Annotated in this window: 63 protein-coding genes, 1 tRNA gene and 2 riboswitches; of the genes, 6 read left to right on the forward strand and 58 right to left on the reverse strand. The window is 28.9% G+C overall.

Annotated features, from left to right (window positions below):
* Positions 1 to 90 precede the first annotated feature (90 nt).
* The 3 genes from HUU89_RS08920 to HUU89_RS08930 are packed head-to-tail and all read right to left on the reverse strand — an operon-like array spanning position 91 to position 3,333.
* A complete protein-coding gene (locus tag HUU89_RS08920) occupies positions 91 to 765 on the reverse strand; it encodes a YiiX/YebB-like N1pC/P60 family cysteine hydrolase (RefSeq protein ID WP_175301569.1) in 675 nt (224 codons plus the stop codon).
* An 8-nt stretch (positions 766 to 773) separates the two neighbouring features.
* Positions 774 to 2,912, reverse strand: a complete 2,139-nt coding sequence (locus tag HUU89_RS08925) for a Tex family protein (protein ID WP_147579513.1) — start codon at positions 2,910 to 2,912, stop codon at positions 774 to 776.
* A 10-nt stretch (positions 2,913 to 2,922) separates the two neighbouring features.
* Positions 2,923 to 3,333, reverse strand: a complete 411-nt coding sequence (locus HUU89_RS08930) for an NUDIX hydrolase (RefSeq protein ID WP_175301570.1) — start codon at positions 3,331 to 3,333, stop codon at positions 2,923 to 2,925.
* 101 nt (positions 3,334 to 3,434) lie between these two features.
* On the opposite strand from HUU89_RS08930, the gene pepV reads away from it, so the two are divergent.
* Positions 3,435 to 4,802 carry a dipeptidase PepV gene (gene pepV, locus HUU89_RS08935; RefSeq protein WP_119363693.1) on the forward strand — a complete coding sequence of 456 codons (1,368 nt, stop codon included), beginning with the start codon at positions 3,435 to 3,437 and terminating at the stop codon, positions 4,800 to 4,802.
* Between the two features lie 61 nt (positions 4,803 to 4,863).
* On the opposite strand, the gene HUU89_RS08940 is transcribed toward pepV, so the two are convergent.
* The 5 genes from HUU89_RS08940 to ftsE all read right to left on the reverse strand — a co-directional run bounded on the left by HUU89_RS08940 (position 4,864) and on the right by ftsE (position 8,869).
* A tRNA-Leu gene (locus tag HUU89_RS08940) sits at positions 4,864 to 4,948 on the reverse strand.
* A 47-nt stretch (positions 4,949 to 4,995) separates the two neighbouring features.
* Positions 4,996 to 5,940, reverse strand: a complete 945-nt coding sequence (gene metA / locus HUU89_RS08945) for a homoserine O-acetyltransferase MetA (protein WP_175301571.1) — start codon at positions 5,938 to 5,940, stop codon at positions 4,996 to 4,998.
* Between the two features lie 14 nt (positions 5,941 to 5,954).
* Complete coding sequence (locus tag HUU89_RS08950; RefSeq protein WP_175301572.1) at positions 5,955 to 7,199, reverse strand: deoxyguanosinetriphosphate triphosphohydrolase family protein; 1,245 nt, start codon at positions 7,197 to 7,199, stop codon at positions 5,955 to 5,957.
* A 75-nt stretch (positions 7,200 to 7,274) separates the two neighbouring features.
* Positions 7,275 to 8,186 (reverse strand): permease-like cell division protein FtsX, encoded by a 912-nt coding sequence (gene ftsX, locus HUU89_RS08955; RefSeq protein ID WP_175301573.1) that lies wholly within the window; start codon positions 8,184 to 8,186, stop codon positions 7,275 to 7,277.
* A complete protein-coding gene (ftsE, locus tag HUU89_RS08960) occupies positions 8,186 to 8,869 on the reverse strand; it encodes a cell division ATP-binding protein FtsE (RefSeq protein WP_022002906.1) in 684 nt (227 codons plus the stop codon). The genes ftsX and ftsE overlap by 1 nt, the downstream gene beginning before the upstream one ends.
* Positions 8,870 to 8,981: 112 nt before the next feature.
* On the opposite strand from ftsE, the gene HUU89_RS08965 reads away from it, so the two are divergent.
* The gene (locus tag HUU89_RS08965; protein WP_175301574.1) at positions 8,982 to 9,419 is read left to right on the forward strand and encodes a hypothetical protein; all 438 of its coding nucleotides are present in this window, start codon (positions 8,982 to 8,984) and stop codon (positions 9,417 to 9,419) included.
* An 8-nt stretch (positions 9,420 to 9,427) separates the two neighbouring features.
* On the opposite strand, the gene HUU89_RS08970 is transcribed toward HUU89_RS08965, so the two are convergent.
* From HUU89_RS08970 to HUU89_RS09035, 14 genes are all read right to left on the reverse strand, one after another.
* On the reverse strand, positions 9,428 to 10,291 hold the full coding sequence (locus HUU89_RS08970; RefSeq protein WP_147579511.1) for a YitT family protein: 864 nt from the start codon (positions 10,289 to 10,291) through the stop codon (positions 9,428 to 9,430).
* Entirely contained in the window at positions 10,281 to 11,399 is a 1,119-nt protein-coding gene (gene prfB, locus HUU89_RS08975; protein WP_175301575.1) for a peptide chain release factor 2, read from the reverse strand. The genes HUU89_RS08970 and prfB overlap by 11 nt, the downstream gene beginning before the upstream one ends.
* Entirely contained in the window at positions 11,399 to 14,032 is a 2,634-nt protein-coding gene (secA, locus tag HUU89_RS08980; RefSeq protein WP_032090518.1) for a preprotein translocase subunit SecA, read from the reverse strand. The genes prfB and secA overlap by 1 nt, the downstream gene beginning before the upstream one ends.
* A 112-nt stretch (positions 14,033 to 14,144) precedes the next feature.
* Positions 14,145 to 14,348, reverse strand: coding sequence for a cold-shock protein (locus tag HUU89_RS08985; RefSeq protein ID WP_022002911.1), 204 nt, complete (start codon positions 14,346 to 14,348; stop codon positions 14,145 to 14,147).
* A gap of 235 nt (positions 14,349 to 14,583) precedes the next feature.
* The gene (locus HUU89_RS08990; RefSeq protein ID WP_022002912.1) at positions 14,584 to 15,213 is read right to left on the reverse strand and encodes a ComF family protein; all 630 of its coding nucleotides are present in this window, start codon (positions 15,211 to 15,213) and stop codon (positions 14,584 to 14,586) included.
* On the reverse strand, positions 15,162 to 16,277 hold the full coding sequence (locus tag HUU89_RS08995; RefSeq protein ID WP_032090519.1) for a DEAD/DEAH box helicase: 1,116 nt from the start codon (positions 16,275 to 16,277) through the stop codon (positions 15,162 to 15,164). Before HUU89_RS08995 ends, HUU89_RS08990 begins: the two co-directional genes overlap by 52 nt.
* A gap of 80 nt (positions 16,278 to 16,357) precedes the next feature.
* On the reverse strand, positions 16,358 to 17,041 hold the full coding sequence (locus HUU89_RS09000; protein WP_147579507.1) for a LytR/AlgR family response regulator transcription factor: 684 nt from the start codon (positions 17,039 to 17,041) through the stop codon (positions 16,358 to 16,360).
* Between the two features lie 87 nt (positions 17,042 to 17,128).
* Positions 17,129 to 17,614 (reverse strand): pantetheine-phosphate adenylyltransferase, encoded by a 486-nt coding sequence (gene coaD, locus HUU89_RS09005; RefSeq protein ID WP_175301576.1) that lies wholly within the window; start codon positions 17,612 to 17,614, stop codon positions 17,129 to 17,131.
* 3 nt (positions 17,615 to 17,617) lie between these two features.
* Positions 17,618 to 18,166 carry a 16S rRNA (guanine(966)-N(2))-methyltransferase RsmD gene (gene rsmD / locus HUU89_RS09010; RefSeq protein WP_175301577.1) on the reverse strand — a complete coding sequence of 183 codons (549 nt, stop codon included), beginning with the start codon at positions 18,164 to 18,166 and terminating at the stop codon, positions 17,618 to 17,620.
* On the reverse strand, positions 18,163 to 18,510 hold the full coding sequence (locus HUU89_RS09015; RefSeq protein ID WP_022002917.1) for a YlbF family regulator: 348 nt from the start codon (positions 18,508 to 18,510) through the stop codon (positions 18,163 to 18,165). Before HUU89_RS09015 ends, rsmD begins: the two co-directional genes overlap by 4 nt.
* The gene (locus HUU89_RS09020; protein ID WP_022002918.1) at positions 18,507 to 18,686 is read right to left on the reverse strand and encodes a YlbE-like family protein; all 180 of its coding nucleotides are present in this window, start codon (positions 18,684 to 18,686) and stop codon (positions 18,507 to 18,509) included. Before HUU89_RS09020 ends, HUU89_RS09015 begins: the two co-directional genes overlap by 4 nt.
* Positions 18,686 to 18,973 carry a spore coat protein YlbD gene (ylbD, locus tag HUU89_RS09025; protein WP_022002919.1) on the reverse strand — a complete coding sequence of 96 codons (288 nt, stop codon included), beginning with the start codon at positions 18,971 to 18,973 and terminating at the stop codon, positions 18,686 to 18,688. Before ylbD ends, HUU89_RS09020 begins: the two co-directional genes overlap by 1 nt.
* A 29-nt stretch (positions 18,974 to 19,002) precedes the next feature.
* The gene (locus HUU89_RS09030; RefSeq protein WP_217498465.1) at positions 19,003 to 20,229 is read right to left on the reverse strand and encodes an FtsW/RodA/SpoVE family cell cycle protein; all 1,227 of its coding nucleotides are present in this window, start codon (positions 20,227 to 20,229) and stop codon (positions 19,003 to 19,005) included.
* Entirely contained in the window at positions 20,229 to 20,489 is a 261-nt protein-coding gene (locus tag HUU89_RS09035; protein WP_032090522.1) for a UPF0223 family protein, read from the reverse strand. Before HUU89_RS09035 ends, HUU89_RS09030 begins: the two co-directional genes overlap by 1 nt.
* A gap of 124 nt (positions 20,490 to 20,613) precedes the next feature.
* Between HUU89_RS09035 and HUU89_RS09040 the strand changes: the two genes are divergently transcribed.
* Together HUU89_RS09040 and def are read left to right on the forward strand one after the other, a co-directional pair.
* Positions 20,614 to 20,802, forward strand: a complete 189-nt coding sequence (locus HUU89_RS09040; RefSeq protein ID WP_022002922.1) for a hypothetical protein — start codon at positions 20,614 to 20,616, stop codon at positions 20,800 to 20,802.
* Between the two features lie 53 nt (positions 20,803 to 20,855).
* Positions 20,856 to 21,425, forward strand: coding sequence for a peptide deformylase (gene def, locus HUU89_RS09045; protein WP_117480217.1), 570 nt, complete (start codon positions 20,856 to 20,858; stop codon positions 21,423 to 21,425).
* Between the two features lie 22 nt (positions 21,426 to 21,447).
* Here def and HUU89_RS09050 read toward each other — a convergent pair whose 3' ends face one another.
* Positions 21,448 to 22,737 carry an alpha-amylase family glycosyl hydrolase gene (locus HUU89_RS09050; protein WP_147579506.1) on the reverse strand — a complete coding sequence of 430 codons (1,290 nt, stop codon included), beginning with the start codon at positions 22,735 to 22,737 and terminating at the stop codon, positions 21,448 to 21,450.
* Positions 22,738 to 22,839: 102 nt separating this feature from the next.
* On the opposite strand from HUU89_RS09050, the gene HUU89_RS09055 reads away from it, so the two are divergent.
* Positions 22,840 to 23,433: an AAA family ATPase gene (locus tag HUU89_RS09055; protein WP_032090526.1), complete on the forward strand. Its 594-nt coding sequence runs from the start codon at positions 22,840 to 22,842 to the stop codon at positions 23,431 to 23,433.
* Positions 23,434 to 23,466: 33 nt separating this feature from the next.
* Here HUU89_RS09055 and HUU89_RS09060 read toward each other — a convergent pair whose 3' ends face one another.
* Positions 23,467 to 24,330: a DegV family protein gene (locus tag HUU89_RS09060; RefSeq protein WP_175301578.1), complete on the reverse strand. Its 864-nt coding sequence runs from the start codon at positions 24,328 to 24,330 to the stop codon at positions 23,467 to 23,469.
* Between the two features lie 377 nt (positions 24,331 to 24,707).
* Between HUU89_RS09060 and HUU89_RS09065 the strand changes: the two genes are divergently transcribed.
* Entirely contained in the window at positions 24,708 to 25,331 is a 624-nt protein-coding gene (locus HUU89_RS09065; protein ID WP_022002928.1) for a LexA family protein, read from the forward strand.
* Between the two features lie 49 nt (positions 25,332 to 25,380).
* On the opposite strand, the gene pyk is transcribed toward HUU89_RS09065, so the two are convergent.
* From pyk to murI, 34 genes are all read right to left on the reverse strand, one after another.
* Positions 25,381 to 26,814, reverse strand: coding sequence for a pyruvate kinase (pyk, locus tag HUU89_RS09070; RefSeq protein ID WP_032090528.1), 1,434 nt, complete (start codon positions 26,812 to 26,814; stop codon positions 25,381 to 25,383).
* A 39-nt stretch (positions 26,815 to 26,853) separates the two neighbouring features.
* Positions 26,854 to 27,813, reverse strand: a complete 960-nt coding sequence (gene pfkA, locus HUU89_RS09075; protein WP_022002930.1) for a 6-phosphofructokinase — start codon at positions 27,811 to 27,813, stop codon at positions 26,854 to 26,856.
* Positions 27,814 to 27,911: 98 nt separating this feature from the next.
* Positions 27,912 to 28,799: an ATP-binding protein gene (locus tag HUU89_RS09080; RefSeq protein WP_119363707.1), complete on the reverse strand. Its 888-nt coding sequence runs from the start codon at positions 28,797 to 28,799 to the stop codon at positions 27,912 to 27,914.
* A gap of 11 nt (positions 28,800 to 28,810) precedes the next feature.
* Positions 28,811 to 30,064, reverse strand: coding sequence for a DnaD domain protein (locus HUU89_RS09085; RefSeq protein ID WP_175301579.1), 1,254 nt, complete (start codon positions 30,062 to 30,064; stop codon positions 28,811 to 28,813).
* A complete protein-coding gene (coaE, locus tag HUU89_RS09090) occupies positions 30,042 to 30,656 on the reverse strand; it encodes a dephospho-CoA kinase (RefSeq protein WP_254697741.1) in 615 nt (204 codons plus the stop codon). The genes HUU89_RS09085 and coaE overlap by 23 nt, the downstream gene beginning before the upstream one ends.
* A complete protein-coding gene (mutM, locus tag HUU89_RS09095) occupies positions 30,635 to 31,444 on the reverse strand; it encodes a DNA-formamidopyrimidine glycosylase (protein WP_032090531.1) in 810 nt (269 codons plus the stop codon). Before mutM ends, coaE begins: the two co-directional genes overlap by 22 nt.
* 8 nt (positions 31,445 to 31,452) lie before the next feature.
* On the reverse strand, positions 31,453 to 34,065 hold the full coding sequence (gene polA, locus HUU89_RS09100; RefSeq protein ID WP_175301580.1) for a DNA polymerase I: 2,613 nt from the start codon (positions 34,063 to 34,065) through the stop codon (positions 31,453 to 31,455).
* A gap of 1 nt (position 34,066) precedes the next feature.
* A complete protein-coding gene (gene dnaE / locus HUU89_RS09105; protein ID WP_175301581.1) occupies positions 34,067 to 37,132 on the reverse strand; it encodes a DNA polymerase III subunit alpha in 3,066 nt (1,021 codons plus the stop codon).
* A gap of 53 nt (positions 37,133 to 37,185) precedes the next feature.
* Complete coding sequence (locus HUU89_RS09110) at positions 37,186 to 37,491, reverse strand: hypothetical protein (RefSeq protein ID WP_175301582.1); 306 nt, start codon at positions 37,489 to 37,491, stop codon at positions 37,186 to 37,188.
* 43 nt (positions 37,492 to 37,534) lie between these two features.
* Positions 37,535 to 37,780 carry a TIGR03905 family TSCPD domain-containing protein gene (locus tag HUU89_RS09115; protein ID WP_022002938.1) on the reverse strand — a complete coding sequence of 82 codons (246 nt, stop codon included), beginning with the start codon at positions 37,778 to 37,780 and terminating at the stop codon, positions 37,535 to 37,537.
* 15 nt (positions 37,781 to 37,795) lie between these two features.
* The gene (locus tag HUU89_RS09120; RefSeq protein ID WP_147579503.1) at positions 37,796 to 39,103 is read right to left on the reverse strand and encodes a TRAM domain-containing protein; all 1,308 of its coding nucleotides are present in this window, start codon (positions 39,101 to 39,103) and stop codon (positions 37,796 to 37,798) included.
* A gap of 28 nt (positions 39,104 to 39,131) precedes the next feature.
* On the reverse strand, positions 39,132 to 40,403 hold the full coding sequence (locus HUU89_RS09125) for a hemolysin family protein (protein ID WP_032090536.1): 1,272 nt from the start codon (positions 40,401 to 40,403) through the stop codon (positions 39,132 to 39,134).
* A gap of 90 nt (positions 40,404 to 40,493) precedes the next feature.
* Complete coding sequence (locus HUU89_RS09130) at positions 40,494 to 41,780, reverse strand: DUF2812 domain-containing protein (RefSeq protein WP_175301583.1); 1,287 nt, start codon at positions 41,778 to 41,780, stop codon at positions 40,494 to 40,496.
* Positions 41,770 to 42,090 (reverse strand): PadR family transcriptional regulator, encoded by a 321-nt coding sequence (locus HUU89_RS09135; RefSeq protein ID WP_032090538.1) that lies wholly within the window; start codon positions 42,088 to 42,090, stop codon positions 41,770 to 41,772. Before HUU89_RS09135 ends, HUU89_RS09130 begins: the two co-directional genes overlap by 11 nt.
* A gap of 95 nt (positions 42,091 to 42,185) precedes the next feature.
* A complete protein-coding gene (locus HUU89_RS15025) occupies positions 42,186 to 42,767 on the reverse strand; it encodes a class I mannose-6-phosphate isomerase (protein ID WP_254697742.1) in 582 nt (193 codons plus the stop codon).
* Positions 42,768 to 42,843: 76 nt separating this feature from the next.
* Positions 42,844 to 43,032 carry a hypothetical protein gene (locus tag HUU89_RS15030; RefSeq protein WP_254697743.1) on the reverse strand — a complete coding sequence of 63 codons (189 nt, stop codon included), beginning with the start codon at positions 43,030 to 43,032 and terminating at the stop codon, positions 42,844 to 42,846.
* A 3-nt stretch (positions 43,033 to 43,035) separates the two neighbouring features.
* Entirely contained in the window at positions 43,036 to 43,164 is a 129-nt protein-coding gene (locus HUU89_RS15315; protein WP_317992336.1) for a hypothetical protein, read from the reverse strand.
* A gap of 69 nt (positions 43,165 to 43,233) precedes the next feature.
* Positions 43,234 to 43,833 (reverse strand): hypothetical protein, encoded by a 600-nt coding sequence (locus HUU89_RS15035; RefSeq protein WP_254697744.1) that lies wholly within the window; start codon positions 43,831 to 43,833, stop codon positions 43,234 to 43,236.
* A gap of 141 nt (positions 43,834 to 43,974) precedes the next feature.
* A complete protein-coding gene (locus tag HUU89_RS09145) occupies positions 43,975 to 45,879 on the reverse strand; it encodes a penicillin-binding transpeptidase domain-containing protein (RefSeq protein ID WP_175301584.1) in 1,905 nt (634 codons plus the stop codon).
* Between the two features lie 48 nt (positions 45,880 to 45,927).
* Positions 45,928 to 48,078, reverse strand: coding sequence for a penicillin-binding protein (locus HUU89_RS09150; RefSeq protein WP_175301585.1), 2,151 nt, complete (start codon positions 48,076 to 48,078; stop codon positions 45,928 to 45,930).
* Entirely contained in the window at positions 48,078 to 48,365 is a 288-nt protein-coding gene (locus tag HUU89_RS09155) for a hypothetical protein (protein WP_022002947.1), read from the reverse strand. The genes HUU89_RS09150 and HUU89_RS09155 overlap by 1 nt, the downstream gene beginning before the upstream one ends.
* Entirely contained in the window at positions 48,362 to 49,297 is a 936-nt protein-coding gene (rsmH, locus tag HUU89_RS09160) for a 16S rRNA (cytosine(1402)-N(4))-methyltransferase RsmH (protein WP_032090541.1), read from the reverse strand. The genes HUU89_RS09155 and rsmH overlap by 4 nt, the downstream gene beginning before the upstream one ends.
* Before the next feature lie 11 nt (positions 49,298 to 49,308).
* Positions 49,309 to 49,734: a division/cell wall cluster transcriptional repressor MraZ gene (mraZ, locus tag HUU89_RS09165; protein ID WP_022002949.1), complete on the reverse strand. Its 426-nt coding sequence runs from the start codon at positions 49,732 to 49,734 to the stop codon at positions 49,309 to 49,311.
* Between the two features lie 175 nt (positions 49,735 to 49,909).
* Positions 49,910 to 50,077 carry a 50S ribosomal protein L32 gene (gene rpmF, locus HUU89_RS09170; protein ID WP_022002950.1) on the reverse strand — a complete coding sequence of 56 codons (168 nt, stop codon included), beginning with the start codon at positions 50,075 to 50,077 and terminating at the stop codon, positions 49,910 to 49,912.
* Positions 50,078 to 50,089: 12 nt separating this feature from the next.
* Positions 50,090 to 50,590 carry a YceD family protein gene (locus HUU89_RS09175; RefSeq protein WP_022002951.1) on the reverse strand — a complete coding sequence of 167 codons (501 nt, stop codon included), beginning with the start codon at positions 50,588 to 50,590 and terminating at the stop codon, positions 50,090 to 50,092.
* A gap of 146 nt (positions 50,591 to 50,736) precedes the next feature.
* Positions 50,737 to 50,979 carry a stage VI sporulation protein F gene (locus tag HUU89_RS09180; RefSeq protein WP_117346626.1) on the reverse strand — a complete coding sequence of 81 codons (243 nt, stop codon included), beginning with the start codon at positions 50,977 to 50,979 and terminating at the stop codon, positions 50,737 to 50,739.
* Between the two features lie 53 nt (positions 50,980 to 51,032).
* Positions 51,033 to 52,337 (reverse strand): ribosome biogenesis GTPase Der, encoded by a 1,305-nt coding sequence (gene der, locus HUU89_RS09185; protein WP_022002953.1) that lies wholly within the window; start codon positions 52,335 to 52,337, stop codon positions 51,033 to 51,035.
* A 1-nt stretch (position 52,338) separates the two neighbouring features.
* The gene (gene cmk, locus HUU89_RS09190; RefSeq protein WP_022002954.1) at positions 52,339 to 53,007 is read right to left on the reverse strand and encodes a (d)CMP kinase; all 669 of its coding nucleotides are present in this window, start codon (positions 53,005 to 53,007) and stop codon (positions 52,339 to 52,341) included.
* Between the two features lie 40 nt (positions 53,008 to 53,047).
* Positions 53,048 to 53,791, reverse strand: coding sequence for a hypothetical protein (locus HUU89_RS09195; protein ID WP_175301586.1), 744 nt, complete (start codon positions 53,789 to 53,791; stop codon positions 53,048 to 53,050).
* A 58-nt stretch (positions 53,792 to 53,849) separates the two neighbouring features.
* Positions 53,850 to 54,509: a Gx transporter family protein gene (locus HUU89_RS09200; RefSeq protein WP_175301587.1), complete on the reverse strand. Its 660-nt coding sequence runs from the start codon at positions 54,507 to 54,509 to the stop codon at positions 53,850 to 53,852.
* Positions 54,510 to 54,579: 70 nt separating this feature from the next.
* Positions 54,580 to 54,693: riboswitch (FMN riboswitch) on the reverse strand.
* A 59-nt stretch (positions 54,694 to 54,752) separates the two neighbouring features.
* Positions 54,753 to 55,208 (reverse strand): pyridoxamine 5'-phosphate oxidase family protein, encoded by a 456-nt coding sequence (locus tag HUU89_RS09205; RefSeq protein ID WP_175301588.1) that lies wholly within the window; start codon positions 55,206 to 55,208, stop codon positions 54,753 to 54,755.
* Between the two features lie 12 nt (positions 55,209 to 55,220).
* A complete protein-coding gene (locus HUU89_RS09210) occupies positions 55,221 to 55,862 on the reverse strand; it encodes an ECF transporter S component (protein ID WP_147579497.1) in 642 nt (213 codons plus the stop codon).
* 78 nt (positions 55,863 to 55,940) lie between these two features.
* Positions 55,941 to 56,057, reverse strand: a riboswitch (FMN riboswitch).
* A 38-nt stretch (positions 56,058 to 56,095) separates the two neighbouring features.
* Positions 56,096 to 56,872: a Cof-type HAD-IIB family hydrolase gene (locus tag HUU89_RS09215; RefSeq protein ID WP_032090569.1), complete on the reverse strand. Its 777-nt coding sequence runs from the start codon at positions 56,870 to 56,872 to the stop codon at positions 56,096 to 56,098.
* A gap of 1 nt (position 56,873) precedes the next feature.
* Positions 56,874 to 57,641: a glutamate racemase gene (gene murI, locus HUU89_RS09220; RefSeq protein WP_022002960.1), complete on the reverse strand. Its 768-nt coding sequence runs from the start codon at positions 57,639 to 57,641 to the stop codon at positions 56,874 to 56,876.
* Positions 57,642 to 57,671 lie beyond the last annotated feature (30 nt).

A 57,671-nucleotide genomic window follows, 5' to 3' on the forward strand; every position in this document is an offset into this window, starting at 1 on the left:
GCAAATCACCTAATATTCTTATAAAATCTGCTTTCTGAAAGAGTAAATTCTACTTCTATTTTTCATTTTTTTAAAGTGGAATTTAACTTTTCACTTTAGCAAAATTAAAACATTTTTCACCAATTTTTTTTCTACAAGTTCTTCTATTAAATCTGTTGGTGAAATAATACGATATTTAAAAACTTGTGTTTGTTTAGAAAGAGTGATATTCATTTTTTTTAATGAACAAACCACCAGCTCACTACAATATAATTCTTGATCACTTGATAAATCCATTTGATAATCATAAGGATAATTTAAATAATCTAAAGCATTTTTCAAAAAATCTTTAATAAAAGTATTCTCTTTTAAAAAACGAAAACATGTCATGGCTTTTAAATAAGACTCATTTTTTAAATTAGCCATTTGATCAAAGGTACGTATCTGTACACCTCCAACATTTGCATCTAAAACAAGTATTTCCTTTTGCGTTTTATACATCTTCATGATTTTTTCATAATATGGAAAAGAAGTATCCAAAAGTTCTTGAACTTGTTTTAAACTTCCTAAATAGATAAGTGTATGTTTCCACCTACCAGGAATCGCAATATTTGAAATATAATGACTATTTTCAATATTAATAATATCCCCACATTGCAACTTTGAAAAATTTTCTGAAACCTCTTCATAACTAAAATTTTCCTTTTGAGTTGATACCTCGATATCTTTTTTTTGTGTACATCCCACAAGACATAAACATAATATCAAAGCATATATTCTATACACATCATCACCTAGATCATACTTAAACTTACTCTTTTTTTATTTAAATCAACATCTATGACATTGACTTCTACAATATCCCCTATACTTAAAACATCTAATGGATGTTTAATTCTTTGTTTTGACATTTTTGATATATGCACTAAACCATCATTTTTTAAGCCAATATCCACAAAAGCTCCAAAATCAACAACATTTCTAACAGTTCCTTCTAAAACCATTCCTGGTTTTAGATCTTCTATATGAAGAATATCTTTTTTTAAAAGTGGTGTTTGATATTGATCTCTAATTGAACGATTTGGTTTAATTAAACAATCAATAATATCATCTAATGTATATTGGTCAATTTTTAAAGTTTCTATAACTTCTTTTTTATTAATTTTTAATAATTTATCTTTAAGTTCCACTGTTCCTAAATCAGCTAATGATAATTGACATAAATTTAATAAATCTAAAGCTTGTTGATAATTTTCAGGATGAATAGCAGTAGCATCTAATGGATGATCACCATCTAAGACACGTAAAAAACCTATTGCTTGTGTATATGTTTTGGCTCCTAATTTTTTTACATTTTTTATTTCATTTCGATTATGAAATTTACCATGTTCATTTCGATATAAAACAATTTGTTGTGCTACACCAGCATTTAATCCTGCAACATATTTAAGTAATGACTTAGAAGCTGTATTGATATCAACACCAACATTATTTACTGTTTTTTCAACAACGAAATCCAATTGTTCTTCTAAATTTTTTTCAGGAATATCATGTTGATATTGTCCAACTGAAATTGCTTTGGGTTCAATTTTAACAAGTTCAGCAAGTGGATCTTGTAAACGTCTTGCAATTGATACTGCAGATCTTTCTTCTACATGATAATCTGGAAATTCTTCTTTAGCAATTTGACTTGCTGAATAAACAGAAGCACCTGCTTCAGAAATAATAGCAAATTCTACATTTAAATGATGTTCTTGAATAAGTTTAGCAATAAATGCTTCGGATTCTCTTGAAGCAGTTCCATTTCCAATAGCAATAATTTCAATTTTATATTTTGAAATAATATCTAATAAAGTTTTAATATCTTTATCATAATTATCTTTAGGTAAAGTAATAAAGACTTTATCAATGTGTAAGACTTTACCTGTTTGATCAACAACTGCTAATTTACATCCTGTTCGATAAGCAGGATCAACACCTAAGACCATTTTATTTTTTAATGGTGCTTGTAATAAAAGATTTTCTAAATTGACTGAAAAGACTTTTAATGCTTGTTCATTAGCTTTTTCTGTTAATTCTTTTCTTATTTCTCTTTCAATAGAAGGGAATAATAATCTTTGATAACTGTCTTCTACTGCTTTTTGAATGTATGGTAAAAGATTTGTTTCTCTGCTTTTTGTAACACCTCTTGTAATGTATTGTAAATAATAATCTTTATCTCCTTCTATATTTACATTGATTACTTTTTCTTTTTCAGCTCGATTGATTGCTAAAATACGATGTGATACTAAAGTTTTTACTTTTTCTTGATAGTTATAATACATTTCATAAACTTTATTTTCATCATCATGTTTTTTCTTTTCACTTGTTTTTAAAATACCACCTTTATAAAGCATATCTTTTAAAAACTTACGATATTTAATATCATCAGCAATATCTTCAGCAATAATATCTAAAGCTCCTTGAATGGCATCTTCTACATTTAAAACATCATCATTTAAATATTTTTTAGCTTCTACTAAAATATCTCCTTTATTTAAAGCTAAGATCCATTTAGCTAAAGGTTCTAATCCTTTTGCTTTAGCGGCTGTTGCTTTTGTTTTTCTTTTTTCTTTATAAGGACGATAAAGATCTTCAACTTCGCTTAATTGTGTAGCTTTTAAAATATCTGTTTTTAATTTTTCATTTAACATTCCTTTTTCATCAATTAAACGAATAACATCTTCTTTTCTTTTTAATAAATTCACTTGATATTGATAATATTTATCAATTGTACGTATTTGATCTTCGTCTAAAGCACCCGTCTTTTCTTTTCGATAACGTGCTATAAAAGGAACTGTATTACCTTCTTCTAATAAAGATAAAACTGCTTCAATTTGATGTACTCTTACATTTAATTCTTCACTAATTGTTTTAATAATTTCTTGATTCATATAAACCTCTTTAAATACTTGTATATTCTTTTAACGTATAGATAATATCTTGGTAAATTTCATCACATAAATAATCTTTTAATTCATCAATTGGACACCATTTATAATCCGTATGTTCAAAAGAAATAGCAACATGATCATCATCTGTAGATGCTAAATAACCAATACCTACTGTTTGATAATCCTTTCTTATTTTGGTAAAAGTATATGCTGGTTTAACAACATCGATCGTTAAACCCGTTTCTTCTTTCAATTCTCTTTTTAAAGCTTCATTCGGTGTTTCCCCATATTCTAAACCGCCCCCAGGAAGCTCCCAATATCCTAGTCCATCACTAGATGGTCTAACTCTTTTCATTAATAATACTTTTTGTTTAAAAACAACAATTCCTTTTACTGTAATATGAAATCTTATATTTTCCATTGATATTTCCCCCTATACTGTCTTTATCATAACATTATTTTATCAAATATGTTTAAAAATTATTATGAAAAATGTATAATATATGCTGAGGTGATTTTAATATGATTAACTTTAAAGAAGAAGTCGAAAAAAGAAAGGAACAGCTTATTCAAGATATTGAAACATTATGTGCAATTCCTTCCGTTTATAATGAAAAAACAATCGGTGAAAACCAACCTTATGGAAGTGAATGTAGACAAGCTCTTGATGCTATGTTAGCAATTGGAAAAAGAGATGGTTTTGTTGTACATGATGAAAATGGTTATGCTGGACATATAGATATTGGTGATCAAGAAGAAAGTTTTGGTATTTTAGGTCATTTGGATGTTGTTCCTGTTGATTCAAGAGGATGGGACAGCGATCCATTTAAAGTGGTTCAAGCTAATGGTAAACTTTATGGTAGAGGTGTTGCTGATGATAAAGGACCTTTACTTGCTGGATATTATGCTGCTAAAATCATTCATGATTTAGATTTACCTGTTAAAAAGAAAATTCGTGTTATTTTTGGTTGTGATGAAGAACGTGGATCTTCTTGCGTTGAACATTACTTTACTAAGAATCCATATCCATCTATGGGATTTACTCCTGATGCTGAATTCCCTGTTGTTTATGGTGAAAAAGGAATTGTTCGTTTCCATATAACAGGAAATGTAAAAAAAGATGGATTGATTGCAATGGTAGCTGGTGATCGTGTAAATATTGTTCCTGGTGAATGTGAAGCAATTATCGAAGGCAATCATAAACAATATGAAGAATCATTTAAACAATTTTTAAGTGATCATCATGTAACTGGTATCATTGAAGAAGAAGGAAATTGTACAAAGCTTGTCTTAAAAGGAAAAAGCGCACATGCTTCTTTACCAGAAGAAGGAATTAACGCTGTAAGTTTACTTGCAACTTATTTAGATACTGTTATTAATAATAAACTTGTACATTTTATTGCAACTTATTTAAATGATTATTATGGAAAAGGTTTACAAATTAATCATGAAGGATTAATGGGTAAATTAACAATGAATTTAGGTGTTGTCAAATATGTTAAAGAAGATGCTGATATTGAATTAGACTTACGTTGTCCTCATGAAATTGATTTAAAGGAAATGTGTGATGGTGTAAAAGAATTATGTCAGTCTCTTGGATTAAATTTAGAAAGTGATATTCATGAACCACTTTATATCGATCCAAACAGTGAGCTTGTTCAAAAACTTCATAAAGCTTATGTTGAAGTTTCAGGTGATACAGAAAGTCAACCACAAGCAATTGGTGGAGGAACTTATGCTAAATCAATGCCAAATTGTGTAGCTTTTGGATGTGAATTCAAAGATGAAGATAACGCAATTCATGGTAACAATGAAAACATAAAGATTGATTCATTATTAAAATCAACAGAAATCTTTGCTAAAGCAATTTATGATTTAATTAAAGAATAGAAATTTCTATTCTTTTTTTATACAAAAAAACTTATCTTTAAAGATAAGCTTATCAACTCTATGGTGCGGCCGACCGGACTTGAACCGGCACGGCATAAGCCATAGGTCCCTCAAACCTACGTGTATACCAATTTCACCACGGCCGCATCTAACATATTTAATTTAACACATTTTGAAGATAAAAACAAGACGACTATTTGTTAGTCGTCTTCATTTTTAATAAATCATCTAAGTTATATGGTGTATTTTGATATACATAATAGTTAAGCCAATTTGAAAATAATAAATAGGCATGACTACGCCACTTAACTAAGATTTCATCATTGACATCATCATTTTTATAATAGTTTTTAGGCATTACACAATCCCCACCTTTAGCTAAATCACGGTGATATTCCTTATCTAATGTATCTGGATCATATTCTGGATGTCCTGTAACAAAAAATCTTGACCCGTCCTTTTCTGCTACCAAATAAACACCCGCATCGTTTGAAGAAGCTAAAATATCTAATGACTCAATTTTTTCAATATCTTCTTTTTTAACAGAAGTATATCTTGAATGGGGTGCATAAAATTGATAATCAAAACCTCTTAGAATTCTTCTTCTCATCTTTTCTGGATTTGTATGATGATGATAAACACCTGTTAATTTTTCTTTCAATTGGTATTTTTCAACACCATAATAATAATATAAAGATGCTTGAGAAGCCCAACAAATAAAGAATGAAGAAAAGACATTTGTATTGGCCCAATCAAAAATATTTGTAAGTTCATCCCAATAATCTACATCCTCAAATTTTAATTTTTCAACAGGAGCACCTGTTACAATCAAACCATCATACTTATTATCTTTAATTTCATTAAAGGTTTTATAAAATTCCATTAAATGTTCTTGTGATGTATTTTTAGAATTATGACTTTCCATGCATAACCAATCTACTTCAATTTGTAAAGGTGTATTAGAAAGCAATCTTAATAGCTGTGTTTCTGTCACGATTTTAGTTGGCATAATATTAACAATAATTAATTTTAATGGACGAATTCTTTGTGATAAAGCTCTTGTTTCATCCATAACAAAGATATTTTCTTCTTTTAATATTTTACTTGCTGGTAAATCATTTGGTATTTTTATTGGCATATGTAACTTCCTCTCTATGAAAATGAAATAAATTCATTAAATATTTTTAATATATAAGCATCTGACATTCCTGACAAATAATCTATAATACTTTTAGCCATTGCATTTTTATCATGTTCAAAATCATAAATAATATGATTTTGATATAATGGATTTCTATTAAAATGCTTCATTTGACTATACTTTTCTAACCAATGCATATATCCTTGAATAGTTACAGGATATTTTTTTTGATCTTTCTTTAAAGCTTCTAAAACATTTATTTGATTATCATTTGCTATCTTATCATATTTATATAAAAATTGAAAAATAGAATTTAAAATAAGTTGTACATAATTTGTGTGGACTTCTATACGATCAATTAGATAAATATTTTGATAATTGAATTTCATAATATACTTCATGACTTCAAAAGCTTCATCTGATAAGCATATTCCTTTCTCTATAGAAGAATTTTGACAAACATCTAATATAAAATAATTAACAATTGTTCCATTATTAATAGCATCAAAATGAGATTTTGTTAATTGATTTAGTTGATTTCTTAAATCTTCTACAAGCTGTTCATCAATAATATTTAATCGTAAAGCATCTTCAATATCCCTAGCAAGATAAGCAATTTTATCTGACATTTTAACAACACAGCCTTCCCAAGTATAAGGATTGTATTGCCCAGGATATAAATAATCTTTTAAATCAATAGATTCATTCCTTTTAATAATTGCTTTTTGATTCATTTCTCCACAATGAGAAATAATTCCATCTCTTACAGCATACGTTAAATTTAAATTTCTACGAACATGATGATCATCTTCCAAAGTTTCAATTTGATCTACAAAATGTAAACTATTTTTTTCATGCCAAAAATCTTGTAGACCATGTTCTTTAGAAATCTGATTAATGATCTTTTCTCCACCATGTCCAAAAGGTGCATGTCCTAAATCATGTCCAACAGCAATTGCTCTTGTAAGTTCTGTATTTAATCCTAAATAATGAGCAATAGTATAACTTACTGAATCTACAAGATTTACATGCTCACTTCTTGTACAAACATGATCATCTTCAACTGCAAAAAAAACTTGCGTCTTATGTTTCAATCTACGATAAGCAAGAGAAAAAATAATACGATTATAATCTCTAGAAAAAGGACTTCTTAAATCATTTTTTCTTTGATAAAGTGCTTCATTTCTTGAAATTGCTTGTTGATATTGAGGATGATTTTCATACATTGCTTCTTTTAAAAAACTATTTTTTGACATTTTTTATACCTCGCTTTTTCATTATATAAAAATTAAAAAAAAAGATAAAGAAAAAGATTATCTTTCGATAATCTTTTAGAATTTTAAGAATCTTCTCATTGAAACAAAACTTCCAATTAAACCTACTCCAGCACCTAAGCCAGCTAAAATAAATGAGAAATCTCTAATAAATGGCATTGGGGCTTTTAATACAAGCATTGATGACATTAATGAACCACCTGTATAGTTATATAACGCTCCATAACCATAAACAAGAACAAGAATTGGAATAATTGCTCCAAACAATCCAATGAGCATACCTTCTAACATAAATGGAATACGAATATACCAGTTACTTGCTCCAACCATTCTCATAATTGAAATTTCAGTAGATCTTGCTGTAATTGTAATTTTAATTGTATTAGATATCATGAATAAGGCGACAATAACTAAACCAACAATAAAAACTGATCCAGCTTTTTGTATTGTATTCAATGTTGTGACCATACTTTGTGTAGAATCACCACCATAATTAACAGAATTTACATTAGGAATATCTTGAATCTTTTTAGCTAAACTTGCAAGTTTTGTTGGATCTTTTGCTTCTACTTCATAAGCAGAACCTAAAGGATTATCTTCACGATAAGACTCAAATAACGTCTTACCATCTTTACCTTGTTTATCGATAAGTTTATTCAACTCTTCATCTTTTGATGAATATGTAACAGATCCAACACCTTTAAGTTTTTTGATTTGATTCCCTACTTCTTTTTCAGCATTTTCATCAATCGATCTTTCTAATTTAACATAAATACGCACGCCATCTTCAATATTTGCTGAAATATCTTGAACATTAAGTGCTAAAACACTAATAACACCAATAAGTAATAAAGTAATTGTTACAGCAAAAATTGAAGAAAAAGACATTGCACCATTTCTCCATAAATTAACCAATGATTCTTTAAAATGTTTTGGTAAATTTTTTATACAACTTATTAATTCTTTCATTATAAATCATATCCTCCTAAAGATGTATCAGCATTAATGCAACCATCTTCCATTAAAATTGTACGTTTTTTATGTTCTTGTACAATCTTTTGATCATGAGTTACAACTAACACAGTTGTCCCTTGTTCTTCATTAATACGCATTAATACATTAATAATTTCTTTTGAAGTTTCTGGATCCAAGTTTCCTGTTGGTTCATCAGCAATTAAAACTTTTGGACGATTTACAATTGCTCTAGCAATTGCAACTCTTTGTTGTTGACCACCTGATAATTCATGAGGGAAAGCATTGACCTTATCTTCCAAACCAACAAGCTCTAATGTTGCTCTTACACGTCTTCTGATTTCTACACGTGGTGTATCAATAACTTCTAAGGCATAGGCAACGTTTTCAAAAACTGTTTTTTTAGGTAATAATCTAAAATTTTGAAAAACAACACCTATATTTCTTCTAAAATAAGGTACTTTACTATTTTTAATTTTAGAAACATCTTGTCCTACAACTTCAACTTTTCCTGAAGTTGGTTTTTCTTCACGATATAATAACTTAATAAAAGTAGATTTTCCTGCACCAGTTGTACCGATAACATATACAAATTCTCCAGGTTCAATTGTAAGATTTACATCATTAAGTGCTCTTACTCCTGTTTTATAAATTTTTGTAACATTTGTTAGTTTTATCATTTCTATTCAGCTCCCAGGAGTATTATAGCACAATTTGTAAGTTTTGTTTGAATATTGAGTCTATTAATTATGTTTTTTCATGTTATAATATGTTTATTGAAGGAGTGGCTAAATGAAAAGAATATGCCCTAGATGCAATAATGAACTATCTACAAATTGTTATGTAAAAGATAAAGGAATCAATACTTTAAGCTATCTAGAATTAATTATAAAAAAAGATCAATTCAATAAAGAACATAAAGAAATTAAATCATGTTATTGTCCTAAATGTGGTTATGTAGAACTTTATGTTGATGTCGATCATCAAAATCAACATTTAAAAAAGGATGATGATTTAAATTCTTTAAGACAAACTGTAAGGCAATATGCTATTGATTATCATCAACGTATAGAATTAGAAAGAAAAAAAAATGAAGGAAAAGAAATTCTAGATAAAAAAAGGAAACTTGAATCTCTTATTTATCAATCACATATACAAAACGATAAAAAAAGAAAACGTAAAAAAACTTTACGTAAAACACATTTACTAAAAAAAGTGCTAAGAAAATAGCACTTTTTTTATAAATCTATATTAGGTAATGTAAATCCTCTTCCTCTTACATTATGTGTCTCATTTGTAATAATAAATGCTGCCTCATCAATTTTTAAAATTTCATTGGTAAGTGTCACTAATTCTCGGCGGCTGACAACAGACATCACTGCATACATATCTTGTTTTTTATAACCTGTGGTAATATTCATAAGCGTACATCCTCGATCTATTTGATCATAAAGAATACTTTGAATCTCATTCCATTTTGGTGAAATGACCAATACTTGAATTTTAGATTCACCTAATAAAATCATTTTATCCATGACCAAAGCAGTAATCAAAACAACTAAAATACCATAAAGAATTTGTTCAACATTTGAAAAAGGAACTTGTAAAGCTAGGATAATACAATCAAAGCCATTAATAAGAACAGTCGTAGAAATACCTGTTTTTTTATTTAGAACTAATGGTGGTATATCCATTCCTCCGGTACTTGCTCCCATTCTTAAAACAAGTCCTAATCCTCCACCTACAAAAATTCCTGCATAAACAGAGGATAAGAGTAAATCATTTGTAAGATGTGTAACCCCCGGAGTATTTTCAAATATCGTTAAAAATGTTGGGAAAATAATTGTACTTAATAATGTTTTAGCTGCAAAAGATTTTCCTAGAAAAAAATAGCCTGCAATAAACATAATAATATTGATTACATAAACAACAAGCGATAAAGGAATTCCTGTTATTTGTTTGACAATTAATCCTAACCCAGAAGCGCCACCAACAATAATCCCATGAGGGGTAATGAAAGCACAAATTCCAAATGCTAGAATAGCATTACCAATAACAATCACAGCAATTTCTAAACATTTTTTAAAAAATTTATTCTTCATGACTACCCTCCTGTATACGAGATTTCAAATACGCATAAATAAAATCATCTAAGTTTCCATCTAAAACATCTTTAGGATTATTAGACTCATATAATGAACGATTATCTTTTACTAAAGAATATGGATGTAAAACATAAGAGCGAATTTGTGAACCCCAAGCAATTTCTTTCTGCTCACCTTGTATTTCTTTTAATTCTTTTGCTTGTTTTTCTTCCATTAAAGCAAATAACTTACTTTTTAACATCATCATTGCTTGTTCTCTATTTTGAATTTGGCTTCTTTGACTTTGACAAGTAACGACTGTTCCTGTAGGAATATGGGTAATCCTAACTGCTGAATCTGTTTTATTAATATGTTGTCCACCTGCTCCACTTGCACGATAAGTATCAATTCTTAAATCTTCTGGTTTAATGTCAATTTCAATTGTATCATCTAATTCAGGAATAACATCAATGGATGCAAATGAAGTATGACGTCTTTTGGAAGAATCAAATGGAGATATTCTAACAAGTCGATGAACACCTTTTTCAGCCTTTAAATGTCCATAAGCATATTTTCCTTTAACCAAGAAAGTAACTGATTTAATACCTGCAACATCTCCATCTAAATAATCTAAAACTTCTATTTTAAAATCTTTCGTCGAACAATATCTTTGGTACATACGATACAACATTTCTGCCCAATCTTGGCTTTCTGTCCCTCCTGCACCTGGATGAATTTCTACGATGGCATTAGCACTATCATACTTTCCAGATAAAAGTAAAATTTTTTCAAATTCACCCATTCTTCGTTCAAAATCTTGATAATCACTTTCTAAAATAGTTTGAAATTCTTGATCATCCGTTTCTTTAACCAATGTATATGTTTCATCTAATGAATTTAATGATTGACAAAGACTTTCATATTCATCAGTAATTTTTTTCATATCATTTAATTCGTCATAGATCTTTTTAGCTTTTGTTGGATCATCCCAAAAGCCATCTTGCATTGTTTGATATGAAAGACCTTCTATTTCTCTTAATTTTTCATCAATTTGTGCAGATTTTCTATATTCGTCTATTAATAAATGGGCTTTATCAAGCCCATTTTTTATTTCATATAATTCCATTATTTAAATTCTACTTCTAATTTTAAATGAGGAATATTTTCTTCTGCTGAACTACCAGGACGAATACCCATATGCACAATATTTTTAGAAATCATATCAACAATAGAAAGTTTCATTTGTTCAAACATATAGAACGCTTCTTCTGTATATTCAGAAAGTGGATTCTTTTGTGCATACGCACGTAAATAAATACCATTTCTAAGTTTAGTCATTGCATCAATATGATTGATCCAAGTATAATCAATAACTCCTAATAAAACACTTCTTTCATAATTAACGATTTTTGCATGATCAATATCTTTATTTAATCTCATTTGATACTGAGAGAAGCAAATTTCTGTTAAAGTTTCTAATAATTTCTTAGAATCATTTTTAACAACATCTTTATTCTTAGCATCAATTTCAGCAAGTAACATATAATTTTTAGCTACAAAATCTAAAACAGCATCCACATCAACTTCATCATGTTTACCATGAGTTGTACATCTATTGATTGTCATTTCAATTGCTTGATTGAACATACCTTTGATAATATCATCTAAATTATCTAATGACATGATTTCATCACGTTCTTTATACATAATTTCACGTTGTTGTCTCATAACATCATCATATTCAAGAATATGTTTACGTGAATCAAAGTTTTGACCTTCAACACGTTTTTGTGCATTTTCGATAGCTTTTGAAACCATTTTATTTTCAATAGCCATATCATCATCTAAATAATTACTAAATGATTGTAATTTTTCACCAGCAAATCTTTGCATTAATTCATCATCAAAAGAAACATAGAATACAGAATATCCTGGGTCACCTTGACGTCCAGAACGTCCACGTAACTGATTATCAATACGTCTAGATTCATGTCTTTCAGAACCAATAACTGCTAAACCACCAATTTCAGGTACACCTTTACCAAGTTTAATGTCAGTACCACGACCAGCCATGTTTGTAGCGATTGTCACCGCACCTTTTTGACCTGCTCTTGCAATGATTTCAGCTTCTTTAGCATGGTTTTTCGCATTTAATGTATTATGTTTAATTCCTCTTTTATCTAACATTTTTGATAAAATTTCTGAAGTTTCAACCGATACAGTCCCAATTAGAATTGGTTGACCATAAGCATGTCTTGCAACAACTTCATCACATAATGCTTTAAATTTATTTGTTTTTGTAGAATAGATCTTATCATTACGGTCATCACGAATAACTGGTTTATTTGTTGGAATTTCAATAACACGCATGTTATAGATCATCATAAATTCTTCTTCTTCTGTTTTTGCAGTACCAGTCATCCCTGCTAATTTATTAAATAATCTGAAGAAATTTTGATATGTGATTGTTGCTCTTGTTTCTGTTTCTTCTTTAATTGGAACACCTTCTTTAGCTTCAATTGCTTGATGTAACCCATCAGAATAAGCACGTCCTGGCATAACACGTCCAGTAAATTGATCAATGATCATAATTTTTGCATTACGAATATCTCTTGTACCATCTTCTGTTGCAATCATATATTCAACATCACGAGTCATCGCATAGTTTGCTTTTAATGCTTGATTGATATGATGAACTAATGAAGTATGTTGAATATCATATAAGTTATCAATCTTAAATCCTTTTTCTGCTTTTTCGATTCCTTTTGGAGTTAATGAAACAGTTTTTGTTTCAATATCAACTTCATAATCTTTTTCAGCAATTAATGATTTAACAAAACGATCTGCTTGTAAATATAAAGCAGCTGTATTTTTCTTACCACCTGAAATAATCAATGGTGTTCTTGATTCATCAATTAAAATAGAGTCAACTTCGTCGATCAAAGCATAGTTAAGTCCTTTAACTAATACTTTATCTTCCATTGAAGTAACCATATTATCTCTTAAATAGTCAAAACCTAATTCAGCATTTGTTGTATAAGTAACATCACAACCATGTGCTTCTTGTTTTTGTTGAGGTGTTAATTCTCTTTTATTTAATCCAACTGTTAATCCTAAAAATTCTAATACTTTACCATTATTTCTAGCATCACGTTCAGCCAAATAGTCATTAACAGTAATAACGTGAACTCCTTTTCCAGTTAATGCATTTAAATAAACTGGGAAAATAGAAGTTAATGTTTTACCTTCACCTGTTTTCATTTCAGCAATATCACCATTATGTAATGCAATACCACCCATTAATTGAACTTTAAAAGCTTTTAAATGAATTTGACGCCATGCAGCTTCTCTTGCAACTGCAAAAGCATCAATTAAAATATCATCTAATTCACTACCGTTATTTAATTTTTCTTTTAATACATTTGTTTGATTTGCTAATTCTTCATCAGACAAAGCACTATACTTATCTTCTAAAGAAATAATTTCTTGAGCAATCTTATCTAATTTTTTAAGTTGTTTTCTTTCATCATCGAAAACACCTTTAATTTTTGAAACAAAGCCTTTTTTTGTTTTTTGTGGTGTTGTAGAAAATGGAATAACTTCTCCATTATATTCTTCATTTTTAAAATCTTCTACATGTATATCTTCACCTTGTTGATCTTGTAAATCAACAATATTTTTAGCTGCTTCAACATCGATTCCTAATTTAGCGTTTTTCTTTTTAATTTCTTTTCTTATTTCTTGCTTTCTACTAGCCATACATACACGCTCCTTTTACGCTTGTAATCGAGTTTAATTATATCAAATAATTGTGATTATTAAAAGCAAAATTTAAATATCCCTACTTAAAATAAAAATCTAGAGATTATCTCTAGATTTTTACGACATGTTTTGCCTGCATACCGCGTTCGCTTTGATATAATTCAAACTCAACTAATTCGCCTTCATTAAGTGTTTTATATCCATTTTGAACAATTTGGCTATAATGAACAAAGACATCTTTTCCTTCTCCTCGATCAATAAATCCAAATCCCTTTTCGGCATTAAACCATTTGACTCTTCCTTGCACTTTCATCATCCTTTCCTTGTCTATTTCAGTATATTTAATATTTTATAAAAAAGTTATCATTTTCATTCGACAAATAAATTTTACGTGTCATTTATAATAAAAAAATGTCATCTCTATTGTCAAATAGTTCACACTATTTTACATATTTGTTGAAAAAGTAATAAAAAGCATTTCTAGCAAAAGCATAAAGCTTACCCTTACTATTGGTTAGTGGTTTTCTTAGTGTCTACAATAGAATTGATTATTTTTTAAAATAATCAATATGAGGGCAAGCCAATACTAATGCTTTTATTTGTTTAGGGTGATATTTTTCTACTTGTTGAAATGCTGCTTGTAAAGTATTTGATGAAGTCATCACATCATCAAATATTAAAACATTCTTCTTATAAAGAAGATTTCCCTCTTTAATAGATAATATTTTCTTTACTTGGCTTCGATCTTTTTGTTTTGTCTGTTTGTAGTCTTCTTTTTTATACAAACCTGTAAAAATATGTTGAGAAAATGTCTTAACAATTTCAACATTAGGACAAAAGCCACGTCTTTTATTATCTTTTTGACTACTAGGAATAACAACAATGATATAATTTTTGTAGGTCCTTTTTAATTCTTGAAATGATTCTATAAAACAATCCTTTAAAGCATAATCATCTAATGCTTTATATTGAAAAAGGAGTTGTCTAAAAAAATCATTATATTCATATAAAACCTTGACATGATATCCTTGAATCCTTATATCACTATTTATTATTTTAAATTTTCTTATACAGCTTAAACAAAGAGAAGAATTATTCACCAAGTGAAAAAGATCTTGTTGTTGATTTAACTCTTTATGGCAGATAAGGCATTGCTTTGTTGAAGATCCTTGATACATTCTTTAATAGCCTTCGTTTGTCTATTTGTATAAATGATAATATCTCCATTTGTATAGGGTACTTTTCGCCCTGTTCGCCCTGCTATTTGAATAAGTATTTCTTTATCAAAAAGGGGATGTTCACCATGTAAAATAATAACTTGTACATTTTCAACAGTCATTCCTCTTTCTAAAACTGTTGTACATACAATAACATCTATTTCATGGGATTTAATCATTTCTAATGATTGATGAATATTTTTTTCTTTTGACGTAGCACAGTGACTTTTAATAGAAAAGAATTTAAGAAATTTTTGTACTTGTCTTGTCATTTCAATACGTGGTACAAAAAGAAACACCGGTTTTTTATCTTTTTGATACTTTTTTAATTGATAAACAAGATGACACAACATCATAAAGTTTCCCATTACCTTACAAGTAGGAATTGGTAATGGTTGATGATGAAACCTTTGTAAGACTTGTACATCTCCACTTTCAATCGTTGCAGACATAAACACATAATTTCCCTTTATACTATTCATTAATATATTTTCCAAAACTTCATTATCACGATATGGAAAAGCATCATACTCATCTAAAATCAATAAATCAAACATTCGTGGATACCGGTACAGCTGATGTGTTGTACAAATAATAAATTGTCCTTCTAAACACTCTGTATGTCCTCCATAAACAAGAATGGGCTGAATATTAAAAAATTGTTTTTGAATTCTCTTTGCTAATTCTATAACCAATTCTTTTCTTGGCATCGTCAAACAAACATGATGTCCTAAATTCAATGCATATTCAATGACACCATAAATCATTTCCGTCTTTCCTGCTCCTGTTACTGCTTTTAATACTGTATTTTGATGATTTTGATATCTTTCTATCAATAATCTTGAAGTTCTTTCTTGTTCTAAGTTTAATGAATAATTTAAATGATAGTATATTTTCTTTTCATTTTTAACAGGTTTTAAGTTAACTGTCTTTGTAGAAAAAGCAATACATTTTCTACAATAAATACGCCCATTGTTTTCAAAAAAATATTGAACATCTTCATTTTGACATCTCGAACATTTCATCTTCTTCACCCACATCTATTTTAATACATTTTACAAAATAATTCGTCTCGAATTTGTTTCACATTTGTCTCAAATTTGTTTCACATTTGTCTCACGATTTTTTCAATAAAATCATTTTTGTATTTCTTAGAAATAGGAATAACTTGTTTATTTTTAGTGATACAATTCATTCCTTCTATCCTCTCAACATATTTTAAATTAACAATATAGCTTCGATGACAACGACAAAAAGAATCATCTAATTGTAAAGCTATTTCTTTTAAACTGAGATAATTTCTTTTTGTCATATCATTTTGATGAATCATAACATGGTGTTGATAAGCTTCTATATAAATAATGTCTTCATAAGGTATTTTGTGAACTTCTTTTTTAAACTGATAAATAAATGTCTTAGAATGTTGATGTAATAAAACGCGATCAAGTATTTTATATATTTCTTGTTGATCAAGTGGCTTTAATAAGTAGTGCATCGCTTGTACTTGATAACTTAATATCCCATAATGTGTATTTTTTGTTTGAAAAACAATCGGTATTGATAAATCTTTTTTTCTTAAGATCTTTGCAAATTCAAAACCATTGATATGTTTCATATCTAATTCTAAAAATACAAGATCACAGTTTTTTAAACATTTTGGTAATTGATAATAAAGCTGTTTATACCAATGAAAATAGATTTCTTGTTGTCTTTCTATACCCCATTTTTCAATAATCGATTTTAAAAAAACATAATCTTTTAAATTATTTTCTCCAATAAAAATATTCATTTGATCACCTCTTTATCAGTGTATATGATTTACAATCTACTCTATGATTTTAGAACAAATTGGACTAAAAAAAATCGCCGAAGCGATTTATTGATCTTGATATACTTTTTTTAATGCATCTTCAACACACTCTGGCACTAAGCCTGTAAGTGGCTTATGATAACTAGCTATTTCTTTAACGACAGATGATGAGATAAAAGAATGTGATGGCTTTGTCATTAAATACATTATTTCTATTTGACTATTTAAATATTGATTAGATTGTGCATATTGTAATTCATAATCGAAATCTGTTGTTGAACGTAAGCCACGGATAAGCACTTGTCCATTGACTTTTTTGACATAATCCATAAAAAGTTCATCTGTTGAATCAACAATTACATTTTTTAAATGAGATGTTGCTTTTTTTAAAAGTTCTTTTCTTTGTTCAATCGTAAACAAGCCTACTTTTGTTGGATGAATAGCTACCGTTACATATAATATGTCAAATATCTTTGCAGCACGTTCAATAATATCTAAATGTCCATTTGTAACTGGATCAAACGATCCATTATATACAGCAATTTTCTTCATGATTTAATCCTCATAATAAAAAATATTAAGAGCTGTAATTCCATACTCTTTTCTTTTATTTAACTCAATTCCTTCTATTCCTTTAAACTCAACTTCTTTTAATTCTTCTACTACAATACACGCTTGTGGATTCAACATTTGATGATCAACTAAATATTGAAGAATATCATCAACAAGTCCTTTTCCATAAGGTGGATCTAAAAAAACATAATCAAACTTTATACCTTTTTCATACAAATATTTTAAAGCTTTTTTATAATCCATTTTCAAAGGAAAACAATTTTCCAATTTTAAAAGAGAAAAATTTTCTTTAATTGTTTTAAAAGCTTCGTATTGATGATCCACACTATAAAGTGTATCACATCCTCTAGAAATCGCTTCTATTCCAAGTCCACCACTACCTCCAAATAAATCTAATACCGTTCCTCCTTGAAAATATGGTCCAATCATATTAAAAAGGTTTTCCTTATTTTTATCTGTTGTCGGTCTTGTTAATTGACTCTTAGGAACTTTTAATTGTCTTTTTTTATACTTTCCTGCAATCACTCTCATAATTTATACCCTGATGTATCTAATGAATCACTAATATCTTTAAAAACAATTTTTGTTACTTCATCGAGTAATTCATTGATTTTATAATAACTTTGATAATATTTTTGAATGTTTTCATTTTGTGACATTCTTTTTCTTACTTCATTTAATTCTTGTCTTTTCTGTGTCAAATCAATATATTTTTCAAACTTTTTCAAATCATCTAATTCTTGTAAAAGATTTTGATAATTATCTAATAATTCTTTTGTTTCTTGATTTAATAATTTTAAAGATTGCTCTTTAAATTGTAGATAGCGCTTATCTTCTTTGATAGCATCTATTAAATCATATATTGTTTCATTCATTGTAACATCTCCAACATACTCATTAGTATTGATATTCTTTCTAGCTTTTCTAAAACTGTACTTTGTTTTTTTTGATGTATTTCATCTAATAAATCATCATATTTTTCTGGATAATGACATAATGTAACATACCAAACAGGATGCTTACGTATATAATCTAAAACATCTTCTTTCATTATTTACCTTCTTTATTTTTATCTAAAAGATTAGAAACAATTCCTAAAACTTTTTCGATTGATTGCAAAGAAGAAGATAATGCTTCCAAATCGACATTTTTGATAATTTCTAAAACATTCATATTTTCTATTGGATGTTCCTTATACGGTTTGAAAAAATGATCATCTTCTCCATACATTGTATAGATTTCATATATTTCTTGCCAAGTATAGCGATGATTTAATACATCTTCTTTAATACTTGGTATTGTCTTTAAAAAAGCTTTAAACTCTTTTAAATTATCCATCAAATCACCTAATATATCATATGAAACATTTATAATTGTGTGTCTGTTTTTTCTAGTTGTTCTTTGTTGAACTTGGAAATAATTGCTTGGGCAATACCTATTGCTATTAAAGCAGCAATCGTTGAAGATCCCCCAGATGATACCAATAATAATGGAACACCTGTCATTGGAATCAATCCTGAAACGCCACCTAAATTAACAAATAAATGTAACATAAAATAAGAAGCTATTCCTATCAAAATAACTCTTGATTTATTATTTTGAATTTGATCTGCATATTTTAATAATCTAAAAATAATAATAGCTGTTGGAATAATCATTAAAGCCAATCCAAAAATACCAAGTTCTTCATAAATAATGGCCCCTATAAAATCATTATGTGCCTCTGGAATATAATCATATTTTTGAATAGAATTCCCTAATCCAAGTCCAAAAATACCACCATCTGTAAAAGCAATCAAAGAATTGACAAGTTGCCATGAACTATCATAAATATTTTCTATTTTTAATGGTTTCAACCAAGAATCAATACGTTGTAATTGATATCCCTGTAAAACAGCTGTAATTAAGAATCCTAAAATAATAACCGCTACAGCTAAAGCAATCCAAACGAGTTTTTTATATTTTTTATAATAATCTCTTGGTGTTGACATAAAACAAATAAAACAAATTGCTGCTAGAATAAGAGAACTTCCTAAATCCTTTTGTACAATATCTCCTACTCCAAATGCAAAAACCATAAGAGCTAAAGGGAACAAAACACATTTGTTAAATTTATCTTTATAAAATTTACTTTTTAATTCAGCTGTTCTAAATTTTCCTTTTACTACAAATGCTGAATCAGTTTCAGTAAGCATATAAGATAAAATAAGAACCATACCAATTTTCATAAATTCTGCTGGCTGTACTGTAAAAGGACCTAAATGAATCCAAGCATGTGAACCTTTGGTCGTCCAAAAAACACAGCCACACATTGAGATGATTCCCATAATATATACAGCCATTGAACTTCTGTAATTAATCATTTTTAATTTAAAACCCTTTGTAAGAACCATCATAATAAAAACACCTATTGCTACATAAATAGATTGTGTAATCATATTTTTTATTGCAAATGCCGTTCCTTTTGAAGAGACCGCTCCAATTGATGCTGAACCAATCATTACAATTCCTAAACAAATCAATACAAAAACTGCAAAAAAGATAGGCTTATCTGCCCCTTTTTTTCTAAAAAAAGCTTTTATTCTTTTTGTCATTATAATTTGATCCAATCATTTTCTTGACTTGCTTTAAAAACTTTATAAATAGAATATCCAGAAACATCTTGGAATTCTTTATCAATTTGCTTTTCTTCACTCTTTGTCCCAACAACATTTTTAAATTTTCTATAAGCATTTAAAAAATCTGTTTTACTTATTCCTTCTTCATATGCTTTTTCTACTGCATTATATAAAGACATAACATCAATAATATCTTCTGTTGACCATGTATAGTCTAGTGGATAATTATAGTCCATCATTTACACCTCATTTCAGTAAGATATTATAACTTAAAAAAGTATAAAAATAAATGACTTATGATAAATCCCCCATACAATTATTTGAAATCATAATATGGTAATAGTAAAGGAGGGATAAACAATGAACTGTGATTATAACTGCAATGGATATGTCAATAATCCATTTGGCTGTGGTGGATGTAACACATGCGGCTATACACCTATTATGGGTGGCTTTGGTTGCAACAATACAGGATGTAGTTGGTTTGCAATTGTTTTAGTTGTTTTCTTATTATTAATCATTTGTGGTAATTCAAGAATTAGACCTTAGATATTTCAATCACCTCAAAATATGTTATAATAACCACGAATGAGGTGAAAAAAATGTTATTAATGAAAGATATTATAGATGATTCAAACGAATTAATTAGAACAGTATCAAAAGAGGTTGAACTTCCTCTATCCAAAGAAAATCATGATTTACTCATGAAAATGCATGAATTTTTAGTTGCAAGCCAAGATGAAGAACTTTCTGAAAAATATGATTTAAGACCTGCAGTAGGTATTGCAGCTATTCAACTTGGTATTCCAAAAAGAATGTGTGCCATCCATGTTTTAGATTATGATGAAGAAGGAAATGTAACAAAATCTACTGATTATGCTTTAGCGAATCCTAAGATTGTTTCTTATACACCTAAACAATCTTATTTAAAAACTGGAGAAGCATGTTTATCAGTTCCTGAAGATGTAAAAGGTTATGTTCCACGCCATGCTAAAATCACTGTTGAAGGATTTGACGTACTTACAAACAAAGATGTAAAAATTGTTGCTCGAGGATTTTTAGCTATTTGTTTACAACATGAACTTGATCATTTTGATGGTGTTTTATACTATGATCATATTAATAAAGAATATCCATTAGTACCAATCGAAAATGCTATGGTTATTGAATAAATAAAAGGTTCTTTCGAACCTTTTATTTTACTTTAAAATAATGAATTGTTTTGGGCTTTAATACTATTTGTCCTTGATTTTCAATTTCTTGTTGATCAATTAAAGAAATAAGATTTTCATTTAAAGAAATGGTAAATTCTTGATCATCTAAATTTAATGCTACAATAATTCTTTCTTGTTGATCATTTCTTTCAAAAACAAATTGTTTATTTGTTAAAACCAATTCTTTAAACTCACCTTTTTGTAAAGCAGATGATTGATTTCTAATAGAAATCAATTTTTTTATATATTTTGTTAAATCATTAGGCATTGGTTTGGTAAACTCTGGTCTTAAAGAATCATCACTTCCCTGTTCTTTCTTTCCGGTTTGTCCCCATTCACTTCCATAATAGATACATGGTATTCCTGGTAAAGAAAATAACATACCATAAATAAGTGGTAATTTTTCTAAATCTGTTAATTTAGATGCTATTCTTTCTACATCATGATTATCAACAAAACTAAATAATGTTTGTCCTCTATACATTTCTCCATAATTACGTTTTATTGTATGAGCCATTTCAAACATATTTAATGAATTAAACGAAGACCAAAGTCCTTTAAAACCAGGATAATCTGTAATACTATCTAAATGTGCTTCACTAAACATATATCCTGCATTATCACCTAAAACTTCACCTAACAAGAAAAAATCCGCCTTTTTTTGTCTACAATGATCTTTTAACATTGCCATAAACCATCTTGGTAAACTATAGGCAACATCTAAACGAATACCATCAATATCAAAGGCATCAATCCAATAATCAACAGCACTTAATAAATAATTTTGAACATCTGGATGATCTAAATTTAATTTAACTAATTCATAATGTCCTTCCCATCCCTCATAATAAAAACCATCATCATAAGGTGAATTGCCGTTAAAATCAATTCTAAACCAATCTTTATATTGACTATTTTCTCTATTATTTAAAACATCTTGAAAAGCAAAGAAGCCTCTTCCTACATGATTAAAAACACCATCTAAAACAACACGCATCCCTCTATCATGTAAATTTTTACAAATTTCAATAAAATCTTCATTTGTTCCTAAACGTTCATCAATTTTACAATAATCTCTTGTATCATAACCATGATGATCACTTGAAAACACAGGATTAAAATAAATAGCATTTATTCCTAAATCTTCAAAATAATCCATAAAATCATTCAATCTTAAAATACGGTGTTCCACAATTCCATCATTATCACGAGGAGCCCCACAAAAATTAAGAGTATAAATTTGATAAAATACACTTTCATTAAACCACATTATAAAAAGCCTCCTTATACATCTATCTATTATTATACACTATTTAGTTAGAGTTATTTAAAAAATATGATATAATATATTATATATAAGGAGGTTCTTATTATGACTCAAAAAATTATTACTATTACAAGAGAATATGGTTCTGGAGGAAGATTGATTGCTAAAAAAGTAGCTGAAGCCTTAAATATTGCTTTCTATGATAATGAACTTATTGATGAAACAGCGCGCCAATTAGGTATTGATATTGATACAATTCGTAAAGCATCTCAAGAAAAATCATCAAGTTTTGCTTATTCACTTAATAATGGTCCTCTTGTTTTACCAATTAATGACCAAGTTTATGCTACACAAGCCAAAATCATTAAACATCTTGCTGAAAAAGAAGATTGTATTATTGTTAATGGATGTGCAAACTATATTTTAGAAGACTATCCTCATGTTTTAAGAATATTTGTGTATGCTCCTTTAGAATCTAGAATTGAACGTGTTGAAAAAGATTATAAAGAAGAACACGAAAATACTAAAAAATATGTTCAAAAAAGAGATAAACAAAGAAAGAGTTATTATAATTATTACACAACAAATACATGGGCAAATATGAAAGACTATGATTTATGTATTAATAGTGATATGGGAATTGATGAAATCGCTCAATTAATTGTTAAAGTTTATCAAAACGGAAAATTATGGAAATAATATAAAAAATATTCAGGACACCCTGAATATTTTTTATTCTGGTAAAAATTGAATTGCTACTCCTAAAAGTCCTGAACCAAGATAACAAGATAAAGCAGCACCAACATGACCATCGATTATATATGTAAATTGAGGAAACCTTTCTTTTAACATTCCTTCCAAAATATTTCTTTCTTCCAAATTATTAGCATCTGCAATAGCCAATGCAAATTTTTGATGTGGATTTTCTTCAAGATGACTTTCTATTAAATCTATCAATTTTGATTTTACTTTCTTTGAACCTCTCACTTTAGCTGGAACATAAATTTCTCCATTTTCTTTTTCAAAAGAAAGAATTGGTTTGATCTTTAGTGTTGTTCCTAAAAATGCCGAAGCCTTACCAATACGTCCACCTTTTTGTAAATAATTTAAATCATCTATTGAAAAATAAGCATAATTTTGATGGCACAAGAAATCTGCAATTTCAATTAATTCATCAAAAGACTTTCCTTCTTCTCTATATTTAGCAAGACTAATAGCAATAACTCCTAATCCCACTGATGCACTTTGACTATCAACAATATGACATTTTAATTTCTCATAAGTTTGACAAAATAGCCTCATTTGATTACCTGTCCCAGATATACCACTAGATAAAAATAAACCAATAACATGAGTATATCCTTTATCTTTTAGTTGATCTAATAAATTAAACAAATCTTCTCCAACTGGTGAAGAAGTTTTAATTACTTTTTCATCTTGAATCGCATAAATATCATTAGAAGTAATATCTACACCATCTCTATAACTCTTTCCATCATATTGAATTTGTATTGGTAAAACATGTATATCATATAACTCTCTATATTCTTTTTTTATATCACTACATGAATCTGTTATAATTGCAATTTTTTCCATTTATATCTCCTTAAAATTATTTTGAACTTCATACTAATGGAACTTATTATAACTATTTGTATATAAAAAGCAAGATTTTTAAAAAATAAGTATCGCATCAATGATATGCGAAACACATTGAACTACTACCGATCCCATCATTAATGCTCCTAAAATGATTGTAACTAATCCCTTATTTGATAATTTTTCCATAATAGTTCCTCCTTTTGTTTCTTTAATTTCAACTTTTAAAATTTATTTTTATTAATGTATCTTTTTAAGACACTTATAATATAACTCCATCTCTAAGTTTCGTCAATACTTTTGTGTCTTTTTTAGATATTTTGTTTACTACATAGTCTATAATATGGTAATATTAAGACACAAGGAGTGATTAGATGACAGGTGAACGTATTAAAAAATTAAGAAAAGAAAAGGGTTTAACTCAACAACAACTAGGAGAAATGCTCGGTGTTCAAAAATCAGCAATTGCAAAATATGAAAACGGACGTGTTCCAAATTTAAAAAAGGAAACACTTTCCCGACTTGCAGAAATATTTAATGTTACTCCTAATTATTTATTAGGTATTGATGAGCCAGCCTATCATGGACATAGTCATAATATAGATATTCCCTTATATAGTGATGTTTGTTGTGGAGATGGTATTTTTGTTGAAGACAATATTGAAGAATATATTTCTTTACCTGAATCTCTATTAAGTTCTCGAAAGGATTACTTTTGTCAATATGCTGATGGAGATAGTATGATTGATGAAAATATTCAATCTGGGGATCTTATTATTTTTGAAAAGACACAGCAACTTAATAATGGTGATGTGGGATGTTTTGGCATTGAAGATAATATTGCAACATGTAAAAAATATTTTAATGATTCTAAACAAAATTGTATTATTTTACAACCTGCAAATGATAAATATTCTCCAATTATTATTAATGAATATAATTATCATGAATTTAAAATCATTGGAAAACTTGCCCTTGTTATTTCTAAAAGAAACTAAAATTAAAACTCCGTTTCAAATGAAACGGAGCTTTTTTTATTAATTTTAATTATTTTACTGTAATTAATTCTAAGTAAGAAGTAGTTCCAGCAACACCTGGTGTACCAGCAGTAACAATGATTTGTTCACCTGGTTCAACTAAGTTTTCTTTAGCGATAACTTGAGCATATTCAATCATAGCAGCTCTTGTATCCATTTGTTTACATAATACTGATTTAACACCCCAGTTAATAGCTAATGCTCTTGTAGTTTGTTCATTTGGAGTAGCAGCAATAATCATAGATTTAGTACGATATCTAGACATTTTTCTAGCTGTAAATCCTGAATCAGTGAATGCAACGATTGCAGCAACGTTGAATTTAGATGCGATTTCAGCAACTGACATACAGATAGCTTCACTTTGATCTAATGAAGCAGTTCTGATTGCTTTTCTTTGTAATGAAGCATAATCTAAAGTTCCTTCAGTTTTTAAAGCAATTTTAGTCATAGTTTCAACAGCTTCTACTGGATATTTACCTTGAGCAGATTCACCAGATAACATGATTGCATCAGTACCATCATAGATTGCGTTAGCAACGTCAGATACTTCAGCACGTGTTGGTCTTGGGTTTTCTTGCATACTATCTAACATTTGAGTAGCAGTGATAACGATTTTACCTGCAGCACGACATTTATTGATTAATTCTTTTTGAATTAATGGTACATCTTCAGCAGGAATTTCTACACCTAAGTCACCACGAGCAACCATGATACCATCAGCAACTTTTAAGATTTCATCCATGTTTTCAACACCTTCGCTGTTTTCGATTTTAGCGATGATTTGAATTTCAGGACGACCGTTTTCAATTAATAATTTTTTAACATCTAAAACATCTTGTGGACGTCTTACGAATGATGCAGCGATGAAATCAACACCTTGTTGACAACCAAAAGTTAAATCTCCGATATCTTTTTCTGATAAGTAATCGAATCCTAATTTGATTCCTGGAACGTTGATTCCACGTTTGTTTTTAACAACACCATCGTTAGCACAGATACATACGATATCAGTACCATCAACATGATCAACTAATAATTCAACTTGACCATCGTTTACTAAGATGAAACCACCTGGTTTAACATCTTTATATAAATCTTTATAAGTGATTGTAAATCTTTCACTTGTTCCTTCAATATCTTCTACACAGATAGTAGAAACTTGACCTTTTTTGAATTCAGTTTTTCCACCAACGAAATCACCAGTTCTAATTTCAGGTCCTTTAGTATCTAATAAGATAGCTACGTTTTTGTTTAATTCTTTGTTGATTTCTCTTAAAGTTTTAATTCTTCCCCCATGTTCTTCGAAATCACCATGAGAGAAGTTTAATCTCATTACGTTCATACCAGCTTGAACTAATTTAGTTAAGACTTTTTTATCTTCAGAAGCTGGCCCAATTGTACACACAATACGTGTTTTCTTTTTTCTTTCTTTTTCTAATACCATCCTAATATCCTCACAATCATATTTTCATTTAAGTTTATATTAACGAAGTTTAATAGCATCTTCGTAAATACTAAAGTCAGTTTCACGTTTATGTCCTAATACTTCAGTAATTGGTAATCCTTTGATTTGACCATTTACTTCACTTACACATAAACCACCTTTTCCAGCTTCAAGTAATTCAACGGCATAAACACCCATTCTTGAAGCAAGAACTCTATCTCTTGCTGATGGTCTACCACCACGTTGCATATGTCCTAAAACGTTTGCACGAGTTTCAAAACCAGTTGCAGCTTCAACTTTTTTAGCTAATTCATGTACATCTGTAATATGTTCTGTAATAACAACGATTGCATGTTTTTTATCAGATGCTTTTGAAGCTTTTAATACTTCAATTACTTTATTTTCATCAAAACCAATTTCACTAGTGATTACCATTTCAGCACCATCAGCGATACCTGCATTGATAGCTAAATCTCCACATCTACGTCCCATAACTTCAAGAATAGTACATCTTTGATGAGAACTTGATGTATCTCTTAATTTGTCTAATGCATCAACAATTGTATTTAATGCAGTATCAAATCCAATTGTATGATCAGTATCAGGAATATCATTATCAATTGTTCCTGGAATACCGATACAGTTGATACCCATTTCAGTTAACTTTAATGCACCATTGTAACTTCCGTCACCACCGATAACAACTAAAGCTTCCATTCCTACTTCTTTCATTTTTTCAATTGCTTCTTTTCTTACTTCAGGATCTTTGAATTCAGGGAATCTTGCTGATTTTAACATAGTACCACCAATATTAATAATGTTACGTGTGCTATGACGATCAAACTTAATAAATTCTCCATCGTGTAATCCTTTATAACCAAGTTTTACACCATATACTTCAATTCCTTTATTTAAGCATGTACGCGCTACTGCTCTTACAGCAGCGTTCATTCCTGGAGCATCTCCTCCAGAAGTTAAAACTCCTATACATTTAACCATAATGTTCACTCCCTATTTCATAACATTTCATACATAGTGATTTTAGCACAAATCATGACTTTTCTACAAGAATTTTTACACATTTATTATGCTAAATCTTATTGTTTTATCATAATTGGCATACTCATTGTAAATATTGTGTTAAGTAAGCGCTCTACTTTTATTTTTTCGCGAGCATCTTTTTTCAAAGTATAGATTTTAATTAAATCATCTTGGGTGTATTGACTGGTAAATAACGTTATCTTTTTATTTTGATTACGATATGTCAATACAGCTGCTAAAACTTCATCTCTTGACCAGCCTGTTACATTTTCTCCACCTAGATCATCAATCACTAAATAATCTACATTACGAAGTTCCTCTATATTATTATCATTTCCAAATTCATTAAAAGAATTCTTTAAATCGATTAAATATGTAGGAAAATGCACATATCCTAAATGATATCCTTGTTTAGCAAGTGATCTTGTTAAAAAACCAGCTAATGTTGATTTTCCACAACCAGATGGCCCACAAATAAATAAACCTTTTTTTGACGTATTCGATAAAAAATGATCAATTGTACTTGCAAGTTCTTTGTTCATAATATCTTTAATTGATTTTAAATCAGATAATAATAAATCATCACTCACATTTGAAACAGTAATATGACTTAAAATATTTTGCTTTTCTAATATTTCTTTTCCATACTTACAAGGGACAAGTACTGTTTTTAAATGATGATTTTCAACATGAACCGCTTGCTTCATTCCTTTAGAAACTTTATGACATTGATAAAGCCCCATACAATCTTTACATTTTTGCACATCTTCTTGAAAATCTAAAAATTCAACCCAATTTTCTTCTATAAAATCTCGTCCTACTTGTCCATCAGATAAAACTTTCATTATGTAAGGATCCTTTATAAGTTCATTGATACTTTCTTCTTTTTGTTTTTGAAAATTTTGATCATCATCAAATAAATGTAAATCTTGTAAACTTTGCATTTTTTCTCCTCCTAGTCATATTTTTCTAACATTGCAAGAGCATCTTCATCAATATTATCAGCTGTTGATTTTTCTTGAGAAACAATTTGAATATCTTTTGTAAAATCATCCCAGTCATGATGTTGTTGATTTTGATATTTCAAATAAACTTTTCCTTCTTCTATCGCTTCTTGAACTGTTTTTATTTTTTTTCTTTTCCATTGACTTCCTAAAGCTTCTATAAAATTTTTAGGTAATGATTGATTACACTTTTGAAGTGTTGTTTCTATTAAGACATTGACAACTCCTGGCTCTAATTGTAACGTTGTTAAAACAGATTCGACAACTTGAAGATCTCTTTTTAATGGTTCTTTACCACCCATTTTATCTTTTAATAAATCATAAGGTGAAATATTTTCTAAATAATAAATATGTTTTTGTAAAGAAGATTCTCCCTGTTTTTCACTTTGAAGCAAAGGTGATTGCTTATGAAATACCTCTGTAAATTTTTCTGGCATTTTTAAATCATAATAGTTTCGGCAGTTTTGAGCCAATAACCGACTATTTAAATGATTTTCAATCATTGATTGTTTGACAAGATCTTGCATATCTAAAGCATTGATATGATATAAGATTCCTAATTGTTGAATTATTTTTTCATCTTCTTGATCAAACATTTTCTTAGATAATTGTAAATTTTCAATGCCTTGATAAAACAACGTTAGATCATAACTATTTTCAATAGAATTTTGTATTTTTTGTTTATATTTTTTTTCTTTTAATATATTTTTTTCATGATGATGAATTTCAAAAACATCTGTAAACGATGATGTCATTTCTTGATAATCATTTAAATTAACATTATACGTTTGAAAAATCGCTATTGTTTTTTCATATTCATCTTTCAATCTATCTTTCAATAAACGATCAAGAATTTGATGATTAATAAATTCTTGAGGTGATAACGGCATTTTCAAATCAAAAAGATAACGATTATCATTCGTTTGTTTAACATATGAACATACAAGTCCTACAGCTTCTAACTTATCAAAAGATTCCTGTAAAGAATTTAATGAAAATCCTGATAATTTACATAATCTAGAAATCAAAGAAGGACTTTTTGTAAGTGTCATTTGATCCAATTCACTATTGAGTGTTAGATAAAGAGCAGTAGCTTCCATCCCAATCAATGGTTGATAAAGTTGTAAAACTGTTTTATAACCTGTTAAATCAAGCATATAACTACTTCTTACTTGATAAACATCACTCGTTAATAATTTCTTCATGACTGATCCTTTCTATAAATTCATCAATTTGTTTATATAACTCTTCTATCCCTTGATTGTTATCAAAAACAATATCAGCCATTTCTCTTTTCTTTAAAGAAGAAATTTGGTTATTGATAATTGTATAAGCATAACTTTCATCAATATGATCTCTTGCCATCAATCTTTGAACTTGTCTTTGTTCATCTAAATAAACAACAATAATTTCATCACACAAATATTCTAAATGAGACTCATATAATAAAGGAATATCTAAAAAGATACAATCTCTCTCTTTATTTTTTTCAATTTCTTCCTTCATTTTTAAAATCACATAAGGATGTATAATAGCCTCTAACTGTTTTTTAGCATTTTTATCATGAAAAACAATTCTTCCTAATGCCTTTCGATCAACAATTCCATCTTTAACACATCCAAATAACTCTTGAACCTTCAAAATACATTCTTGATCAATTGTTAGAGCATTTCTTGAAATCAAATCCGCATCAACAACAAGATAACCTCTTTCTATTAAATAATGTGTGACTTTCGATTTCCCACATGCAATACTTCCTGTTATTCCGTATACTTTCATCGTTTTGCCTTTTGACATATTGGACAATAATATGTTCCTCTTTCATTAATCATTACTTTTTTTATCTCATGTCCTAATGGACAATGCTTTTGCATATGCACTTTTAATTGCACTTGAAACAAACCATCAATTCCATTAGCACTAAAAGAGTGAATTGTCGTTCCACCTTGTAAAATAGCTTTATTTAAAATCTCACAAGCAACATCCACTAATTCTTTAACTCTCTTTTTACTTAAAACATTGGCTTTAGTATAAGGATTTAAATGCATTTGATAACAAATTTCATTTGCATAAATATTTCCTATCCCTGTCATAATACTTTGATCTAGAAGAACTGTTTTAATCGCTTTATTTTTCTTTTTAAGTTTTTGATAAAGCTCTAAGTAATCTATTTCAAAAGGTTCAGGGCCTAATTTACTTAAAGGCAGTTGATTTTTATAATCATCATGATCCACCAACTTCATTCTTCCAAACTTTCTAACATCATTATATCTTAACTCCATGCCCTCATCTAATACAAAGATAACATGGTCATGTTTAGAAAGTATATCCCCTTTTTTACATATTTGATACTTTCCTTCCATTCTAAGATGAGAAATAAAGGCAACATCCTCCAATTTAAAAATCAAATATTTCCCTACACGATCAATCTCTTTAAAAGTCTTATTTTTTAAAGTTTGCACAAACTCTTCTTGATCATCATCAATGATTTTAGGATATAAAATTTTTATATCTTCAATTTTTTTATTTAAAATAAAATTTTCTAATGTTCGTCGAACCGTTTCAACTTCTGGTAATTCTGGCATTTTTTCACCTACTTTAACTCATACCAATTTTTAGCGTATGTTCCTTCCGCTTTTAATTCCACTTTCATTTGATAGGCACTTTCCATTCCTTCTTTTACAAGTTTCATCATTTTATCCAATTCATCTTGATAAACATCAAAAATCAACTCATCGTGTACTTGTAAAATCATTTTTGATTTCATATGATTTTCTTTTAATAATTGATCCACTTTGATCATTGCAAGCTTGATAATATCAGCGGCTGATCCTTGAATTGGAGAATTCATCGCTAATCTTTTTCCAAATTCTTGTCTCATATAATTCTTTTCATTGATTTCTGGAATATATCTTTTTCTATTTAAGACAGTTGAAACATAACCATTTTCTTTTCCAAAAGCAATGCTTTTATTCATATAGTCTTTAATCTCAGCATATTTTTCAAAATATTTTTCAATAAATGATTTAGCTTCTTTAACAGTGACACCTAATTGTTCAGCCAAGCCATAATCAGACATTCCATAAATAATTCCAAAGTTAACAGCTTTTGCATTTCGTCTCATTGTTGATGTAACCTCTTCTTCACTTACACCAAAAACAACACTTGCGGTATGACGATGAATATCTTTATCATGATTAAAGGCATCTATTAAACTTGCGACATTGGCTAGATGAGCAAGTACACGTAATTCAATTTGCGAATAATCAAAAGATATTAAATAATCATATTCAGGAACAAACGCTTTTCTAATAAGTTTTCCTGCTTCTGTTTTGACTGGTATATTTTGTAAGTTAGGATCTGTTGATGATAAACGTCCTGTTTGAGTTAAAGCTTGATTATAAATAGTATGTGTCTTTCCATCAATAAAGATTTGTTCTTGTAACCCAATAATATAAGTTGAATAAAGTTTACTTAATGTACGATAATTTAGAACTTTATCAATAATTGGATGAACATTTTTTAATTTATTTAAAACATCTACTGATGTGGAATAACCTGTTTTTGTTTTCTTACCATTAGGTAATCCTAAATCCTCAAAAAGAACTTCTCCTAATTGTTTAGGAGATGAAATATTAAATTCTTTATGTGCCAATAAATAAATTTCTTTTTCTAATTGATCAATTTGTCCTTTAAAAGTATCTCCTAATTGTTTTAAAACATCTTTATCCATTTTAGCTCCTTGAAATTCCATATCCGCTAAAATATACGCTACAGGCATTTCAACATTTTTGTATAAATCAAATTGTTGATCTTTTTTCAATCTTTGTTCTGCTTCATTTTTTAATTCATAAATTGCTTTAGCTTGTAAAACATAATGTTTCGATAAGACATCTTCTTCAGGAACATGTTTTTTAGCACCTTTTCCAAAAACTTCCTCATCAAATTGTAAATTAAAATATTGATAATAATCACAAACGATTTTAATTTCATCTTTTAAAGAAGGATTTAAAATATAAGAAGCAAGCTGTAAATCAAAAGTATACCCTTTAACTTCTAATCCATGCCAACGACAAGCATTGATACATTTTTTTATATCATAACCATATTTTTCAATCTTTTCATCTTTTAAGAAAGACTTAAAGTTTTCATCATGCATAGCATTTTCTAAAGAAATATAATAGGCTTCATCTTTATTATAAAGACCAAATCCCAAAATAGCCGATTTATGATAATTCGTATCATAGACTCCTACAATTAAAGCTGTATTCTTTTTAATATTTGGCAAAGTTTCAACAATTTTATATTCTAAAGGTTTACTTTGTTTTGTTTCTGTAGAAAGAGACATTCTTTTAAGTAAAGAATTCATATCATAACGTCTGTAAAACTCTGCAAGATCATCATTATATTCTTGTCCTTCATATTTCCAAGCATCTAAATCTAATTCAACAGGTGCATCTGTTATAATTGTGGCAATCTTTTTAGATAAAAGGCCCAATTCAATATTCGTTCTAACTTTCTCACCCATTTTACCTTTTAATTCATCCATATGTTCCTTTAGATTTTCTATTGTCCCATATTGATTTAATAACTTCAAAGCCGTTTTTTCACCAATTCCTGGAATTCCTGGAATATTATCAGCACTGTCTCCCATAAGACCTAAAAGATCTCTCATTTGATCAGGTTCTAAATTATATTTTTCTTTAAAACTTTCAACTGTAATAACTTCATAATCATTGGTCTTTTGAGGCTTTTTGTATTGTTTAACATTTGAATCGATCAATTGCATCATATCTTTATCATTTGTATAAACAGCTACTTCCATGCCTTGACTTGACGCTTTTTTAGAAATTGTTCCAATAATATCATCACCTTCATATCCTTCTTTTTCAATATAAGGAATATGATGAGCTTCTAAATATTCTCTAATCATTGAAAACTGACAAACAAGTTCATCCGGTGTTGGCTTTCTTGTCCCTTTATATTCTTCCAATAGCTCACTTCTAAAAGTCTTCCCTTTTGCATCAAAAGCAACCACAATATACTCAGGATTTTGTTTCAATAAACTTTCTAATCTATTAGCAAAACCATAAACTGCATTGGTTGGTACACCATCTTTATTGACCATTAAATTCCCCATAGCAGCTGTTGCATAATAACAACTAAATAACCAAAAATTCCCATCTATTACAACTAATTTTTCCATTTTATACCTCATTTACTTCTTTAACATTTTGTACCACTAAAGAAAGCTTATCTCGATAATTCATCTTTCCTTCAATACATACAATCTTATTTTTTTCTAATAATGTCTTATATCTTTGATACGTTGAAGAAAAAACGACTCCCTCAACATTTCCTGTTTCATCAAATCCTTCAATAAAACACATTTCATTTCCTTTTTTATCAACGATCACTTTGACCCTTAATAAAGATAATAATACTCTCACATTTTTTGAGACATACTCATTTAAATTTGCGACTGCAAGAATTGGTTGATTGATTTTTTGTTTCATATAAGCTAAAGGATGTTGTGTTAAATACACACCTATCGCTTTCTTTTCTAATTCTAAACGCACCATTTTATTTTCTTTAATAATTTCTAAAATAGGTGGTTCATCAATACCAATCATATTTTTTAAATGTGCATACTCTGTAATCTTTTCTAAATTAGCTTTTAAAGTCGCACGATTAAGTCCAAATTCATCAAAAGCACCCGCATCAATTAAACTTTCTAACATTAAACTCGTGATTTTCTTTCCTTCCATTCGCGAAACAAAATCAAAAATATCTTTAAACAAGCCATTCTTTTGTCTTTCTTCAACAATTGCTAGATAACCTGCCTGTCCTACATTTTTAATAGCTAACAAAGAAAAACGTAAATCACCTTCTACTTGTTTAAAATAATGTTCAGAATAATTAATGGATGGCGGTAAAATTCTAATTTGATATTTTTTAGCTTCTGCAATATATTCCATTTTATGAACATCACTATTTTGTTCATTAGAAAGAATTGCTCCATAAAAAGATAAGGGATAATTAGCTTTTAAATACGCAAGTTGATAACCAATTAAACCATAGGCAATTGCATGAGCTTTATTAAAGCCATAATCTGCAAACTTTTCAATTAATCCAAAGATATATTCCGCCTGATTTTTTTCATAACTATTTTTTAAAGCACCACTTATAAATTCCTCTTTCATTGATTCCATTAACCCAAGTGTCTTTTTAGAAGTTGCTTGTCTTAATATATCTGCTTTAGCAAGTGAAAAACCAGCAATTTTTTGTGCTACTTGCATTAATTGTTCTTGATAAATAATAATACCATACGTTGATTTTAAAATATCTTTTAAATCATCATGTGGGTATTCCACTTTTTCTTGATGAAATTTTCGAGCAATATAATGAGGAATTTGTGACATAGGTCCTGGTCTATATAAAGCATTGGCAGCTCCAATATCTTCAATACTGCTTGGCTTTAATTTTCTAAATAAATTCTTCATCCCTGGTGATTCTAATTGAAAAACACCTAACGTATCTCCATTTGATAACATCTTAAATGTTTTTTCATCATTTAAAGGAATCGTATTTAAATTTAAATGAACACCTTCATACTTTTCAATATTTTTTAAAATATCAGAAATTACAGTTAAATTCTTCAATCCTAAAAAATCCATTTTTAATAAACCAACACTTTCAATATAATTTTTAGAATACTGTGTCAATACATTTTGATTAGGACCTTTTGTTAGAGGAACCACTTCATTTAAACAATCTCCTGATAAAACGACCCCTGCAGCATGCATTGAAATATTACGTGGTAAATGTTCTACAAGATAGATTGCCGGTAAAATCTTTCGTAACATTTCTTCTTGATTGACCATACTTGCAAAAGCATAGGAAGATTCATAAACTTCTTTTACTGTTTTTCTATTTTTTCCTTGTGTTGGAATATACTTTGACATCATTTCTAATTTAGGTAAAGGAACTGAAACGACTTTTCCTAAATCTCTTAAAGCAACCTTAGGCCCATAGGTAGCAAAAGTAACAATTTGTCCAACATGTTCTTGTCCATACTTTTCTGTAACATATTTAACAACTTCATCTCTTTTATCATCTTGAAAATCAATATCAATATCAGGCATTGAAACACGCTCTTCATTTAAAAAACGTTCAAATAATAAATCATATTTTAAAGGATCAATATTCGTGATTCCTAAAACATAACTCACTAAACTTCCAGCAGCACTTCCTCTTCCTGGACCGACTTGAATATCATGTGTTTTCGCAAATCTTACATAATCAAAAACAATCAAAAAATAATCATTGAATCCCATTTTAGCAATGACTTTTAATTCTTTTTTTAAACGTTCTATATAAGTTCTAGGAACTTCTTTTCCTTTAAATCTTTTCTTTAAACCAACAATACAAAGTTGCTGTAAATAATTTTGGCTCGTCACATTTTCAGGTAAAGGATAGTGTGGTAAATGCATTTGATTGGTTTCAATAGTGACATTGCATCTTCTTAACAAATCATTTGTATTTTCTATAATTTCGCGATCAAACAATAAAGACATCTCATAAGCATCTTTTAAATACATCTGATTTGTTTGTACTTTATAATTTCGATCAATTTTTTCGCCATGGATACTTGCTTGCATTAAATCAACCGCTATAGCATCTTGTGGATATAAATAACATACTTCATTCGAAGCACAAACCTTCACTTCTTGTAAAGTGGCAAGTGCTTTTAAACGTTCATTTAAAAATGATTGCATTTTTAAATGATGATCTTGAATACAAATATAATAATTATCTTTAAACATTTTTTTAAATAACGCAATATATTTTAAAGCCTCAGATTCTAACTCTTTTAAAACAAGCCTTTCAACAATTCCTTCTTTACATCCAGAAAGAATAAAAAGATGTTCACGATATAAAGATAATCTTTCTAATTCAATCGCTTTACGTTCACTTAAATTAATATCACTACATATTTTCATTAAATCATGATAACCAATTTGATCTTTTGCATAGAATAAAAAAGGATAAACTTCTTGATCAATAAGTACATCCCCTTGCATTCCAAAAATAGGTTTGATGTCATAATGATGACAAGCATTAGAAAATTCAATCGCACCATACATATTATTGATATCTGTTAAAGCCAATGCTTCCATATGCAATTCTTTCGCTCTTTTACATAAATCTTGAATCAAAATCGTACTATTTTGAAAACTATAACAACTATAGATATTCAATTCACCAATCATGTTGCCACCACCTTTTTCCATATTATACGCTAAATCATCCTTGATTAAAAGAATTACAAAAATGTTTTCAAAGATAATAAAATTAAAATCAAACCAACATATAAAGTTAAAAATAAATACAACATTTCAAAAAAAGAATACGTTAAAACAAGCATAACAAACAACCTATAGATATATAAAATAACTGCATAGTAATGATAACGAATCTGTAAAACACAAAATCTTCTTTGCCAAATGATAATGACAATAGAAAAAAACATCGCTATAAAATGAAAAGGTAAAAATAACGAAGACAAAATAATTTGCAAAATCAAACAAATCCCTACTAGAAACTGCATTTTTTTGATTCTAATTAACATAACACCACCATTTTATTTTATGAAAAAAACAAAAAAAGAGCACTTATTTAGCATGCTCTTGTAAACTTTTTGCAAGCTGTGCTGGACAACTTGTTGGTTTTGCTCCACATTTGATGTCTTTTAAACGTTCAATAACTTCATCAACTTTCATACCCTTTGCTAGTGCAGCAACTCCTTGAGTATTTCCTGAACATCCACCTGTAAAGATAACATTTTTAACAATCCCATCTTCAACTTCTACATGGATATTTCTTGAACAGACACCTCTTGGTGTATAATCGTATTCCATTTTTATTCCTTCTTCCTATTTTCTTGTAAGTTTAGCAATTGATGTCACATATGATTGATACATATGACTATCTACTGCTTTGATCTCTTCTACTTTATAATATTTTGATAATTCTTGCAAATCTTTTGCAAGCATAGATGTAGAAGAATTCATATAAATGACTGTTTGTACTTTTCCAAGTCTTAAAGTATCCTTTAATTCATTAGAAATCCCATTGACTCCTTGAATAATCACTGTATCATACACTTTCTTTTTTGCAAAAGTAACCATTTTCTTAATTGGTTGACCATAAACAAATTTAATATTTTCTTTTCCTAATAATTTAGCATTATAAGTAGCACTTTCAATATTATCTTTCTTTTCATCAATAGCAACAACTTCTTGATCTAAATTCATTTCTAAAATACCATTTTCACAATTAATAGAAATAATCTTTTTACTTCCTTTAACCATTGTTTTAACAATCTTATTTCTAATTTCAAAAGATTCTAAATGATCTGGTAAAGTTGTTTTAACAGACATAATATATTTTTTACCATCACAAATAAATTCTTCTTTCGTATTTCCAAAAATCTTCTTATAACCTTGACTTTCAAAATCTTGATATTTAGAAGTATTAATTGACATAAATAAACCATTGACTTGTTTTAGTTTTTTAATATCACTTACCACTTCATCTTTTAAACCGTCTTTCCCTGTAATAATGATGACTTGTACTTTATCTTGGAAAACACGTAATTTAATAAATCTTAAACCTGTTCTAAATTTATCATTATATGTTTTACATTGATGATTATTAAAAACTTCTTCTAATTGTAATAATGTTTGATTAATTAATGGATGTTGTTTCATACACCCTGTCATCACTGTTAAATATTTTGTTTCTCTTTGATAAATTCCAAAAGTAACTTTTCCTTTAAAATCTACAATAGGTAAATTGGCTTGTGTAAGGAAACCATTTTTTTGATTCATCCCAATAATTTGATCAATCTTAATTTGTGAACGATCTAATTCTGTATACTTCTTTAAAGATTCTTTAATTAAATCTTTTTTATGTTTTAATTGTGCTGGGTAAGCATAATGTAATAAATTACATCCCATACATTCTTTATTCGCACGACATGGATTTTTAACACGCATTGGTGAAGGTTTAATGACTCTAATTAAATCACCAAAATAATAATTTTTATTATTGTATTGTTTGGCATCAATTTCTACTTCTTCATTTAATAATGCCCCTTTAATAAAGACAATTTTACGATTAATGTAACCAATACCTTCTCCATTGATTCCCATTTTTTTTATTTCAACTGTTGTTTTCATATAGCCTCCTTAAAAAAGGAAAAGCATCTTATTGATGTTTTTCCTCTCCTTCTTCCTCTTCTTTCATTTCATGTATTATTAATCTAAGAAGTTCAATTCGATTCTTATGCATCTTTTCGATAATAATTGTAACTCCTGGAAATTCAATTTTATCTTTTATTTTAGGAACACCACTAAACTCTCCTAAAACAAGACCACCGATTGATTCAAAATCTTCCGATTCAAAATGAGTATCAATTTCATCATTGACCTCATTTAAATTTAAACTACCATCTACTAAATACTCATGATCATTGATTTTAACAATATCATCACTTGCATCATCATATTCATCATCAATTTCACCAACGATTTCTTCAACAATATCCTCAAAAGTAACAATTCCACTCATAACACCATATTCATCTAATACAATAGCAAGTGTTGCATGTTCCTTTCTCATTGAAGCAAAAACATCATTGACTTGATTAAATTCATAGACCACAAAAGTCTCTCTCATATACTTTTTAACATCAAAATGTTCTTTATCAATATCGATAAACAACAAATCTTTCATATTTAAAACACCAATAATTTCATCAAAAGACTCATCATGAATAGGATATCTAGAATACTGTGCATCATGATAAACATTCATTAATTCATCATACGTACAATCATCCGGTAAACTTTCAACATGAATACGTGGTGTCATAATCTCTTTGATTTCAGTTTCACCAAATTCAAAAACATTATGTATCATTTCTTTTTCTTCTTTTTCTAGAACACCTTCTTCATGTCCAACTGTTACAATTGTTTTCAATTCTTCTTCAGTTAAACTAGGGCCATGTTCTTGATTACCACCTAAAAGTTTAATAATAAATCCTGTAATAATATTCAACACAAAAACAACTGGTTTAGTAATTACACAAACAAAACGAATAAATGGTGCTAAAGCAAAAACTAATTTATCAGCGTTTTGAGTAGCAAGAGATTTAGGCGTGATTTCACCAAAAATCAAAATACACAATGTTACAACACCTGTTGCGATTGCAACTGTTTGTGCACCATCTCCAAAAATAGCCATAATCGTTGCTGTTGTAAGTGACGAAGCACCGATATTTACTAGGTTGTTTCCTACTAAAATAGCACTTAATAAACGATCTTGATCATCTAATAAAGACTCTACTAATTTTGCTTTTTTATTTCCTTCTTCAGCAAGTGTACGTATTTTAATTTTACTTACCGATAAAAAAGCTGTTTCACTACAAGAAAACAACGATGATAAAATTAATAAAATGATTAATGATATGATATTCATTATCTGGGCAGAATCCACTTTTACATTTCTCCTTTGATTCTATTATTGAAAATTATAATAGTATAATTACAAAAATTTGTCAATATTCCATTATTTTTGTATAAAGTTTATGTAATGATGATAAAAATCATCAATATCTTCATCATATACAATTAACACTTTTTTACCTTTGATTCCTAATTGATAATGACCAATTTCAACAACTTGATCAAAATACATTGATTTTCTTTTTTTAAATTTCTTTAAAACATTTTGATACGTATTATACCCAATTTCATCGCTACGCCATGAACCTTTTTCTTCAACGATTTGGTCAATCTTTTTATCACTTGGCATTCTTGTTTGTCTTTCACGTTCAAGAACCAATTCTTTAAAAATATTTTTTGAAACAAAAGTATTTAAACATTGATAATAACCTTCAAAAGAATAAATTGCTTCTCCATCATCTTTATCTTTACCGATTTTTTGAATAAAAGTTGTCGTATCAACAAGTAAATTTGAATTATTTTCATCTATCCTTTTATTTTTTGGCAAAGTGATCGTCATTTCTTGTTTATCTAATTTCGAAAAATCAATTTCATTATACAAAAAGTAAACACCTACAAAAACAGCAACAGAAACAATCACTGCTATTTTCTTTTTGATTGGATTTTTAATTAAAGGAATTTTTGTATTAATAATTGTCGCAAATAATGTAATTAATATAAAATAACCCGAAAAGCTTAAAAGTGAACTTAAATTATTCATTTTCAAGACAAATAACATTCCAATCATCAAAATAGCTAAAATATCTATAACAATGCGAACAAACCCATCTAAATATTTAAACTTTTGATAAGAATATGTTCTTTTCTTTAAAGCACGTCTCTTTAAATAAATAAACAATGCTGCAAATAGCCATAAAAAACAGCCTACATAAATAAGAAACAAACTAAAACAAACATTTAAATTTAAAAATATCGAACCCCAAGAAAAACGGTACAACCAAGAAAAGAAACTTGTAAAACCATAAAAGATCATAGCCGCAAGAATGCACATAGCAATTGCCCATGGTTTAAACATTTTTAATTTTGCCTCACATAAAACATCTTCATCACTTGATAAATCTTCCGCATCTAAATTAACATTTCGATAAATATGCATATCTTGCATACAACAAACATGTTCATATCCTAAATGGTCTAAAGTTTCTAAATAGTCATCCGTTAATGGATTATAGTCAACTTGATATTTATAAACTTGTGAGGATTTTTCAAACTTAAAAAATGAATTAACTGATACAAGATTCCATCCTTTTTTAGACATTTTATCTAGATAAGGAATTAATATTTCATCATAAAACAATCTATTTTTTAAAAATGTATACTTATATTTCATCTTCATAATCCTTTTTCATAAACAAAATAATTTGTTTTTGCATCTTTTCCTTTTCTAATTCAAGTCTTTCTTTTCCTTTTTGAGTAATTATGTATATTTTTCTTTTATTTTCTTCTTTTAATAATTGAATATATCCTATATTTTCAAAACGTGGCAACAATGCATAAAGTGTTCCAGCACCAACGCTAACATCACCTTCCGTCATTTCATTTACTTTTTCCATAATTTCTAAACCACATAAGGGCTCATATAATGAAAGTAAAATATAAAACATTTGTGGAGTTAATGTTTCAAATTCTTTTCTCGCCATTTTCTCACCTCTTTTATCGAATATCGATAAATATTTCAATCTCATTATATCGATATTCGATAATAAAAGCAATATAAAAGCGGACTTTTGCCCGCTTAATTTCTAACATATGCTTTAATAACTTTTATTATTTCATCATTTAAAGGTCTAATTGTATATTCTTTAACATTTGCAGGAACAGTAAATGTTTCTGCATAATGTACTGTATAAGGTTCAAATTCATTTTTAGGACTTTCAATAAGTGCTGTTTGCCCTTCAACTAAATTTAACATATTAAATCCATGGTCTGTTTGATGATCACTTGTAAAACGACGTGTTTCTATAAATTCTAATTCATGTAAGCCTGTTCTTTCTTCAAGATAATCATCTCCATCATGAATCTCTTCAACATGATTTACTAAATTATCTTTAACCCAAGATGTTGTTCTATTCCATTGAATATTTTTTTCACCATCTTCAATATGAATCGCTCTAGGTAAACCATCTAACACTAGACGATCCCAATTCCATAATTTAAAAGTAAAAATATAAGGTGTAACACTAATCTCTAAAATCATACAATTCTTAGAAGAACAATGAATTGTTCCTGCAGGTATTAAGAAATGATCATGTTTTTTAGCATGAAACTTATTGACATACTTTTCAGCATTAAATGAAATATGACTTCTTGAGCACATTTTAAATCTGTTAACATTTGATTTTTATCAATACCTTCTTTTAAACCTAAATAGACACCACCATCATCTTTACAATCTAATAATAATAACTTTCATCTTGAGTATAAGTCATTCCAAAATGAGATTTAATATATTCAGTTAAAGGCTGCACTTGTAAACTTAAATTTTCTCCATCAATTGTATCTAGAAAATCAAAACGAATAGGAAATTCAGCACCAAAGCGACAATAATTTTTCATTCCTAACAACTCTACTGGTTGATACAAAACCTAATCCATCGCTGGAATTTCTATACGTGTATCTCCAAATCTAAAATAAAGACTATTTTCTTCTGGAACACCATCAAAACTCCAAGCATAGTTATTTTGTTTTTCATCAAGGTCACAATTCTTTTTCATCCATTGTCCACCCCAAACTCCTGGATCAAAGTAAGGAACAAGTCTAAATGGTCGTTGAGTTGTCTTTTTTTATGCACTTTTTAAGGCATTTCCAGTAACAATTTTAGGGTTTCCTTCTTGATTACTATCAAGAAAATAATCAATATTTTCAAAAATATCCATTTTATGCTTATCAGCAATTCTCCATTCAATAAAGAAATTTCTCTTTATCTTCTTTAAAACATCTTCATCATCATTATCTTGTTTAAAATTAGGCATACCTTTTCGATATCTCAATTGAATTTCCCAACGAGAAAGATCACAATAAATCAAAGTATCACCTTTATGAATGTAACTCACTCCAACACCATAAACCAAAACTCTACCTTTATGACTAGCAAGTGATTGATATTGAGCCAATTTTATATCATCAATAAAATCATCCATCTTTCCATAATACATGACTCCTCTTACACGATCTTCTGTTAAAAAAGGGTTCATCATTTTATTAAGCTCATCTTTTTCATAAAATACATCTTCACTTTTAATCACGAAATCAGGTTTATAAATTTCTTTAATTAAATCAAAGATTTCGTCATCGACGCCAGGATAACAATCTACAGTTAAACAATAATTTTCTTCTTGTCCTAGATTTTCTAAATATTTTTTATTTCTGTTTTGCCTATACAAGCTTCATTTTCATATCCACTTATATTTATTTTTGGAAATTTATCATAATTCATTACTATCACCTAAATTCCTTTACACTTGTTATTTTATATTTAAATTATATCCCATATCATCATATGAATCTACAAATCTCAAAACATATTATTCCCCTAACATAATAACAATCGTATCTCCTTCTTCAACATACTCACCTTTTCTTGGCAATTGATCAATGACCTTATTTCCTTTACCAACAAAAGTAAAGCGTAAAGAAATATTTTGAACTTCACTTCTTTTTTTACCAATATAATTTTCTACTTTGATTGTTCTTTTATCCATTATAGAATATGATTTTTGTCTTTGAGATTTTACCTTTTTGACATTTAAAGCAGGTAAAATATCAACAAACATCTTTCTAGCGATAGGAGCAACTGTTGTTCCACCATATTGAATACAGTTTTTAGGATTATCCATTGCTACATACAAAACAATTTGTGGATCATCAATAGGAGCAACGCCAACAAAAGAGAGAATATAACCACTTCCAACATAGCTTCCATTAACCGCCTTTTGCGCCGTTCCTGTTTTACCACCAATACGATAACCATCTATATAAGCATTTCTACCTCCACCATCAGTCACGACACTTTCTAGCGCATCTCTTACTTTTTTAGATGTTTCTTCTTTAATAACATGTCTTTTTACTTTCTTTTTAACTTGTTCAACAATTTCATTATTTGAACTGTTACTGATTTCTTTTAAAATATGTGGTTGTAACAAATAACCACCATTGACACAAGCACAAATAGCAGTTACCAATTGTAAGGGCGTTACAGATATGCCTTGTCCAAAAGCAACGGTCGCTTGTTCAAGTTCATGAAAGTTTTTATAATCAAACATAATCCCACATGATTCTCCAGGTAAATCAATTCCCGTTTTTTCAGTTAAGCCAAAATTTTGAACATATTGATACAATCTCTTTTTTCCTAATCTCCTACCAATTTCTACAAATCCTGGATTGGATGAATTTTGTAAAACTTCTCTAAAAGTCTGCAAGCCATGCCCTCCTTTTTTCCATGATTTGATTCTTGCGCCTGAAACATATTCATACCCTTTATCATAATAAGTATCTTTATCCATATCAAATAAATTTTCATTTAAAGCACTTGAAAAAGTTATGATTTTAAAGGTTGATCCTGGTTCATAAGTTTTCCAAATAGGAATATTTTGATTATAAATATCTTTATCCTCATTTTGATAATCATTAGGATTAAAGTTAGGATAACTGGCGATTCCTAAAATCTCTCCATTTTTAGGATTCATCGCTAGTGCCCAAATACCATCTGGATGATACGTATCATAAGCATTTGATAATTCTCTTTCAATGACATCTTGAACTCTTTTATCTATGGTCAAAGTGATATTCATTCCACTTTGACTATACGTATAATGACTTGGATACATTTTTAAATTATGACTTTTAGCATCCATATAATAATCAATCGAACCGTTTTTTCCTTTTAAAAACGAATCATATTCTAACTCCAATCCTAATAATCCTTGATTATCAATTCCAACAAAACCTAAACAATGACTTAAATAATTATTTCCCGGATAATATCTTTTTGTATCTTTAATCAAATAAACACCTGATAAATGCAATCTTTGTATTTTACTTGCAACTTGATTATCAAGTTGTCTTCCTTCTGGAGAAATTCTTTGAATCGACACCTTTTTATTTAATTTTTCTTTTAAAACATTGACATCTAAATTTAAAATTTTACTTAATTCTAAAGCTGTTGTTGCTTGATCCTTTATTTGACTCGGTACAACAACCAAAGAAGCAGTTGTAAGATCTGTTGCCAGTACATTTTCACTTCGATCATATATTTTCCCTCTATTAGCTTGTACAGGAAAAGACCTTTGCCAAGACTCTAATGCTTTATCATAAATATTTTTACGATCAATGATTTGAATATACCCCACTTTAAAAATAAGCGCTAAAACAATGAGATAAATACACATTTTAATGATTTTGATCTTATTAACAGATTGTTGAAACAACATAAATCTCACCATTATAAACTATGAAAAAAAAGAGGAATCATTCCTCTTTTAAGATATTGCTACTATTAAACTATCACCGCTATGAACAACTGTATTCTCGCCAACACTTTGAGCAGTTACATGTCCACTTGTGCCATCAATCGTTAATTGAATACCAGCAAGTGAAGCATAAGTTTGTACTTCTTTTTTAGACCATCCTATTAAATTAGGAAGTGTTATATCTTTTCCTTCTGTTTTGATAAATACTTTATCACCACTTGTCACTTTGCTTTTAGCAAGTGGATATTGTTCAATAACAGAACTTCCATTACCGATAATTTGAACACTTAATGATTTTGATTCTAATTTAGATTTTACATAATTAACAGATTGATTTGTATAGGAATCTAAAGTACAGCTTTGATCAACTGCTGTCGTATTTTTAGCATTATAGCGATTTACTACTTGAAGTGCTTCATTCATTGTTTGTTTAACAATATTTGGCATATATTGAGCATATGAATCTCCTGATTTAAAAGTTAAAAACATCACGACTTGAGGATCATCATAAGGAGCAATCCCTACAAATGAATGCATATATAAAGTTGTACTATAACCACCATTTTCAACAACTTGTCCTGTCCCTGTTTTACCAATCATACGAACATCATTATCCAAACGATAAGTCTTCCCTGTACCTTGTTCATCTTCAATAACACCTAACATTAAATCTTTTACTTGACTGATTGTATTTGTTGAAAAGATTTGTTTTGAATATTTCGGTGTTGCTTGATAGACAACTTTATTTGTTTCAGGATTGACAACTTTATCTACAATATGTGGTTGAACCGTTTTCCCATCATTTCCAAAAACACTATATGCTTTTAAAAGTTGATAAGGAGTGACCGTAGAACCTTGACCAAATCCTGTCGTTAAATATTCAAGTCTTCCAGCATTTTTTCTTGTATAAGCATTGATTGATGATGAACATGTAAGTCCATCCATTGTATCACCTTGGAAAAAGCCTAAATCATTTAATTTCTCTGTTAAAACATCTTTTGTAACATAACCTTGATCCAATAAATTACAAATAGCTACGTTACTTGAATGATACAATCCTTGATCATAAGTAATTGTACCCCAACCTTGACCACCATTATGATCTTTAATTGTGGCTACTAATTTATTTCCATAATAAACATTATAACTTCCTGAATTATAATAAGCATTATGATCATATTTACCTTCTTCAATAGAATCAGCATAAATAAATGGTTTAAAAACAGATCCACATTCAATTGTTCCTTCTAAAAAATAATTATTGAATGTTGATATATTTCTTTCATTAGGATTAAAAGATGGATAGGTTGACATTGCTAGAATCTTTCCTGTTTTAATTTCCATCACTCCAGCAGTCACAACTTCAGCACCACTTTCACTATAAGCATTAGACATCAAATAATCTAAATTTCTTTGAAGACCACTATCAATCGTTAAATAAAGATCATTTCCATTGGTTGGATCTTTCTCTCTTAAAGTTCCATCTACTAAAGCATATCCATTAGCGTCTGTTTGATAAACCTTATAACCATTTTTACCTTTTAATTGTTTATCATAAGAAAGTTCAAGTCCCATTTCTCCAACCATTTTCTTAACACTTTGATCATTATAACTTTTTGCATACCCTACAACATAGCTACAAAAATCACCCAATGGATAATATCTCGAATTAGACTCTACAAACTCTATTCCCGTAAGATTACAATCTTCTATTTGTTTTTTTACTGACGCTGATAAATTATTTCCTTTTGTCCCAAGTTCAATTTGATAACGTCCTTCATCCTTTGCTGTTTGTAATTTAGATGTTAATTCATTGACATCTATTCCTAAAATAGGACCTAGTTGACTAGCTGTTTTATTAACATCTTTAACATAAGCAAGATTTTTACCATAGCCTGTTCTTTGAGATGAAAGTACCAAAATAATTTTATACTTTTTAACATTAACAGCTACTTTTTCATGGTCACTTGTATAAATTTGCCCTCTTTGAGCATATTCAACAACTTCTTTCTTACTTCTATTTTTCGCAAAAGAGGCAATGTTCTCTTTACTGATCAAGTGTTTTCCCGTTGCCCCCAAGTATAAAATATTAACTACCAATGAAAAAATAAGAACTGCAAAAATAATACCCGTTATCTTTGCACTTTTGTATTTCTTCATTATTGCTGAGCTCCTGTTGTTGATGCTGTTGCATCATTTTGATAAGTATATCCTTTAGAAGTTGCAACTTCAGCAACACGATTGAATGAAACTAATTCTTGTTTTTGCATTTGTAAACTATCTATATCTGATTCAAGTGTGTCTATTTCATTTTGTAATTTTTGAATGGTTCTATTATATGAAGATTCAACTGATTTAACCATAATAATTCCAAAAACAAAAACAACAATTGTTACAATTAAAAACACTTGTGCAAAAGATTCAAATCCTGTCTTTCTCTTTTTCATAAAATAACCCTCTCTATAACTCTCAATTTAGCTGAATGTGCACGATGATTATGAGTCAATTCATCATCCGACGCTATAATCGGTTTTCTATTAACCAATTTAAATTTAGGTTGCATTTCTAAAGGAATAACTGGTAATCCTTTAGGAACATCTTTTAATTTTGAAACTTCATTAAATGTATATTTACATATTTTATCTTCTAAACTATGGAAAGTAATAACCGAGATTCTTCCATTTAAATTTAAAAGATCCAATGCATCTTTTAAAGCAATATCAAAAACATTTAATTCATCATTAACCGCAATTCGAAGTGCTTGAAAAGTACGTTTTGCTGGATGTCCGCCTTTTCTTCTAGCATAAGCAGGAATTGCTTCTTTAATAATATCTACAAGTTGAAAAGTTGTATCAATAGGATGTACTTCTCTTTCCTTTTCAATTTTTCGAGCAATTTGTTTTGCAAATTTTTCATCCGCATATTTATATAAAATTTCTACAAGTTGTTCATAACTATAATGATTAACAATATAATGTGCATCCAAAGATGCCTCTTGGTTCATTCTCATATCTAATCGAGCATCATAGTTATAACTAAAACCTCGAGCCCCATCATCAAATTGAGGTGATGAAACACCCAAATCAAATAAAATTCCATCTACATGTTCTACACCACGAAGATGGAGTTCACTTTTTAAATTTTTAAAATTGGATTGGATAATTGTAAATTGATTGCCAATTTTCTCCAACCTTTCTCTTGCAGCTTCAATCGCATGAATATCTTGATCAAAACAATATAAATGGCCGGTTGTTAACTGTTTTAAAATCAAACTTGAATGACCAGCTCCTCCAAGTGTACAGTCTACATAGATACCATCTGGTTTGATATTCAATCCTTCAACTGCTTCATTTAATAAAACTGTAACATGGTTGAACATTCAAAATCCTCCTATAAACTAAAATCATCTAAAGATTCTAAAATATCATCATAACTATCTTGATTGTCATTATAGTATTGATTCCATTTTTCTTGCGACCATATTTCACCATGGTTTCCTGCCCCAATAATGACACATTCTTTTTCTAAGTGTGCTAAAGTGCGTAAATTTGTAGGAATGTTAATTCTTCCTAATTTATCAAATTCGCACTCACATGCACTTGAAATGGTAAAACGAATCGCTTTTCGAACTTCTTTTTTATTAGAAGGTAAAGAAAGGAGTTTCGCACAAAACGGATCCCATTCTTCTTTTGTATAAAAAGCAAGGCATCCATCAAATCCACGGGCAACATAAACAGAGCCTTGACATTGATTCCTAATTTTAGATGGAATCGTCAAGCGTCCTTTTGCATCAATTGAATGCTTAAATTCACCCATGAACATCACTATCACCCACTTTTTACCACTTTTATATTCACTTTTACCACTTTATACCACCATTATATACTTTTTAAATCACTTGTTCAATAAATAGATGTGAATAAAATATAGAAGTTCACATTTCTTGTGAACTAAAAAAAGGTAAAAAAAAATCACCCTTTGGGTGATCTTCTTATTTTACTTTTACACCTTTGTAAGTTCCACAATGTTTACAAACTCTATGAGACATTTTGTATTCTCCACATTCTGGACATACAACTAAAGTTGGTGCAGATAATTTATCATGTGTTCTTCTTTTATTTCTTCTTGTACTAGAAACTCTTCTAAATGGTACTGCCATCTTTATATCCTCCTATTGTTTAAAATAATCTTTCAATTTTGCTAACCTTGGATCAATGTATTCTTCATCATTATCCTCTTGACCATCGAGTATCTTCCAACCCTTACCTGATTCCTTGATGTTAGCATCATCTTTTACGACCCTCATGGGCACTTCTAACATGATATTTGAAAATACGACAGGCGTAAAATCAACAACATCTTTCTTTGCTTCATGAACGTCTTCAAGCGGATCAGGCTTTTCAAATGAAAATACTTCCGTCGAATCGATATCAAATGGATAATCAACATCTTCCAACGTTAACGCACACGGAAGAATCATTGTTCCCTTAATATTTAAATCAACATATAATCGTTTATCTCTTGTATCAAGATTCCCGGTACCTGAGACGATGACGTCTTTAAGGCCGTTAATATGGGCATACTTTTCAAACATTTCACATGGAAAAGTTATTTCTTCTTCAAAATCAAATGTTCCTTTGTGTTTAATAATCCACTGCAAACTATACTTCATATTAATCACCTTTCCATAACCGCAAAATCTATTATATAGAAACTCACATCATAAGTCAATCTAAAAATGGCCTAAAACAACATTTTTCACTTTTTAATGAAGTTCTTCTCCATTATAACAAAAACTTTAACTAAATCAACACTATTTTAAATCATTTTTTCAACATCATTTAAAACATCTTTATTTTGCATAATTTTAATCAATTTATCAATCTTTCTTTGATCTAAAGATTGATTTGTTACTTTTGCAACCGTTTGAATAAAATCTCTCATATCTTTTTCATTATTCAAATCTTTCTTTTGTAAATCGTTTGCTAATTTAAAAATATCTTCTTTTTTCACATTTGTTTTTTTAGATACACGATCTACAAGTAAATCTTTATCTTTCATAATATCACCACTATATACTATGAAAAAAATAAATAAATGTTAAAAAAAGAGACTTAGTCTCTTTTTCTACAAATGATATGAATTGGTGTTCCTTCAAACCCAAATGCTTCTCTTAATCTATTTTCTAAGTAACGTTTATAACTAAAGTGTAAATATTGTGGATCATTTGAAAATAAAACAAATGTCGGTGGGCAAACTGCTACTTGATTAGCATAGAAGATTTTTAATCTTCCACCATTAAATGTCGTTGTTGGATTCATTAATTGTGCATCCACTAAAACATCATTTAAAACGCTCGTTTGCACTCGTTTTCTTGAATTTTCATAAGATTCTTGAATTAATGGGAAAATTTGATCCACTCTTTGACCTGTTTTAGCTGAAGTAAAAACAATACGTGCATAATCTAAATATTTAAATTGTTCATAAATTTCTTTTTGTTTCTTTTGCATTGTTTTTTCATCTTTATCAACTAGGTCCCACTTATTATAAACAATGACAACGCCTTTACCTGCTTCATGGGCATATCCAGCAACATGCTTATCTTGTTCTCTAATTCCTGTTTCACCATCAATAACAACAAGAATAACATCACTTTTTTCAATTGATGTCAAAGCTCTTAAAATTGAATATTTTTCAATATTTTCATAAACTTTACCTTTTTTTCTCATTCCCGCTGTATCTACAACACGATATTTTTGTCCATCTTTCACAAAAGGTGTATCAATGGCATCACGTGTTGTTCCTTCAATATTAGAAACAATAACACGTTCTTCCCCTAAAATAGCATTTGTAAGAGATGATTTACCAACATTTGGTCTTCCAATAATTGAAAAACTGATTTCATCTTCATTAGTTTCTTCATCTTGTAAATCTAATTGATTAATAATTTGATCTAATAAATCTCCAATTCCAATCCCATGTGAACCAGAAACAGGAATAGGATCACCAACACCTAATGCATAAAATTCATATATATAATCTCTAAATTGATTATCATCAATTTTATTAACAACTAAAATAATTGGTTTTCTTGATTTTTGTAAAAGACGTGCTACATACTCATCTTCTTTAGTAATACCTTCTCGACCATTAACAACAAATACAATAACATCTGCTTCTTCAATTGCAATTTCTGCTTGCATTTTAATTTGTGTTGTAAAAGAAGCATTTTCTAATTCAATACCTCCTGTATCAATTACACTAAACTCTTTTGTAAGCCATGAAGCTTTAGCATAGATACGGTCTCTTGTTACACCTGCAACATCTTCAACAATTGAAATTCTTTCTCCAACCATACGGTTAAAGATTGTTGATTTTCCAACATTAGCACGACCAACAATTGCAACTACACCTGCCATATTATTCCTCCCTTGTTTTATTAATTAAAGTTAACACTTGATCAACAACTTCTTCTAACGTCATATTCGACGTATCAAGTTCAATTGCATCATCCGCTTTTTTAAGTGGCGAAATAGCACGATGCATATCTTGATAATCTCTTTGTTCAATTTCTTTTTTGATTGTTTCTAAATCAGCCTCTAAGCCTCTTTCTTTATTTTCTAAATAACGTCTCTTCGCACGTGTTTCTACACTTGCTATTTGATAAATTTTTAAATCTGCATGTGGTAAAACAACTGTTCCAATATCTCTTCCATCCAAAATAACATTCCCAGTTTCAGCCATTTTTCTTTGCTCATCAACTAAAAACGTTCTTACCGCTTGATATTTAGAAACACAGCTAGCTCCAAGTGAAACTTCATCTGTTCTAATTTGAAGGCTAACATCTTCATCATTTAAATAAACTTTATTATCAGCTGTAAGACGTATTTGAATATTTGAAATTGCTTGTTCAACAGCTTGTTCATCATTTAAGTCAATGTGATTTTTTATACAATAAAATGCAACAGATCGATACATTGCACCCGTATCAATATAAATGAAATTTTCCTTTTTAGCAACCATTTTTGCAATTGTACTTTTTCCTGCAGCACTAGGCCCATCTATTGCAATTGAAATTTTTTTCTTCATAAAATAAACACCCTCCTAAAAAAACTAAGGTCTTCCTTGGTTAAAAAAAACTTTGATATAAGATAACTCCAAGTAAAGCAATGAAAATAATGACTAAAATAACAATAATGACATTCATAACTTTAACAACTTTACTTTCACCTTTATTTTCAATAATCTCTTCTTCATCTTCAATAAAAGTATCATTTTCTTCAATATCTTCTACTGGATTTTCTTCTATCGTTTCAACGATTTCTTTCGTTTCTGTTATTTCTTCAGCTTGTTTTTCTTCTACTTCTTCAGATTCTTGTTGTAAAAATTCTTCTGCTTTTTTCACATCTTCTTCTGGTGACATCGCAGCTAATTTTTCCATAAAAGTCATTTTTTCTTTTGGCTCTTCTTCAACTTTATTATTTACAAACATTCCTTTAGCAAATTCTTGTGTGGCATAGCTTTCAACTGAATCTATCTTAATTGTATTTTTTTCAGGTTCTCTAATTTTACTTAAAATATCCATTCTTGTATTATATTGATCTTGTTTACCAACACTTTCTTTCGCACTTTTAAGAGCTTTATCAAGTTCAGCTGAACCTTCTTCTCTCATTTGTTCAAATGTTTTAGTTTCTGTTAAAGTATCTTCTAAATTTACTTCTTTTTCTTCTTTATCCTTTTTCATAAATGACAAAAAATCATCATCGTCACCATCATTTTGAACTGGTTCTATATACTTTTCTTTAGAAATGCCAACTTCTTCCTTAAGTCCATCTCTTAATTCTTGGTATTTTTTTACTCTTGAATACGTCATTTTCCCACCATCCCTCGCCATTATAACATAATAATCACTATAAAAAAATAAAAGAAGCCTAAGCTTCTTTAATATATTTACTTTTAAATCTTTTTTCAACCGGTCTTACAAGATAATAAACAGTTCCTGTAATAATTCCTTTAATAAAATTAAAAGGAAAATAAATAATAAAAATAGCTTGTCCATAAGGTGATAAAAAAGATAAAAATTTCGGAATTGAAATATTTGAACCATATTGTTGATTAAATGCTTGAATATCAACTGCAAAAGGTAGATTTGTATACCATGTCGGTTTTTGCATTAAATAAGTAGGTGTCACAAAGAAATAATTGATGACAAACATAATAAAAGCAAAAACAAGCATCGTTAAAACCATATCCAACAAATAATTCTTTAAATTCTTTTCTGGATCAATTTTTCGAGCAAGCAATGAATATGTTACACAAATTGATAACGATGCAATCAATGCTGCAATTTGCCCAATAGCCATTGGTCCTACAGGTCCTTTAAACAAAATAGAAACAACAAATTTACAAATACAGACAAACAATGCTGGTATAAATCCTAAAGTAGAAATTGCTACAAGAACAACAATTTCTGATAAATCAAGATTTAACCAAGGAGCAAAGGGATAAGGAATCTCAATGAGATTTAAAATCATCCCAAGTGCAGCCAGCATTGCTGCTAAAACCATTTTTTGTGTCTTAGTACTTTCCATAATAATTCTCCTTTAAAATAAAAAATATCATGAAAATACTAATCTCCATGACTAAAAACATTATTTAAAAAAATGTCTTTCTTCCATCTAGACTCTACTATCGGTAAAGGAATTACACCTTTTCTGCATCTGCTCGTGGACTATCACCACCGGTCGGGAATTTCACCCTGCCCTGAAGACTTTCTTTTCGCTTATTATTTTAACATTTCAACAGAAGAAGTCAAATCATATGATTTGATTTCTTTAGTCATAAGGTTTATATTCAACTGTTTTCTTTTTAAAATCAATAAACAATTGAAAAGCCTTTCGATCTTCATCTTCATCCCAAATTTCCACAAACTCAGGAGTCACTTCTATTAAAATTTCACTATCAACGTGAGAATAAGCATTATAACTTTGCCATAAAAACTCTTTATATTTCTTTTCAAAAACTCTTCCTGGTTCATCAACGACCAATCCTTTATTAACAGCAATCCCTTCAACTTGTGTTCCATTAAAACACATTGCAACACGATTATTTTTAAACAACTGCTGTGTCTTTCTAAAGTTCTTATCTGTCTTAAAATAGATTTTATCATTATAAAAAAGACAACTGACATTTCTCACCATCGGATAATTATCCTCGCAACTGGCAAGTGCCATAATTTTCCAATCTCCCATTTTTTGTTCCATAATTTTTTTAGCTTCTAAAAATTCCATCTTATTTCCTCCCTATATAATTCCTTGATATCCTAAAACAAATAAAATCATTGTCACTAAAACAACACCTACGACAAAGACATAACCTTTATAAACACTTCCTTGTCGATTTGATTTTTCAACCAAATGACTTCTTCTTAATATTTGAACCACTGGTTTATATAAGAAAAAGACAATGGCAGCATTCATCGTTGCTTTAATTAAATTAAAAGGTAATATTCCTGGAAGCAACATTGGTACAATAGCACTTCTTGGCATTCCATAATAAATAGGTGTAATGATATAATTCCAAATAAGCATAGATATTGTTGTACACATAACACCTAGAACAAGTCCTAAAATAGCTCCTTTTTGATTATGTACTTTTTTATATACAAAAGCAGCCATACAAGCAAAAGAACACGTTGAAACCATGTTCATCAAGACATCTAAAATATTGCCTCCCTTTAACATGATTTCAAAAATCGAACAAATAAAACTCATTAATAATGATGTCATTGGTCCATAAATAAATCCCCCAATAACAATTAAAATATCCTTGGGATCATACCTTAAAAAAGATACCGCTGGAACAATTGGAAATGAAATAAATACATTAACGATCATTGCCATGGCACAAAGCATCCCTACTGTTGTTATTTTCTTTGTACTCATTTTATATACCTCCTTTAACAAAGAAAACGCACCTAAAATAATCTTCTAGGTACGTTTTTGTATATAAAAGTATTACAAAAAACACTTCTTTCATCCAGACTATAACTGTTGCTACTGGAATTTCACCAGTTCGGCCATCTTTAGCTCGCGGAGTTTACCGCCAGTAGAGAATTTCACTCTGCCCTGAAGTATTATTTTATTGCTTCTTCATTATATAATAATTTTTCTTATTTTTAAAGGTCTATCAAACCATAATGTTTTAATGCATAGGCAATACCTTCATCATCCACATCTTTTGTCACAAAATCAGCAATGCTTTTTAACTCATCTCCCGCATTTCCCATAGCTACGGCAAGAGAGACATGTTGCAACATTTGCATGTCATTTCCCCCATCACCAAAAGCCATCGTATCTTTTAAATCAAGACCATAATATTCTAAAAATTTATCAATTCCTAATTGTTTTGTTCCACCTATTGGTGAAATATCACAAAAAGTTGGATGCCATCTTGCTGAAATACAATGAGGCATATGACTTAAGATTTCTTTTTCTTCATTTTCATCAACAAAACACATAATTTGATAAATCGATTTATCAATGACATGACTACAATCTCCGGCAGGATGATCATCATTATGAGTAATAGCATGAATTGCATCAACACGCTCATCACGATAGTTGAAGTATTTTGTATTTTCTTCTGTAAAGCCACAAGGAACTTGATGATCTTTTAAATAATCTAATAAAGCTTGTAGATCTTCTTTTTTGATTGTATTTGAATAAATAATTTGATTATTTGTATAACAATATTGTCCATTTAACGTAATATAACCATCAAAAGGAAAATCATTTAAAACATCTAATCCATCTTTTCCTCTTCCTGTTGCTATAAAAAGCTTGATTCCCTTTTCTTTTAACTTATATAAAGCATCAAATGTAGATTTAGGAATCTGATGATTTTTAAAACTGACAAGTGTTCCATCGATATCAAAAAAAATTGCTTTTACCATATTATATACCTATATCTTTCATATTTTTTAAACGTTCTAAATAGCGTTCAATACGTTTTAATTCTTCACCGCTTACTCTTTTAGCAGAATAATAATATTCAACAGAACTTTCCAAATTTTCTAATTCAATATTTTTCATTAAATAATTAATTGTTCCTCTATTACCATCTAATAAATGGACATGCGGTAATAATTGATGAAAACTATCTTTAAAATAATTAAAATGTGTACATCCTAAAACAAGAGAACCATACTCTTTAAAATCAAATTTCGAAAGTGCCTCTTTTAAATAAGCAAGTACTTCATCACTATTAAACTCTTGTTTTTCAGCAAAGCGGACAAGTTTTGGTAAAGCAACCAAATCAACTAAATGATCTTTATCAACTCTTTCTACCAAGTCCAACATCTTTTTACCTTTAACTGTAATTGGTGTCGCACACACCAATACCTTTTGATTTCCATATAAATCAACTGCTTTTTTTACTGCAGGTTCCATTCCAATGATAGGAATATCATATTTTTTTCTCATCAAAGCAACTGCTGCACTGGTTGCTGTATTACAAGCAATGACAATGGCCTTACAATCATGATCAATCATAAATTGAATAATTTCATCTACATAGCCAATGATCTCTTCTCTTGTTTTTTCCCCATAAGGAACATGTTTTTCATCAGCATAATATATAAATTGTTCATGAGGTAAAAGTTGCATTGCTTCATATAATACTGATAAGCCACCTATTCCTGAATCAAAAATACCTATTTTCATATAATTCCTCTTTCAATCATTCTACATTAA

The organism is Faecalibacillus sp. H12, assembly GCF_013361255.1.
Classification (GTDB): domain Bacteria; phylum Bacillota_I; class Bacilli_A; order Erysipelotrichales; family Coprobacillaceae; genus Faecalibacillus; species Faecalibacillus intestinalis.

Coding starts and splice junctions, on each gene's coding strand:
- HUU89_RS08925 (WP_147579513.1), bottom strand. CDS start 2,912: ATGAATCAAGAAATTATTAAAACAATTAGTGAAGAATTAAATGTAAGA.
- HUU89_RS08930 (WP_175301570.1), bottom strand. CDS start 3,333: ATGGAAAATATAAGATTTCATATTACAGTAAAAGGAATTGTTGTTTTT.
- pepV (WP_119363693.1), top strand. CDS start 3,435: ATGATTAACTTTAAAGAAGAAGTCGAAAAAAGAAAGGAACAGCTTATT.
- metA (WP_175301571.1), bottom strand. CDS start 5,940: ATGCCAATAAAAATACCAAATGATTTACCAGCAAGTAAAATATTAAAA.
- HUU89_RS08950 (WP_175301572.1), bottom strand. CDS start 7,199: ATGTCAAAAAATAGTTTTTTAAAAGAAGCAATGTATGAAAATCATCCT.
- ftsX (WP_175301573.1), bottom strand. CDS start 8,186: ATGAAAGAATTAATAAGTTGTATAAAAAATTTACCAAAACATTTTAAA.
- ftsE (WP_022002906.1), bottom strand. CDS start 8,869: ATGATAAAACTAACAAATGTTACAAAAATTTATAAAACAGGAGTAAGA.
- HUU89_RS08965 (WP_175301574.1), top strand. CDS start 8,982: ATGAAAAGAATATGCCCTAGATGCAATAATGAACTATCTACAAATTGT.
- HUU89_RS08970 (WP_147579511.1), bottom strand. CDS start 10,291: ATGAAGAATAAATTTTTTAAAAAATGTTTAGAAATTGCTGTGATTGTT.
- prfB (WP_175301575.1), bottom strand. CDS start 11,399: ATGGAATTATATGAAATAAAAAATGGGCTTGATAAAGCCCATTTATTA.
- secA (WP_032090518.1), bottom strand. CDS start 14,032: ATGGCTAGTAGAAAGCAAGAAATAAGAAAAGAAATTAAAAAGAAAAAC.
- HUU89_RS08985 (WP_022002911.1), bottom strand. CDS start 14,348: ATGAAAGTGCAAGGAAGAGTCAAATGGTTTAATGCCGAAAAGGGATTT.
- HUU89_RS08990 (WP_022002912.1), bottom strand. CDS start 15,213: ATGTATCAAGGATCTTCAACAAAGCAATGCCTTATCTGCCATAAAGAG.
- HUU89_RS08995 (WP_032090519.1), bottom strand. CDS start 16,277: ATGAAATGTTCGAGATGTCAAAATGAAGATGTTCAATATTTTTTTGAA.
- HUU89_RS09000 (WP_147579507.1), bottom strand. CDS start 17,041: ATGAATATTTTTATTGGAGAAAATAATTTAAAAGATTATGTTTTTTTA.
- coaD (WP_175301576.1), bottom strand. CDS start 17,614: ATGAAGAAAATTGCTGTATATAATGGATCGTTTGATCCAGTTACAAAT.
- rsmD (WP_175301577.1), bottom strand. CDS start 18,166: ATGAGAGTGATTGCAGGAAAGTATAAAAAAAGACAATTAAAAGTTCCT.
- HUU89_RS09015 (WP_022002917.1), bottom strand. CDS start 18,510: ATGAATGAAACAATATATGATTTAATAGATGCTATCAAAGAAGATAAG.
- HUU89_RS09020 (WP_022002918.1), bottom strand. CDS start 18,686: ATGAAAGAAGATGTTTTAGATTATATACGTAAGCATCCTGTTTGGTAT.
- ylbD (WP_022002919.1), bottom strand. CDS start 18,973: ATGGATAATTTAAAAGAGTTTAAAGCTTTTTTAAAGACAATACCAAGT.
- HUU89_RS09030 (WP_217498465.1), bottom strand. CDS start 20,229: ATGACAAAAAGAATAAAAGCTTTTTTTAGAAAAAAAGGGGCAGATAAG.
- HUU89_RS09035 (WP_032090522.1), bottom strand. CDS start 20,489: ATGGACTATAATTATCCACTAGACTATACATGGTCAACAGAAGATATT.
- HUU89_RS09040 (WP_022002922.1), top strand. CDS start 20,614: ATGAACTGTGATTATAACTGCAATGGATATGTCAATAATCCATTTGGC.
- def (WP_117480217.1), top strand. CDS start 20,856: ATGTTATTAATGAAAGATATTATAGATGATTCAAACGAATTAATTAGA.
- HUU89_RS09050 (WP_147579506.1), bottom strand. CDS start 22,737: ATGTGGTTTAATGAAAGTGTATTTTATCAAATTTATACTCTTAATTTT.
- HUU89_RS09055 (WP_032090526.1), top strand. CDS start 22,840: ATGACTCAAAAAATTATTACTATTACAAGAGAATATGGTTCTGGAGGA.
- HUU89_RS09060 (WP_175301578.1), bottom strand. CDS start 24,330: ATGGAAAAAATTGCAATTATAACAGATTCATGTAGTGATATAAAAAAA.
- HUU89_RS09065 (WP_022002928.1), top strand. CDS start 24,708: ATGACAGGTGAACGTATTAAAAAATTAAGAAAAGAAAAGGGTTTAACT.
- pyk (WP_032090528.1), bottom strand. CDS start 26,814: ATGGTATTAGAAAAAGAAAGAAAAAAGAAAACACGTATTGTGTGTACA.
- pfkA (WP_022002930.1), bottom strand. CDS start 27,813: ATGGTTAAATGTATAGGAGTTTTAACTTCTGGAGGAGATGCTCCAGGA.
- HUU89_RS09080 (WP_119363707.1), bottom strand. CDS start 28,799: ATGCAAAGTTTACAAGATTTACATTTATTTGATGATGATCAAAATTTT.
- HUU89_RS09085 (WP_175301579.1), bottom strand. CDS start 30,064: ATGAAGAAATTATTAACGAGTGATGTTTATCAAGTAAGAAGTAGTTAT.
- coaE (WP_254697741.1), bottom strand. CDS start 30,656: ATGTCAAAAGGCAAAACGATGAAAGTATACGGAATAACAGGAAGTATT.
- mutM (WP_032090531.1), bottom strand. CDS start 31,444: ATGCCAGAATTACCAGAAGTTGAAACGGTTCGACGAACATTAGAAAAT.
- polA (WP_175301580.1), bottom strand. CDS start 34,065: ATGGAAAAATTAGTTGTAATAGATGGGAATTTTTGGTTATTTAGTTGT.
- dnaE (WP_175301581.1), bottom strand. CDS start 37,132: ATGATTGGTGAATTGAATATCTATAGTTGTTATAGTTTTCAAAATAGT.
- HUU89_RS09110 (WP_175301582.1), bottom strand. CDS start 37,491: ATGTTAATTAGAATCAAAAAAATGCAGTTTCTAGTAGGGATTTGTTTG.
- HUU89_RS09115 (WP_022002938.1), bottom strand. CDS start 37,780: ATGGAATACGATTATACACCAAGAGGTGTCTGTTCAAGAAATATCCAT.
- HUU89_RS09120 (WP_147579503.1), bottom strand. CDS start 39,103: ATGAAAACAACAGTTGAAATAAAAAAAATGGGAATCAATGGAGAAGGT.
- HUU89_RS09125 (WP_032090536.1), bottom strand. CDS start 40,403: ATGAATATCATATCATTAATCATTTTATTAATTTTATCATCGTTGTTT.
- HUU89_RS09130 (WP_175301583.1), bottom strand. CDS start 41,780: ATGAAATATAAGTATACATTTTTAAAAAATAGATTGTTTTATGATGAA.
- HUU89_RS09135 (WP_032090538.1), bottom strand. CDS start 42,090: ATGGCGAGAAAAGAATTTGAAACATTAACTCCACAAATGTTTTATATT.
- HUU89_RS15025 (WP_254697742.1), bottom strand. CDS start 42,767: ATGTGCTCAAGAAGTCATATTTCATTTAATGCTGAAAAGTATGTCAAT.
- HUU89_RS15315 (WP_317992336.1), bottom strand. CDS start 43,164: ATGAAAAAGAATTGTGACCTTGATGAAAAACAAAATAACTATGCTTGG.
- HUU89_RS09145 (WP_175301584.1), bottom strand. CDS start 45,879: ATGTTGTTTCAACAATCTGTTAATAAGATCAAAATCATTAAAATGTGT.
- HUU89_RS09150 (WP_175301585.1), bottom strand. CDS start 48,078: ATGAAGAAATACAAAAGTGCAAAGATAACGGGTATTATTTTTGCAGTT.
- HUU89_RS09155 (WP_022002947.1), bottom strand. CDS start 48,365: ATGAAAAAGAGAAAGACAGGATTTGAATCTTTTGCACAAGTGTTTTTA.
- rsmH (WP_032090541.1), bottom strand. CDS start 49,297: ATGTTCAACCATGTTACAGTTTTATTAAATGAAGCAGTTGAAGGATTG.
- mraZ (WP_022002949.1), bottom strand. CDS start 49,734: ATGGGTGAATTTAAGCATTCAATTGATGCAAAAGGACGCTTGACGATT.
- rpmF (WP_022002950.1), bottom strand. CDS start 50,077: ATGGCAGTACCATTTAGAAGAGTTTCTAGTACAAGAAGAAATAAAAGA.
- HUU89_RS09175 (WP_022002951.1), bottom strand. CDS start 50,590: ATGAAGTATAGTTTGCAGTGGATTATTAAACACAAAGGAACATTTGAT.
- HUU89_RS09180 (WP_117346626.1), bottom strand. CDS start 50,979: ATGAAAGATAAAGATTTACTTGTAGATCGTGTATCTAAAAAAACAAAT.
- der (WP_022002953.1), bottom strand. CDS start 52,337: ATGGCAGGTGTAGTTGCAATTGTTGGTCGTGCTAATGTTGGAAAATCA.
- cmk (WP_022002954.1), bottom strand. CDS start 53,007: ATGAAGAAAAAAATTTCAATTGCAATAGATGGGCCTAGTGCTGCAGGA.
- HUU89_RS09195 (WP_175301586.1), bottom strand. CDS start 53,791: ATGACGTATTCAAGAGTAAAAAAATACCAAGAATTAAGAGATGGACTT.
- HUU89_RS09200 (WP_175301587.1), bottom strand. CDS start 54,509: ATGGAAAGTACTAAGACACAAAAAATGGTTTTAGCAGCAATGCTGGCT.
- HUU89_RS09205 (WP_175301588.1), bottom strand. CDS start 55,208: ATGGAATTTTTAGAAGCTAAAAAAATTATGGAACAAAAAATGGGAGAT.
- HUU89_RS09210 (WP_147579497.1), bottom strand. CDS start 55,862: ATGAGTACAAAGAAAATAACAACAGTAGGGATGCTTTGTGCCATGGCA.
- HUU89_RS09215 (WP_032090569.1), bottom strand. CDS start 56,872: ATGGTAAAAGCAATTTTTTTTGATATCGATGGAACACTTGTCAGTTTT.
- murI (WP_022002960.1), bottom strand. CDS start 57,641: ATGAAAATAGGTATTTTTGATTCAGGAATAGGTGGCTTATCAGTATTA.